The sequence below is a fragment of the Acidimicrobiia bacterium genome (assembly GCA_012959995.1).
GTDB lineage: Bacteria > Actinomycetota > Acidimicrobiia > Acidimicrobiales > MedAcidi-G1 > MedAcidi-G2B.
Genome location: DUCC01000016.1, coordinates 1 through 55758, shown reverse-complemented (window position 1 = coordinate 55758; position 55758 = coordinate 1). Strand labels below are relative to the sequence as shown.

Annotated in this window: 59 protein-coding genes, 1 tRNA gene and 1 pseudogene (1 of these 61 only partly in view); 28 read left to right on the top strand and 33 right to left on the bottom strand. The window is 55.2% G+C overall.

Going from position 1 to position 55758, the window contains the following annotated elements:
* On the top strand, positions 1-980 hold the 3' portion of the coding sequence (locus EYQ49_04985) for an alanine--glyoxylate aminotransferase family protein (GenBank protein ID HIG25231.1). 115 nt of this gene lie to the left of the window's left edge; 980 of the gene's 1095 nt are visible here — the last part of the coding sequence; its start codon lies beyond the left edge, outside the window; its stop codon occupies positions 978-980.
* A gap of 41 nt (positions 981-1021) precedes the next feature.
* The gene (locus tag EYQ49_04980) at positions 1022-1624 is read left to right on the top strand and encodes an N-acetyltransferase (protein ID HIG25230.1); all 603 of its coding nucleotides are present in this window, start codon (positions 1022-1024) and stop codon (positions 1622-1624) included.
* On the opposite strand, the gene EYQ49_04975 is transcribed toward EYQ49_04980, so the two are convergent.
* Positions 1621-2385 carry an enoyl-CoA hydratase gene (locus tag EYQ49_04975; GenBank protein HIG25229.1) on the bottom strand — a complete coding sequence of 255 codons (765 nt, stop codon included), beginning with the start codon at positions 2383-2385 and terminating at the stop codon, positions 1621-1623. The genes EYQ49_04980 and EYQ49_04975 overlap by 4 nt on opposite strands.
* Before the next feature lie 63 nt (positions 2386-2448).
* On the opposite strand from EYQ49_04975, the gene EYQ49_04970 reads away from it, so the two are divergent.
* Positions 2449-3693: an MFS transporter gene (locus EYQ49_04970; protein HIG25228.1), complete on the top strand. Its 1245-nt coding sequence runs from the start codon at positions 2449-2451 to the stop codon at positions 3691-3693.
* Positions 3694-3710: 17 nt separating this feature from the next.
* On the opposite strand, the gene EYQ49_04965 is transcribed toward EYQ49_04970, so the two are convergent.
* Positions 3711-4673, bottom strand: a complete 963-nt coding sequence (locus EYQ49_04965) for a hypothetical protein (GenBank protein HIG25227.1) — start codon at positions 4671-4673, stop codon at positions 3711-3713.
* Between the two features lie 46 nt (positions 4674-4719).
* Here EYQ49_04965 and EYQ49_04960 point away from each other — a divergent pair, with 46 nt between their 5' ends.
* Both EYQ49_04960 and EYQ49_04955 read left to right on the top strand, forming a co-directional pair.
* Positions 4720-5013, top strand: coding sequence for a hypothetical protein (locus tag EYQ49_04960; GenBank protein ID HIG25226.1), 294 nt, complete (start codon positions 4720-4722; stop codon positions 5011-5013).
* 78 nt (positions 5014-5091) lie between these two features.
* Positions 5092-5181, top strand: a tRNA-Leu gene (locus EYQ49_04955).
* A gap of 16 nt (positions 5182-5197) precedes the next feature.
* Here EYQ49_04955 and EYQ49_04950 read toward each other — a convergent pair.
* Both EYQ49_04950 and EYQ49_04945 read right to left on the bottom strand, forming a co-directional pair.
* The gene (locus EYQ49_04950) at positions 5198-6439 is read right to left on the bottom strand and encodes an FAD-dependent oxidoreductase (GenBank protein HIG25225.1); all 1242 of its coding nucleotides are present in this window, start codon (positions 6437-6439) and stop codon (positions 5198-5200) included.
* A 45-nt stretch (positions 6440-6484) separates the two neighbouring features.
* On the bottom strand, positions 6485-7378 hold the full coding sequence (locus EYQ49_04945) for an EamA family transporter (GenBank protein ID HIG25224.1): 894 nt from the start codon (positions 7376-7378) through the stop codon (positions 6485-6487).
* 82 nt (positions 7379-7460) lie between these two features.
* Between EYQ49_04945 and EYQ49_04940 the strand changes: the two genes are divergently transcribed.
* A complete protein-coding gene (locus EYQ49_04940) occupies positions 7461-7871 on the top strand; it encodes a GFA family protein (protein HIG25223.1) in 411 nt (136 codons plus the stop codon).
* Between the two features lie 53 nt (positions 7872-7924).
* The gene (locus EYQ49_04935; protein ID HIG25222.1) at positions 7925-8923 is read left to right on the top strand and encodes an NYN domain-containing protein; all 999 of its coding nucleotides are present in this window, start codon (positions 7925-7927) and stop codon (positions 8921-8923) included.
* Between the two features lie 54 nt (positions 8924-8977).
* Here the strand turns inward: EYQ49_04935 and ltaE are convergent, their stop codons facing one another.
* Together ltaE and EYQ49_04925 are read right to left on the bottom strand one after the other, a co-directional pair.
* Positions 8978-9985, bottom strand: a complete 1008-nt coding sequence (gene ltaE / locus EYQ49_04930) for a low-specificity L-threonine aldolase (GenBank protein ID HIG25221.1) — start codon at positions 9983-9985, stop codon at positions 8978-8980.
* 33 nt (positions 9986-10018) lie between these two features.
* On the bottom strand, positions 10019-10669 hold the full coding sequence (locus tag EYQ49_04925) for a hemolysin III family protein (GenBank protein ID HIG25220.1): 651 nt from the start codon (positions 10667-10669) through the stop codon (positions 10019-10021).
* A gap of 78 nt (positions 10670-10747) precedes the next feature.
* Between EYQ49_04925 and betA the strand changes: the two genes are divergently transcribed.
* The 3 genes from betA (at position 10748) to EYQ49_04910 (ending at position 14649) form a co-directional block, all read left to right on the top strand.
* Complete coding sequence (gene betA / locus EYQ49_04920) at positions 10748-12433, top strand: choline dehydrogenase (protein HIG25219.1); 1686 nt, start codon at positions 10748-10750, stop codon at positions 12431-12433.
* On the top strand, positions 12430-13539 hold the full coding sequence (locus EYQ49_04915; protein HIG25218.1) for a glycine cleavage system protein T: 1110 nt from the start codon (positions 12430-12432) through the stop codon (positions 13537-13539). Before betA ends, EYQ49_04915 begins: the two co-directional genes overlap by 4 nt.
* Positions 13540-13770: 231 nt before the next feature.
* Positions 13771-14649 carry a cation transporter gene (locus EYQ49_04910; GenBank protein ID HIG25217.1) on the top strand — a complete coding sequence of 293 codons (879 nt, stop codon included), beginning with the start codon at positions 13771-13773 and terminating at the stop codon, positions 14647-14649.
* Positions 14650-14665: 16 nt separating this feature from the next.
* Here the strand turns inward: EYQ49_04910 and EYQ49_04905 are convergent, their stop codons facing one another.
* Both EYQ49_04905 and EYQ49_04900 read right to left on the bottom strand, forming a co-directional pair.
* Positions 14666-15904, bottom strand: coding sequence for an acyl-CoA dehydrogenase (locus tag EYQ49_04905; protein ID HIG25216.1), 1239 nt, complete (start codon positions 15902-15904; stop codon positions 14666-14668).
* A 31-nt stretch (positions 15905-15935) separates the two neighbouring features.
* Positions 15936-16868 carry an SDR family NAD(P)-dependent oxidoreductase gene (locus EYQ49_04900; protein HIG25215.1) on the bottom strand — a complete coding sequence of 311 codons (933 nt, stop codon included), beginning with the start codon at positions 16866-16868 and terminating at the stop codon, positions 15936-15938.
* A 110-nt stretch (positions 16869-16978) separates the two neighbouring features.
* Here EYQ49_04900 and EYQ49_04895 point away from each other — a divergent pair, with 110 nt between their 5' ends.
* Positions 16979-17956 (top strand): MBL fold metallo-hydrolase, encoded by a 978-nt coding sequence (locus EYQ49_04895; protein ID HIG25214.1) that lies wholly within the window; start codon positions 16979-16981, stop codon positions 17954-17956.
* Positions 17957-18841, top strand: a complete 885-nt coding sequence (locus tag EYQ49_04890; GenBank protein HIG25213.1) for an NAD(P)-dependent oxidoreductase — start codon at positions 17957-17959, stop codon at positions 18839-18841. It begins immediately after the preceding gene.
* Between the two features lie 101 nt (positions 18842-18942).
* Here the strand turns inward: EYQ49_04890 and EYQ49_04885 are convergent, their stop codons facing one another.
* The 5 genes from EYQ49_04885 to EYQ49_04865 form a co-directional block, all read right to left on the bottom strand.
* Entirely contained in the window at positions 18943-19791 is an 849-nt protein-coding gene (locus EYQ49_04885) for a TauD/TfdA family dioxygenase (GenBank protein HIG25212.1), read from the bottom strand.
* 46 nt (positions 19792-19837) lie between these two features.
* Positions 19838-20560 carry an amino acid ABC transporter ATP-binding protein gene (locus EYQ49_04880; protein HIG25211.1) on the bottom strand — a complete coding sequence of 241 codons (723 nt, stop codon included), beginning with the start codon at positions 20558-20560 and terminating at the stop codon, positions 19838-19840.
* A gap of 77 nt (positions 20561-20637) precedes the next feature.
* Positions 20638-22458, bottom strand: a complete 1821-nt coding sequence (locus EYQ49_04875) for an amino acid ABC transporter permease (protein HIG25210.1) — start codon at positions 22456-22458, stop codon at positions 20638-20640.
* Positions 22458-24032, bottom strand: coding sequence for an ABC transporter permease subunit (locus EYQ49_04870; GenBank protein HIG25209.1), 1575 nt, complete (start codon positions 24030-24032; stop codon positions 22458-22460). The genes EYQ49_04875 and EYQ49_04870 overlap by 1 nt, the downstream gene beginning before the upstream one ends.
* Before the next feature lie 166 nt (positions 24033-24198).
* On the bottom strand, positions 24199-25335 hold the full coding sequence (locus EYQ49_04865) for an amino acid ABC transporter substrate-binding protein (GenBank protein ID HIG25208.1): 1137 nt from the start codon (positions 25333-25335) through the stop codon (positions 24199-24201).
* A gap of 150 nt (positions 25336-25485) precedes the next feature.
* Here EYQ49_04865 and EYQ49_04860 point away from each other — a divergent pair, with 150 nt between their 5' ends.
* Positions 25486-26508, top strand: coding sequence for a hypothetical protein (locus EYQ49_04860; GenBank protein ID HIG25207.1), 1023 nt, complete (start codon positions 25486-25488; stop codon positions 26506-26508).
* Here the strand turns inward: EYQ49_04860 and EYQ49_04855 are convergent.
* Positions 26505-27092 carry a hypothetical protein gene (locus EYQ49_04855; GenBank protein HIG25206.1) on the bottom strand — a complete coding sequence of 196 codons (588 nt, stop codon included), beginning with the start codon at positions 27090-27092 and terminating at the stop codon, positions 26505-26507. The two genes, EYQ49_04860 and EYQ49_04855, sit on opposite strands and share 4 nt — an antisense overlap.
* Positions 27092-28621, bottom strand: a complete 1530-nt coding sequence (locus EYQ49_04850) for an AMP-dependent synthetase (GenBank protein HIG25205.1) — start codon at positions 28619-28621, stop codon at positions 27092-27094. The genes EYQ49_04855 and EYQ49_04850 overlap by 1 nt, the downstream gene beginning before the upstream one ends.
* Positions 28622-28741: 120 nt before the next feature.
* Here EYQ49_04850 and EYQ49_04845 point away from each other — a divergent pair, with 120 nt between their 5' ends.
* Positions 28742-29035 carry a chorismate mutase gene (locus EYQ49_04845; GenBank protein HIG25204.1) on the top strand — a complete coding sequence of 98 codons (294 nt, stop codon included), beginning with the start codon at positions 28742-28744 and terminating at the stop codon, positions 29033-29035.
* 21 nt (positions 29036-29056) lie between these two features.
* Here the strand turns inward: EYQ49_04845 and EYQ49_04840 are convergent, their stop codons facing one another.
* Positions 29057-30208 carry a ferritin-like domain-containing protein gene (locus tag EYQ49_04840; GenBank protein HIG25203.1) on the bottom strand — a complete coding sequence of 384 codons (1152 nt, stop codon included), beginning with the start codon at positions 30206-30208 and terminating at the stop codon, positions 29057-29059.
* Complete coding sequence (locus tag EYQ49_04835; protein ID HIG25202.1) at positions 30205-30873, bottom strand: TetR/AcrR family transcriptional regulator; 669 nt, start codon at positions 30871-30873, stop codon at positions 30205-30207. The genes EYQ49_04840 and EYQ49_04835 overlap by 4 nt, the downstream gene beginning before the upstream one ends.
* Before the next feature lie 139 nt (positions 30874-31012).
* Between EYQ49_04835 and EYQ49_04830 the strand changes: the two genes are divergently transcribed.
* On the top strand, positions 31013-31858 hold the full coding sequence (locus EYQ49_04830; GenBank protein ID HIG25201.1) for an LLM class F420-dependent oxidoreductase: 846 nt from the start codon (positions 31013-31015) through the stop codon (positions 31856-31858).
* Here the strand turns inward: EYQ49_04830 and EYQ49_04825 are convergent.
* From EYQ49_04825 to EYQ49_04805, 5 genes are all read right to left on the bottom strand, one after another.
* Complete coding sequence (locus EYQ49_04825) at positions 31855-32442, bottom strand: DUF3501 family protein (GenBank protein ID HIG25200.1); 588 nt, start codon at positions 32440-32442, stop codon at positions 31855-31857. The two genes, EYQ49_04830 and EYQ49_04825, sit on opposite strands and share 4 nt — an antisense overlap.
* Positions 32439-33788 carry a hypothetical protein gene (locus tag EYQ49_04820; GenBank protein HIG25199.1) on the bottom strand — a complete coding sequence of 450 codons (1350 nt, stop codon included), beginning with the start codon at positions 33786-33788 and terminating at the stop codon, positions 32439-32441. The genes EYQ49_04825 and EYQ49_04820 overlap by 4 nt, the downstream gene beginning before the upstream one ends.
* A 77-nt stretch (positions 33789-33865) precedes the next feature.
* Positions 33866-34285 (bottom strand): rubrerythrin, encoded by a 420-nt coding sequence (locus EYQ49_04815; GenBank protein HIG25198.1) that lies wholly within the window; start codon positions 34283-34285, stop codon positions 33866-33868.
* 96 nt (positions 34286-34381) lie between these two features.
* A complete protein-coding gene (locus EYQ49_04810; protein ID HIG25197.1) occupies positions 34382-34591 on the bottom strand; it encodes a hypothetical protein in 210 nt (69 codons plus the stop codon).
* Between the two features lie 61 nt (positions 34592-34652).
* A complete protein-coding gene (locus EYQ49_04805) occupies positions 34653-35549 on the bottom strand; it encodes a sphingosine kinase (protein HIG25196.1) in 897 nt (298 codons plus the stop codon).
* Between the two features lie 15 nt (positions 35550-35564).
* On the opposite strand from EYQ49_04805, the gene EYQ49_04800 reads away from it, so the two are divergent.
* Positions 35565-35951, top strand: a complete 387-nt coding sequence (locus tag EYQ49_04800; protein ID HIG25195.1) for a hypothetical protein — start codon at positions 35565-35567, stop codon at positions 35949-35951.
* A 78-nt stretch (positions 35952-36029) separates the two neighbouring features.
* Here EYQ49_04800 and EYQ49_04795 read toward each other — a convergent pair whose 3' ends face one another.
* From EYQ49_04795 to EYQ49_04770, 6 genes are all read right to left on the bottom strand, one after another.
* A complete protein-coding gene (locus EYQ49_04795; GenBank protein ID HIG25194.1) occupies positions 36030-36770 on the bottom strand; it encodes an antitermination protein NusG in 741 nt (246 codons plus the stop codon).
* Positions 36771-36900: 130 nt separating this feature from the next.
* Positions 36901-38523, bottom strand: coding sequence for a fatty-acid--CoA ligase (locus EYQ49_04790; GenBank protein HIG25193.1), 1623 nt, complete (start codon positions 38521-38523; stop codon positions 36901-36903).
* Between the two features lie 43 nt (positions 38524-38566).
* A complete protein-coding gene (locus EYQ49_04785; GenBank protein HIG25192.1) occupies positions 38567-39295 on the bottom strand; it encodes a hypothetical protein in 729 nt (242 codons plus the stop codon).
* 62 nt (positions 39296-39357) lie between these two features.
* Positions 39358-39741: a DoxX family membrane protein gene (locus EYQ49_04780; GenBank protein ID HIG25191.1), complete on the bottom strand. Its 384-nt coding sequence runs from the start codon at positions 39739-39741 to the stop codon at positions 39358-39360.
* A complete protein-coding gene (locus EYQ49_04775) occupies positions 39742-40674 on the bottom strand; it encodes a hydroxyacid dehydrogenase (GenBank protein HIG25190.1) in 933 nt (310 codons plus the stop codon). It abuts the gene before it with no gap.
* Between the two features lie 34 nt (positions 40675-40708).
* Positions 40709-41215, bottom strand: coding sequence for a hypothetical protein (locus EYQ49_04770; GenBank protein ID HIG25189.1), 507 nt, complete (start codon positions 41213-41215; stop codon positions 40709-40711).
* Between the two features lie 42 nt (positions 41216-41257).
* Here EYQ49_04770 and EYQ49_04765 point away from each other — a divergent pair, with 42 nt between their 5' ends.
* Positions 41258-42193, top strand: a complete 936-nt coding sequence (locus tag EYQ49_04765) for an A/G-specific adenine glycosylase (GenBank protein ID HIG25188.1) — start codon at positions 41258-41260, stop codon at positions 42191-42193.
* A 7-nt stretch (positions 42194-42200) separates the two neighbouring features.
* Here the strand turns inward: EYQ49_04765 and EYQ49_04760 are convergent, their stop codons facing one another.
* From EYQ49_04760 to EYQ49_04750, 3 genes and pseudogenes are all read right to left on the bottom strand, one after another.
* Entirely contained in the window at positions 42201-42419 is a 219-nt protein-coding gene (locus tag EYQ49_04760) for a hypothetical protein (protein ID HIG25187.1), read from the bottom strand.
* A gap of 21 nt (positions 42420-42440) precedes the next feature.
* A complete protein-coding gene (locus EYQ49_04755) occupies positions 42441-42731 on the bottom strand; it encodes a hypothetical protein (GenBank protein HIG25186.1) in 291 nt (96 codons plus the stop codon).
* A pseudogene (locus tag EYQ49_04750) lies at positions 42728-44173 on the bottom strand (thioredoxin). Before EYQ49_04750 ends, EYQ49_04755 begins: the two are co-directional and overlap by 4 nt.
* Before the next feature lie 56 nt (positions 44174-44229).
* On the opposite strand from EYQ49_04750, the gene EYQ49_04745 reads away from it, so the two are divergent.
* The 6 genes from EYQ49_04745 to EYQ49_04720 all read left to right on the top strand — a co-directional run bounded on the left by EYQ49_04745 (position 44230) and on the right by EYQ49_04720 (position 49029).
* Positions 44230-45192 carry an MBL fold metallo-hydrolase gene (locus EYQ49_04745; GenBank protein HIG25185.1) on the top strand — a complete coding sequence of 321 codons (963 nt, stop codon included), beginning with the start codon at positions 44230-44232 and terminating at the stop codon, positions 45190-45192.
* 44 nt (positions 45193-45236) lie between these two features.
* On the top strand, positions 45237-45713 hold the full coding sequence (locus EYQ49_04740) for a flavin reductase (protein HIG25184.1): 477 nt from the start codon (positions 45237-45239) through the stop codon (positions 45711-45713).
* A 45-nt stretch (positions 45714-45758) separates the two neighbouring features.
* On the top strand, positions 45759-46277 hold the full coding sequence (locus EYQ49_04735; GenBank protein ID HIG25183.1) for a gamma carbonic anhydrase family protein: 519 nt from the start codon (positions 45759-45761) through the stop codon (positions 46275-46277).
* 9 nt (positions 46278-46286) lie between these two features.
* The gene (locus tag EYQ49_04730; GenBank protein ID HIG25182.1) at positions 46287-47072 is read left to right on the top strand and encodes a hypothetical protein; all 786 of its coding nucleotides are present in this window, start codon (positions 46287-46289) and stop codon (positions 47070-47072) included.
* Between the two features lie 108 nt (positions 47073-47180).
* A complete protein-coding gene (gene sufB / locus EYQ49_04725) occupies positions 47181-48584 on the top strand; it encodes a Fe-S cluster assembly protein SufB (protein ID HIG25181.1) in 1404 nt (467 codons plus the stop codon).
* A 55-nt stretch (positions 48585-48639) separates the two neighbouring features.
* Positions 48640-49029, top strand: a complete 390-nt coding sequence (locus EYQ49_04720) for a hypothetical protein (protein ID HIG25180.1) — start codon at positions 48640-48642, stop codon at positions 49027-49029.
* Positions 49030-49066: 37 nt separating this feature from the next.
* Here EYQ49_04720 and EYQ49_04715 read toward each other — a convergent pair whose 3' ends face one another.
* Complete coding sequence (locus EYQ49_04715) at positions 49067-49618, bottom strand: hypothetical protein (GenBank protein ID HIG25179.1); 552 nt, start codon at positions 49616-49618, stop codon at positions 49067-49069.
* An 89-nt stretch (positions 49619-49707) separates the two neighbouring features.
* Here EYQ49_04715 and EYQ49_04710 point away from each other — a divergent pair, with 89 nt between their 5' ends.
* Genes EYQ49_04710 through EYQ49_04695 form a run of 4 tightly spaced genes read left to right on the top strand, consistent with a single transcriptional unit; the run spans position 49708 to position 53431 of the window.
* Positions 49708-50751 (top strand): PhoH family protein, encoded by a 1044-nt coding sequence (locus tag EYQ49_04710; GenBank protein ID HIG25178.1) that lies wholly within the window; start codon positions 49708-49710, stop codon positions 50749-50751.
* Between the two features lie 53 nt (positions 50752-50804).
* The gene (ybeY, locus tag EYQ49_04705) at positions 50805-51251 is read left to right on the top strand and encodes an rRNA maturation RNase YbeY (protein HIG25177.1); all 447 of its coding nucleotides are present in this window, start codon (positions 50805-50807) and stop codon (positions 51249-51251) included.
* Complete coding sequence (locus tag EYQ49_04700; GenBank protein ID HIG25176.1) at positions 51244-52557, top strand: HlyC/CorC family transporter; 1314 nt, start codon at positions 51244-51246, stop codon at positions 52555-52557. The genes ybeY and EYQ49_04700 overlap by 8 nt, the downstream gene beginning before the upstream one ends.
* The gene (locus EYQ49_04695; GenBank protein HIG25175.1) at positions 52550-53431 is read left to right on the top strand and encodes a GTPase Era; all 882 of its coding nucleotides are present in this window, start codon (positions 52550-52552) and stop codon (positions 53429-53431) included. The genes EYQ49_04700 and EYQ49_04695 overlap by 8 nt, the downstream gene beginning before the upstream one ends.
* Before the next feature lie 149 nt (positions 53432-53580).
* On the opposite strand, the gene EYQ49_04690 is transcribed toward EYQ49_04695, so the two are convergent.
* The gene (locus tag EYQ49_04690; protein ID HIG25174.1) at positions 53581-55503 is read right to left on the bottom strand and encodes an ATP-dependent DNA helicase; all 1923 of its coding nucleotides are present in this window, start codon (positions 55501-55503) and stop codon (positions 53581-53583) included.
* A 112-nt stretch (positions 55504-55615) separates the two neighbouring features.
* On the opposite strand from EYQ49_04690, the gene EYQ49_04685 reads away from it, so the two are divergent.
* The coding region (locus EYQ49_04685) for an isoprenyl transferase (protein ID HIG25173.1) at positions 55616-55758 on the top strand (143 nt) is incomplete at its 3' end.

Below are 55758 nucleotides of genomic sequence, written 5' to 3'. Positions count from 1 at the left end.
TGTTGGATGAAACCTGTGATCGTTTGCGGCAAGTGTTTCACACCACCAACCCGCTTACTTTTCCGGTTTCGGGTACCGGGTCGGCGGGTATGGAAGCCACCGTGGTCAACATGGTGGGCCCCGGCGACACCATAGTGATAGGGGTAAACGGGGTGTTTGGCGGTCGTTTGTGCGATGCGGCTGGTCGCACCGGTGCCGAAGTCATACGAGTAGATGCGGAGTGGGGCCATACCCTGAACCCAGAACTGCTACTCCAGGCCCACCCCAGCCCCAAGGTGATAGCGGTGGTGCACGCCGAGACCTCTACTGGGGTGTGTAACGACTTAGAAGAACTCGGCGCCGGTAAAGGTGATGCTCTCTTGCTGGTGGACGCCGTGACCTCATTGGGTGGCATACCCACAGACTTTGATGCTTGGGGGGTAGACGTGGCCTACAGCGGGACACAAAAATGTTTGGGCACCCCACCGGGGTTATCGCCGGTAACTGTTTCGCCTCGGGCCTTGGAACGTGCTGTACCAAAATCACCGTCCTGGTATTTTGATTTTAAAGCTATTGCCGCTTATGTAACTGGGGGCGGTGCCCGGGCTTACCACCACACGGCTCCTATCTCGATGATTTTTGCTTTGCATGCAGGCCTCGGTGTGGTGCTCGAAGAAGGCTTAGATGCGGTGATAGTTCGGCATAAAACCTGTGGCGACTTACTTAAGGAAGGTTTGCTTGAACGAGGGTTCACCCTCTTTGCGCAAGAGGGTTACCGCTTGCCGCAACTAACTTCGGTGGTGGTTCCTCAAGATCGGTTACCGGTCGGACAAGACGAGGCCGCAGTTCGTCGCCTGCTTTTAGATCGCTACGACATAGAAATCGGTGGCGGTTTGGGCCCAGTGGCCGGCCAAGTTTGGCGCATCGGCACCATGGGCCACACCGCCCGAGAAAGCAACGTTTTGATGCTGTTGGGGGCGTTGGACGAGATTCTCGTTTAGCCGAGGTGGTGCTGCCTGTTTCTGTCGGCCACAATAGCGGTATGGAAGAAACACCAACGCTGCGGGGTAAGCGGGTGCTTTTGCGCCCGGTAGAGACGCAAGATTTTGGTGCATGGCAAGAGATTCGGCAGCGGAACCGCCAGTGGCTCACCCAATGGGAGCCACGGCGCGAGGCGGGGAGCGTTGACCCGTCGCAAGATGAAAAAGCTTTTGCGGTACGTTGCCGGTCACGCCAGCGAGAACGCCAACTGGGGGTCGGTTGGGGCTTTGGAGTTTTTGTAGAAGACGCCTTGGTGGGAGAAATAAATATAAACAACGTGGTGCGTGGGGCTTTTCAGAGCGCCCATGTTGGGTATTGGGTAGATCAGAAACAGGCCGGCCAGGGGTACACCCCAGAAGCTTTAGCGGTGTTATTGCGTTTCGCTTTTGACGTAGTGGGCTTGCACCGCATACAGATTTCTATAGTGCCTCGCAACGTGGCTTCGCGGCGGGTGGTGGAAAAACTTGATCTTCGATGCGAGGGCTTAGCGGAACGCTATTTAGAGATTTCCGGTACTTGGGAAGACCATCTGAAGTTTGCTTTTACTGCTGAGGAGTGGGCGGTACGGAGGGAAGAGTTCGCCCGAAGATGGCTTGAGGTTTAGCTTTTTTTAGCGATGCGGTTTTTGAGTTTGGCGACCATTTCGGTAAACGCCGGTTGTTGCATAGACCATTGTTGGGGTTCAAGTTCGAGTTGAACCGAAGCCACCGATTCGGTGACGGCGGCCCCCGCATGCAGGGTTTCTTTAGTGCGAGCTACCAAATCTCGTGGGTGCCCAGCGGCGCGAGCGGCGTGGGCTACCGCTACGTCAATGAGATCTTCGTCGCTTACGCATTCCCAAGCAACTCCGCGTTGGGCGGCTTGTTGGCCGTCTAAAATCTGACCAAATAAGACCATGGCTTTGGTGGTGGCTAAATCGGTGATGTTACGCAGGCGCCAAGTGTGGCCGCCCCCCGGGTGGAGGCCAATGTCTAAAAACCGAGTATCGAAGCGGGCGGACTCCCCGGCGATAACCAAGTCGCAGCCCAAAATCATGTTCATGCCGGCCCCTACGGCGGCGCCATTTACGGCGGCTACGGTGGCTAGTGGGGAGTGGGCTACTTTTAAAAACCCGGAATAGATTTCAGGTAAGGCGCCGCCTTGGGTTTGCCCGGCTTCGAGCAAGTCGTCCAGCACGGCCCCGGCGCAAAAGGCGCCACCGGCACCGGTAAGCACCACGGCGCCGATGTTTTCATCGGCTTCGAGTTCGTCAAAGGTAGTTAACAAAGCTTCGTTTAATTCAGCCGAAACCACGTTGCGCCGTTCGGGGTCGTTAAAAGTAAGCAGAGCAACTCGGCCACGGATTTCTTTTAGCAAAATGTCCATGAGGTAGTTTGCCACAAACGCCGGTGAGTGCGACTAAGCGGGTGGGCTCTAGGGTAAGCAACAATGAACTCTCCTCATCAAAAATCAACGGGACGGTACCCCGCTATGAGGCACCGCAATTACCGTTTGTTCTGGACTGGCGGCCTCATTACCAACAATGGTCGTTGGATTCGTATGGTGGCGGGAAGTTGGGTGATGTATACCCTGACGGATTCCGCATCGTGGGTAGGGTTTGCTGCCTTCGCCAGCATGGTTCCGATGTTTGTGATGAATCCGCTTTCTGGTTGGATTTCTGATCACCGCAACCGCCGCAATACTTTGCTCATCACTAATGGATTGCAAGCGGTGGTGGCGGTAATGATGGCTTTAGTCTGGGCGCAGGGAGTGTCAAGCCCCTGGCCGTGGGTGGTGCTACTTGCGGTTGGTGGGATGATTAATGGTGTTCGTTTGCCGGTTTGGCAAGCTTTTGTTGCTGAGTGTGTTCCTCGCTCCGAGTTGCCGAATGCCATTGCCCTAAACTCCACCCAGTTCAATGCCGCTCGAGCAACCGGGCCGGCCATTGGTGGCTTGATCATCGGTACTTGGGGCCCGGGGTGGGCTTTGCTCGCTGTAGCGATCTTTCATTTGCCGGTGGCTATTGCTTTGGTCCTTATCGACCCGACAAAACTGGTCAGTGGGCAAGTGGGTGATCCTGAAAACCAACCAACGGTTTGGGGTGGTTTTCGTGAGGGGGTGCGCTATGTGTGGGGCGCTCCGGGCATTCGGACGGCCATTTTGTCGGTCATGCTTATTGCTGCCTTTGCCATGCCTTTGGTGCAACAGGTGGTGGTGTTTGCCGAAGAGGTTTTTGAAGTGTCGCCGTTCTGGTTTGGCGTGCTTGGTTCGGCACAAGGTATCGGTGGGGTTTTGGTGGCTCCGTGGGTAGCGGGGATGGCGGGTAATTTGCGGCGCTCACGAGTGCAGGTGGTGTCGCTGGTTGGTTACGGAGTGGCTGTAGTAATTTTCGGGTTGGCTCCCTCGTTTTGGGTGGGCTTTGCTGCCTTAATGGTTATTGGTGGGGTTCATTTATTGTCGGCTACCAACTTGAACTCAACGGTTCAACTGCAAGTAGATGATGCCGTGCGGGGCCGGGTGATGGCTATTTATCTGCTGGGCATGTTGGGGGTTATGCCGTTTTCTAACTTGCTGGTGGGTGCGTTAATTTCGGCTTTTGGCCCGCGCCCGGTGGTGGTTATTGGGGGCGTGTTGCTGGGTCTGGGTGGGCTCGGGCTTTTTTGGTCAGGAAAACTTGACCACCTTGACGATTAGTAAGGGCAACGAGACGGTCACCAAGAAGGTTGCTCTTCGAGAAAAGAGCGACCAGTTTCGCAGGTTTCAGCCAGATCGCACCAACGACACTGTGGCCCAGCAGAAGTGGTGGGGGCAATCTTGTGGTGGATCAAGTCCATGTAGATAGCGGCGGCGTCGGCCACCCGAGCCACGGTGGCCATCAATAAATCTTCGGTTACTGCTTCGGGTATAAAATGTGCAGAATCTAAGTAATAGGAGGCCAAGAGGCGGGGTGGCACTCCGATGCGTAAGGCCTCGATGAGGGCGTAGAAACGGAGGTCTTCGGTGTGGAGGGGCGAGAAGTTTCCGGTTTTTAAGTCGATGATGACTTTGCCTGCTCGGTGTCCTTCGGCTACTCCGAGGGTCAGGTCGGCTCGCCCTGACAAAATGAGTCGCCCGCCGCAGAGTTCAGACCGTAAACGGCTTTCGCTTACCGGTCGCCATGCCGGCCGCAGCGGTGGCCAGCATTCTAAATATTTGGTGAAAGCATCAAGAGATTCGGAACGCAGTTCGGCTCGCTCTACTTCGGTGCAGCCTTGAAGCCAATCTCCGAGGCTGCTGGAATCTTGTTCGTAGCGGGCCAGGACTTCGTCAATGATGACCGGGGGTTCAATTTCTCGTCGCCAGTTGATGGCCAACTCAACGGCTTTGTGGACAATGCTGCCTCGGGCAATGTTGACGGCCCACACAAATTCTTGTTCTTGTTCGTGGAGGTAACGGGTTTGGCATCCGTGGAGTTGGCCAAGTTGGTGTTTGGCCAAGAAGAGATCTTGGCCCGGGGGGAGTGTCTCTATGAGGGGCTCTACGGCGGTTTCCAATGCGGAGCGAAGGTGGTGGCGCAGGTCTTCGGCAAAAAGAGGACGCTCCTCAAGCCGTGCACCGAGTTGTTCTACGACCGCTTGTTGGGCGGGGTTGAGTTGCTGCTCTGGGGGGCTGGAGGTCGTTTCTGGCGTGTTCATTTCCCCATTGTCACACCCCTAGTAGATAATAGAAGTGATGGAAGCCATGTCACTACGATTCGCAGAGGTCGCCCGCTCGTTAGGTCGAGCGGGTCGCTTAATAGCTTTAGACGTTCCGACCTTTCGGAGCCCTCCGGGGCTGTTGGGTGTGCAACGCACTATTCGTCGCCGGAGCGACAAAGCCACCATTTCTGTGGTGGTACGGGAGCGGCCTTGGGGGGCAGTAATCGCCGACATGGTTGAGGGCGTGGTGGTAGCCAATGGCTTGAGCGGGTCCCGAGCCGACATTGCTCGCTCGGCTTTGTGGCTGGCGGTCGACAGTGACGCTTTAGCCGCTTAACGAGAAGCATTTTTGAGAAGAACCTTGCTGGTTTGTGCTTAGTAAGGCAATCGTTGGCTAACGTAGGCAGTGGTTTCTGCCCGGATGGCGGAACAGGTAGACGCAGTGGGCTTAAACCCCGCGGCTGTTAATAACAGCGTGTGAGTTCAAATCTCACTCCGGGCACAAACCTAAAATTGTCGGGTTAACCCGAGGGGTTACTTTTGCGATCGCAAAGTAAGTCTCGGCCTTCCCAAATAGCTGGGTCTTGGGTGTAGTCAACGGAAAAACGCTCGGCGGGCAGGTCGTCTACCCACTTGCCGTTCAACGTTAGTGAGGCCGCCAACTGGCCCAAGGGGTCTGCCCATTTGGCGCTTCGACCGTTGCCGCCAATGGCCGAGTAAAGCAAGTCCGGTACTAAAACGTCGATATACGGCATGGCGTGGGTGGTGTAGGTAATGACGCACCGCTGGGTGTGCCAGGCACTGGCTCGCAGGCCAGGGTAAGTGGCTTCAATGGAACTACGCAGCGCCTCAACCATACGATCGCTGTCGCCCGAACGGTACCAGGCGTTTATGTCGGCTTCGGTGTCGATCCAACGGTCAGCGGTGGTGTTGGTGCCCCATTTCAACATGGTGCGCCCATCGGGGTAAGTGATGGGCGCCACAGTATAAATATCGCCGGCCGCCGGGTGGTCAATGACGTAATGCATGACCGGAAGGTTGGCTAAACGTTGGGCCTCCGGGGCGTCGAGTTCGGCCAATAAAACCATTTCGGTTTTGCGGCGCAAAGCAACCGGCCGGGGGAGTAGCCCGCTGAGGTTGCTCCAGGCCCCGGTGGCCACCAAGGCCTTTCGGGCTGTCACTGTTTGTCCATCGGCCAAGGTAACGGTGGCCTTTTGCTGCTCAAGGTCCAAACCAATGGCGGGAAAGCCAAAGACTTGAGCATCGGAGGCTCGGGCGCCGTTTAGTTGGGCCGCCACCAAAGCCCGGGGGTCGAGCGCCCCGCCGGTGCCGGGTTCTAAAAAGCCCACCATGTCCGCAGGGAAGCTAATTTCTGGCCAACGCTGCGCCATGGCTACTGCGTCTCGCACCTCCACCCCATGGCCCGGCGGCAGAGCGGCTACGGCCCGGGCTAAGCCTTCATCGTCTTGGGGGCGAGAAACAAATAAATGCGCCGGTCCGCTAAAAACTTGAGTATCGCTGAACCTTTCAATAATGGGCTGAGCGGCTTCGGTACGCCTTGACAATTCGGTTTCTACCTCACCAAGGTAAAGCTTGCGCGAGAGCCGCGAAACATCGTGAAAGGCACCAAAAGGACCGGTGTGGGTTTCTGGGGTTGCCGGTTCTGGTGGAGCGATGACTGCTACCGAAGCACCAGACTGTGCCAAATGGCGAGTCGCTGAGGCACCGATAATTCCTCCGCCGACCACTACTACGTCAAACATGGCCCCAGATTAGATCATTGGGTGTCGCTGAACAGACTTGGGCAACTAAATCAACAGAGCGGTACCGACAATGGTTAATAAAGCGCCTACCCAAGCCCCGAGCGACGGGCTGCGTCGGGTGACTATCCAAAGTAACGGCAACATGATTACGGGGGTGGTGCCGGCCAAAATGCTCGCTACACCGGTATCGCCGTGCCCGATGGCGTAAAGCAACAGGGTGGCCCCAGCCACCATGGCTACGGTGGAACTAAAGAACATACGGTTCCAGTCGCCCCGTAAAATTGGTGTTCGTTCGGTCGACTTGGCGAGGCGATCAATGGGTTTGGCGAAAATCCAGAGCAAGGGCAGGGCAAAAAATACTCGTACGGCAGACACCGTAAGGGTGTCGGATCCATGTTCGAAAACCGGTTTGATCGCTAAAGCGCCTACCGCCTGGCCTAAGGCGCCTAAAGAAGCCCACATAGCCCCCACCTTGAGCGGGCCATCTACCCGTTCAAAAACGGCATCGGCAACGCCGCGGCGAGAACCAAAGTTCACCGCCAACATGACCCCGCCTACCGTGCAGATGGCGCCCAACAGGGCCCAAGAATGTAACGCCTCGCTATATAAAATAACCCCGCCGAGCGCCGCTATTGGGGCGTTGGTAGTAAAAAGTACTGAGGTGCGGCGCGGCCCGATGCGTTCCATGGCCACAAAAAGTCCGAGGTCACCAATAACGAGCCCAACCACCGAAGAAAGAAAGATCAGCCATAAATCGCCGAGAGCGATGCTGGACCACTCCCCGCGAAAAAGGGCGATAAAAAGTAAAACTATTCCAGAAAGAATAAGACGGAGGCGGCAAAACCTTGGCCCGCCCAGGCGGCGTACCGGTTCGGCAGCCACCAGGCTGCTTAAGGCCCACATGGTGGCTGCCAGCAAGGCAGCAATTTGGTATGGCATAGAGAGTAAGTCAATCAGAAAAAGCAGGGAAGCGGTGAGTTGGCATGGTGATTTAAAGCCGCAAGTTGTGTAAAAGTGCGTTATGGAAAAAATCCAAGAAATCAGAGCGACCGGAGGATGCGACTGCGGAGGCGTGCGCTACCGAGTAACCGGGCCTTTGCGTAACGTGGTGGACTGCCACTGTGAGCCGTGCCGGCGTATTACTGGCCACCATATGGCCGCTACCTCGGTGGCCGAGAGGGATCTGCACTTTGACACCAAGGAAGCCCTCACCTGGTACCAGCGGACCCCCACGGTGCGTTACGGGTTTTGTGGCCACTGCGGAGCGTCGTTGTTTTGGGCAGCCACCGACAAACCTGAGCGAGTTTCGATTACTGCAGGTTCGCTAGATCAACCCACTGGGCTAATAACTGAAGAAATTATTTATGCGGCAGAAGCAGGCGACTATCACCGTTTGGACCCTGATGTACCCGCTTTACCCGGTGACCATTAAGTAGAAAGCCTTGATTTCTGGGCTTTTCTTCAAAAGGTGGCATACTTAAGGTCATGCGTAACGATATGTCCGAAGAACGAATTGCTATTTTCTTAGATTACGAGAACTTAGCCATCGGGGCCCGAGAGAACCTGGGGCAACGTCGCTTTGATTATGCCCCTATTGCCCGAGCCATGGCCGAGCGAGGACGGGTGGTGTATCGCCGGGCCTATGCCGATTGGAGTCGCTTTGATGAAGACCGCCGTGACCTGACCCGACATCATGTAGAGCTCTTGGAAATCCCGCAACGCATGGGGACCAGTCGCAAAAACTCTGCCGATATAAAAATGGTGGTCGACGCCCTCGAGTTGGCTTTTGAACGGGACTACATCACTACCATCGTGTTGGGCACTGGAGACAGCGACTTCACCCCACTGGTACATAAACTCCGTGAACTTGACAAACGAGTCATTGGTATCGGGGTAAAAGAGTCCACCTCAAAGTTGTTGCCCCCAGCTTGTGATGAGTTTTTGTTTTACGAACGCCTCGAAGGAGTACGGAGTCAAAGCGCTGATGCTGATACAGAAAGCGAAGAAGAGACTCCCTCGTTGGATGAGTTAGTGATCTCTACGCTGGCCGGCATGCAAAGCACCAACGACGAAGTGCGAGCCTCAACGCTGAAACGGGCCATCGTGCGTATCGACCCTACGTTTAACGAATCCGACCATGGTTTCCGCGGGTTCACCGAACTTTTGCGCCATTTGGCCGAGCGTAAAGTGGTGGAGCTTAACGGTCCGCGCCGTGACCCTGAAGTAGATTTAGTGACCGGTGCTGGCCCCGCTCAGGCAGCGTTTGATTTATTGGCGGCCGTAGTTGCCGAGACCGCTGGAAAAAATGGTGCCCCTTTGTCGGGATTAAAAACCGAGCTGGTTCGTCGTGAACCAAAGTTCAACGAACGTGCGGTGGGCTATCGAGGTTTCTTGCAGTTCTGCAAAGCGGCCGCCGCCCGCGACTTGGTAACTATGCGCTGGGACGAAAAACGCGGCGACTACCTGCTCACGGTAAGCAAATAGTCTTGAGCGGGACCACCTACGGTCGCTGGCAAAAACTTAAAAGTTAAAACGTCTTTAGCGGGCAAAAAATTCTTGGAAAGAACTAATAAGTAGATCTTCGGCTTGATCATCAATACCCAAGTGAGTTACTAAACGCATGGTGGGTTTCCAAGGAAAAAAGCCAATGCCTTGGGTGGTTAGATGGGCGTCTAACGCATCGTGAAGTTCGGCTGGTGGGGTGATCCACAACATATTGGTGGCTTGCACCACGCCGAGGCCCTCGAGGCTCGATAAAGCAGCCGCTATACGTTCGGCCCGACGATGATCTTCAACAAGGCGCTCTACATGGTGATCGAGGGCATAGAGGCCGGCGGCCGCTAAGTGCCCGGCTTGGCGGGTGCCGCCACCCAACATTTTTCGCATGCGAAAAGCTTGAGCAATAGTTTTTTTGTCGCCCACCAGAACCGAGCCGGTGGGAGCACCAAGACCCTTTGAGAGGCAAAGCGAAGCGGTCTCTACCTGGCTAGTAAAAGCCGAAATAGGCACCTCAAGTGCGGCGGCCGCATTAAAAAGGCGAGCCCCATCAAGGTGCACCACCATGTCGTTCTGGTGAGCCACCGCCGCTAATTCGGTGACCAGTTCCACTGACTGCACATGGCCATTTGTGGTGTTTTCTAAACACAGCATGCGGGTTACCGGGTGGTGCTGGTCGGGTTCTTTAACGGCAGATGCCACTTCGGCCGGGTCGATGCTGCCTCGATCGTCAACCGCCAAGGGCCATGGCGCTAACCCGCCAAAAGCCGACGCTCCGGAAGCTTCGTTGATCAAAATATGGTAGTTGCGGCCAATGAGGTATTCGTCGCCCCGTTGCCCGTGAGCGAGTACGGCGGCCAAGTTGGATTGGGTGCCCGAAGAAAGAAAAAGAGCAGCTTCTTTACCGGTCAGGTCGGCCATTCGTTCTTGGAGTTCATTGACCGTGGGGTCTTCGCTAAAGACGTCGTCGCCCACTTCGGCGGCTGCCATAGCGGCTCGCATGGGGGCGGTGGCTTGGGTAATGGTGTCGCTACGAAAGTCTGTCTGCATGGCTTTAAGTTATCGGCGAAAACTCTGTTGGGGTTAACCGGCCTTGGGAAGCACGAAAAAAGCGATGGCGATGTAATGCAAGGTGGCCCCAACAATGGTGCATAGGTGGAACACTTCGTGAAAGCCAAAGGTGCCTGGCCAAGGGTTGGGTTTTTGAAAAGCAAAAATCAAGGCGCCCCCGGTGTAAAGCAGGCCACCAAGTAGCAGAAGCAAGAAGGCGGCTACGCCGAGTTGGTGCCAAGCATCAGTTATCACCGGCAGCAACGACCAACCAATGATGAGGTAGGGAAGAGCTACGGCCCAGTTGGGAGCGTGAGGAAAGCGTAAATAAATAACAATGCCGCTAGTTGCTCCTAGCCACACCACCCAAAGTACCAAGGTGCCCGCCCACGGGGAGAGCACGAAGACCGCTACTGGGGTATAAGTGGCGGCGATGGCCACAAAAATGGTGATGTGGTCAATTTTTTGCATCAGGGTTTTCTTCGACGGGCTCCAATCAATGCGGTGATAAAGAGCCGACACGCCAAAGAGGGCTACCATCGAAAGAGAGTACAAAGCGATGATGAAACGAGGCCCTACACCAGGGGCTTTGGCGATCATCAGGGGGGCCAAAGTCAGCGCAGAGATAAAGGCTGCCCGATGCGAGACTCCACGAAACAAGGGCTTGGGGGCAGGAAAGTTCATGACCCAAAACACGCTAGGTGCTTTTTACAGACTTAACCGTGTTCATGGCGGTTTTTTAAGGCAGAATCTCCTCAAGAAATGAGGGGAACTGTCTTGACCAAAGTAGACAACGCAGAAACTTACGACTACCTGATCGTGGGCGGCGGTTCGGCGGGTTGTGCGCTGGCCAACCGGTTAAGCGCTGACCCAGAAAATCAGGTGTTGTTGCTGGAAGCGGGCCGACGAGATTGGAAAGTCGATGTGGTGATCCACATGCCGGCGGCGTTGTCTATGGGTATCGGCAACCGGTTCTACGACTGGATGTACGAATCCGAGCCAGAGCCCGAAATGGGCGGCCGCCGGGTGTATCACGCTCGAGGCAAAGTGTTGGGTGGGTCGTCGTCAATAAATGGGATGATTTTTCAGCGAGGTAACCCCATGGACTACGACCGGTGGGCGGCCACCGAAGGCTGCCAACAATGGGATTGGGCGCATTGTTTGCCGTATTTTCGCCGTATGGAAACCTGCTTGGCTGGTGAGGATCAATGGCGAGGTGGTGAAGGTCCCCTGAAATTAGAGCGCGGCCCGGCCAGTAGCCCGCTGTTCAAAGCCTTTTTTGAAGCGGTGCAACAAGCCGGCCACCCCATGACCGATGACGTCAACGGTTACCGCCAAGAGGGTTTTAACGCTTTTGACCGCAACGTGCATCGAGGGCGGCGCTTGTCGGCCGCTCGGGCATATTTGCACCCCGTGATGAAGCGCAAAAACTTAAAGGTCGTGACCAAAGCGCAAGCCACCAGGTTCCTTATGGATGGCACCCGAGTAATAGGGGTGGAGTACACCAAGCGAGGCCGCTTGCACCAGGTGCGGGCCGCTGAAGTGATTTCGTGTGCCGGAGCCATTAACACGCCACAGTTGCTGCAACTCTCCGGTATCGGACCGACTGCGGTGCTCAAAGCGGCTGGGGTGACTCCGGTGGTGGACCTCCCCGGGGTGGGTGAGAACCTGCAAGACCACTTGGAGGTGTATGTGCAGTACGCCTGTAAAGAACCGGTGTCGTTAGCGCCTAATTTGGCCTGGTGGCGTAAACCATGGATTGGCTTGCAATGGTTGTTCCGTAGGGGCCCCGGGGTTTCGAATCATTTTGAAGCGGGCGGGTTTTTACGTAGCAACGATGAGGTTCCGTGGCCCAATTTGATGTTCCACTTTTTACCTATCGCTATCCGTTATGACGGTTCGGTGCCTTCGGCGGGCCATGGCTACCAGTTTCATATCGGGCCCATGTTTTCTAACAGCAAGGGGTGGGTGCGCATTGACTCGAACGACCCACTGGCTAAACCTAAATTGCAGTTCAACTATTTATCTACCGTCGAAGACCGCCAAGAGTGGACGGAAGCTATTGAAGTAGCGCGCAATATTATGAGCCAACCGGCTTTTGACCGCTACAACGACGGGGAGATTTCACCGGGACCGGAGGTCACCGGGCCCGAAGCGGTATTGGAATGGGTGCGCAAAGATGCTGAAACGGCGTTGCATCCGTCTTGTACGGCCCGCATGGGTAACGACCCGCTCGGGGTGGTGGACCCCACCAGCATGCGGGTTCATGGCGTGCAAGGCCTGCGGGTGGTGGATGCTTCGGCCATGCCCACGCTAACCAACGGCAATATCTATGCCCCGGTCATGATGATGGCTGAGCGGGCCGCTGACTTGATCTTAGGAAACGAAATGCTGCCGCCCAGCGACGCACCGCAGTATCGACATGGCGAATCGGAGATGAACCTATGACTTTGCAAATTCCTTTAGGCTCACGAGTGAGGAAGTCCCCATTTTTTGATGCGTTGGTCGCTCATGGGTTGACCCATGTCACGGTCTATAACCACATGTTGATGCCTGCTTCCTTTGGTGACCCGGCCGAGGAATACACCGCTTTGATGGAGCGGGTTTCTTTGTGGGATGTGTCTTGTGAACGCCAGGTAGAAATTGTGGGGCCGGATGCTTTTGCTTTGGCGCAGTACGTGTCGGCCCGTGACCTTGAGGGTATGCGGGTAGGCCAGGTGCGTTACGCCCCGCTTTGCGATCACCAAGGGACGCTGATTAACGACCCCATGGTGTTGAAGTTGGCCGATGACCAGTACTGGTTGTCGATTGCCGACTCAGATGTTTTGTGGTGGGTTAAGGCAGTAGCGGCGGAGCGAGGCATGGATTGTCGGGTATTCGAGCCAGATGTTTCGCCACTGGCTGTGCAGGGGCCTCGTGCCGAAGACACGGTGGCCGACCTGTTGGGGGAGTGGGTGCGCAAGGTGCCGTTCTTTGGTTTTGTGGCCACTGAACACCATGGCATCCCTGTGGTGGTGTGTCGTTCGGGGTGGAGCGGCCAAGGCGGGTTTGAATTGTTTTTGCAAGATGGCTCTCGGGGTATGGATTTGTGGAACTTGGTGTGGGCGGCCGGCGAGAAGTTCGGCATCCACCCCGGTGGCCCTACTTTGAACGAGCGCATCGAGTCGGGTTTGTTTTCTTATCGGGCTGACTGCGGTGGGGAAGCCACTCCGTTAGAAGTTGGCTTGGGGCGCTTTTTGTCGCTGGATCGGACTGACGATTTTATTGGCAAAGAGGCCTTGTTGGCTGAGCAAGCAGCGGGGCCGAAACGCCGGTTGGTTACCGTGTTGTTGTCGGGGGAGCGCTTGACGGACACCAGCGAACACCCGTGGCCGGCCCTGGATGCCGATGGCCAGGCCGTGGGTGAGGTGCGGGTCGCTACTTGGTCACCCAAGCACGAATCCAACTTGGCGATAGTTCTGGTGGCTTCCTCGGTGGCCGGCGGCCATTTCACTACCACCACTCCGGCGGGTGAAGTTCTCGCCGCTACCCATCTCAACTTTTTCGGCGAGTAACTAAAGATGTCTGGGCCGGACCCCAGGCATCTCAAATATCTTTAGTCCCCAGACATCTTCTTAGTTGCTTTGCCCAATAGGGAGATACCAGAGGACTGGCCCTAGATGCATCCTCAGCCACAGGTATCTCTTTTAAATATGAAACATGGGGCCAGGCCCCATGTCTCATCTAGGGGAGGGGAGAAGAGGGGTAGGGTTTAGGACAGCAACCACCGATGGAGAGAGAGTTTGATGCATAGTCACCAGCACCATTCGGCCGCTGGATCGTTGCGCATGGCTTTGGGTGCCAACACCGTGTTGCTGGTGGCGCAAGTTGTCGGCGCCGTGGTTTTTGGGTCGTTGGCTTTATGGGCCGACACGGTGCATCAAGGCTCAGATGTTCTTTCGCTGATAATTGCGGTGCTCGCGGTAGCCATGGCGGCCCGAGGGGCCACCAGTCGTTATAGCTTTGGCTTGAAACGGGCCGAAGTTATGGGGGCGCTCATCAATGCTGTTTTGCTCGTGGCGGCCGCTCTTTGGATCGTGGTGGAAGCCACCCGCCGCCTTGGCGACCCACCAGAAGTCAACGGCTTGGGCGTGTTCTTAGTGGCTTTAGTTGGTTTAATCGTTAATGGGGGAAGCGCTTGGCTGTTGAAACGCACCGGCGACCAAAGCGTAAACGTGGCCGGGGCAGCCCTGCACCTGCTCAGCGACGCCGCCGGTTCGCTGGGGGTAGTAATCGCCGGAGTGGCCATCATGGTGTGGGATGCCCGCTGGGTAGACCCGGCAGTCTCCTATTTGATCGCTGCCTTGGTGTTGTGGTCTGGGGTGGGCTTAGTTCGACGCACTATCCATATTCTCTTAGAAGGCACTCCACAAGACATTGACCTTGACCGCATCAACGAGGTCATGATCGGCCATCCACAAGTTTCCGATGTGCACCACTTGCATATTTGGTCGGTGGATTCCACCACCGCGGCGCTCAGCGCCCACGTGGTGGTAGCCGCTGACACCCTGCACGATGCCCAAGAAATCAGTGCAGAACTTGAAGGCGAACTTCAGCAAATAGGTATTTCCCATGCCACCTTGGCCCTGGAATGTCACCCGTGTCAGGGCGCAGACTGCCGATAATTAGATTGGCCAGTAGCTATATCGGCAGGTTGCCGGTAGCGGCCGCCGTAGAACCTGAATCGGTAAAGGCATTAATGGTGCGCTGGGCGATACGCATTTGGTGCACTTCGTCAGCGCCATCGGCAAAACGAGCCCACCGGGCGTGTTGGTACATGTCGGCTAGCGGGGTGTCGGTGGAATACCCCAAGGCCCCGTGCACCTGAATAGAGCGATCGATAATGCGGCCCAAAGCGTTGGCTACAAAATGCTTGGCCATGGAGACCTCAGACTTGAAGTCTTCACCGCGGTCAATTTTATAAGCGGCATGCAAAACCATAAGTTTGGATTGGTACAACTCCATGGTGGAGTCAGCAATCATCCACTGGATACCTTGTTTTTCAGCCAGCAATGATCCGTGGCTAAAGCGCTCCAGAGATCGCTCGACCATCATGTCTAACGCAGTTTCGGCTTGAGCGATCCAGCGCATGCAATGCGCTAAACGAGCCGGACCCAACCGGTACTGACCCAAGAGGTGCCCTTGGCCACGGCCGCCGAGCATCTGTGACTCATGCACCCGGAGATCCTCAATGAGTATCTCGCTGTGCCCCGTGGCCCCATGCATGGTTTCAATCTGACGCACATCGTTCCACCCCTCTTGAGGGAGGTCAATAATGAACGCCGTGTTAGCAGCCTGGGGCAGGTCGGGGTCCTCTTCGGTGCGGGCAATCAAAATAGCAAAATTGGCTCGATGGGCATTCGAAATAAACCATTTGTGTCCGTTAAGTACCCACTCTTCTCCGTCGGGGTAGCCACTGGTGCGAATCAACGTCGGGTCCGAGCCCGCAACTTCCGGCTCGGTCATAGCAAAACAAGACCACGAGCGGCCCGAACACAAAGGCTTAAGGTATTTTTCTTTCTGCTGGTCAGTACCCCAATGCAACAAGGTGTGCATGTTGCCTTCATCGGGGGCCTGACAGTTCAACACCCACGGGCCATAACGAGACCGAGCGGCCTCGGCTTGCACCATGGCCAGCTCCACATGGCTGAGCCCCATACCGCCCCACTCAACAGGCATATGAGGCAACCAGAGCCCTTCGGCGTGGGCCAACTTGCGCATGGCCACCAAAGCCTCGATGCGCTCGCTGCCCTCTAAGGACGGTTCGTCGCCTTTTCCTTCAATGCGCTGCTCCCCGGGCCGCACCACGTCATCAACAAAGGTACGTACCCGAGAGCGAATCGCTTCGAGTTCCGGAGTGAGGGAAAAGTCAATGGCCATGTATTGGTTGCCTGTATCTCGCCGGCGGGGTTTAAATAGTGTGGCCGGGGCGACCGGGGCCTTCGGCGGGGTTGCCGTCCATGCCGGAATTGAGTTGCGCATTGGCCATCAACTCAGCCATCAGATCGCCCAAGTCGGCGGGGTCATCAGGTTGGGTTCCTGATGGACCCAACTGCCATTGCTCAGAAATGCCTAAACGGTTACCCACCACGTCAAAGACGCGGCCGGTTACGTTCTGAGCAGCCTCGCTGCATAACCAAGTAGCGGGTACAGCAATCCAGCGAGGACCCATTGCTTCACGGGTTTCTTCATCCATAGCGCTAAAGCCCGGCAAATCAGCGGTCATCCGGGTGTACGCCCCCGGGGCCAAACAGTTAACGGTGACCCCGTATTTGGTTAACTCAATAGCGGTGATGATGGTAAAAGCAGCGATGCCCGCTTTGGCGGCCCCATAGTTGGCTTGCCCCACGTTGCCGTAAATGCCGGAAGGAGAAGAGGTGTTGATGATGCGACCAAAGGCTTCACCGCCGCTTTTTACTTTTTCTCGCCAGTACACCGCAGCGTGATGGCTGGGGGCAAAGGTGCCTTTGAGGTGCACGTTGATGACCGAATCCCAGTCGCCTTCAGACATCGAGAACATCATGCGGTCACGTAAAATACCGGCGTTGTTGATCAAAATGTCGCAACTGCCAAAAGTGTCAATGGCTTGATGAATCATTTCTCCGGCGGCATCAAAGTCGGCCACGTTGGCGCCGTTGACGATGGCTTCGCCGCCCATGGCTTCGATTTCGTTGACTACCGACTGGGCATGGCTAATGTCGCCCCCGCCACCGTCGGTCTCGGCTCCAATATCGTTAACTACTACTTTGGCGCCGTTTTCGGCCAGCAGCAATGCGTGTTCACGGCCGATGCCGCGTCCCGCTCCGGTCACGATGGCCACACGGCCTGCACAAAGGTTGCCCATTAGGTTTATCTCCTGTTTGTTGAACGAATTACCTTGATCTTGCCACCTTATGCACCCAAATAACGAAGCGGGTTAAGGAAGTATGGGAGTTCATGACCTAAGGTCAGGGCATGACTGATCGTAGAGACCAACTTTCCGCCTCGGTGCCCTATAGCCAGGGGCTTCATGAGGTAGCCGACGGGGTGTTTGCTTATTTACAACCCGACGGGGGGTGGGGGTGGAGCAACGCAGGGTTGTTAGCCACCGAGTGGTCGTCGCTACTGGTTGACACCTTGTTTGACCTCAACTTGACTCGGGACATGTTGGACGCCATGGCTGCGGTCACGGCAGGTAGCCCCATAGACACGGTGGTCAACACACACGCCAACGGCGACCATTGCTACGGCAACAGTTTGCTCAGCGACGCAGGGGCACAGATAGTGACCAGCGAAGCAGCAGCGGCCGAGATGGGTTCGATGCCTCCGGCGGCCATTACCGCTTTGATGGCGGTCGATTTAGGCGAAACCACCAACCGTTATGTCAAAGAAGCCTTTGGACCGTTCGAGTTTGCTGGTATCGACCTGCCAACCCCGGACCGCACTTTTAGCGGCGAATTGCAACTCGACGTGGGCGGGCGCACGGTGGAGTTGATTGAGGTCGGCCCGGCACATACTTCGGGGGACCTCTTGGTGCACCTTCCGGCCGCTGGTACCGTATTTTGCGGCGATATTTTGTTTATCAACGGCACCCCCATTATTTGGGACGGTCCGGTAGCAAACTGGATAGGCGCCTGTGATCGGATTTTGGATCTCGGCGCCGAGGTGATCGTGCCCGGTCATGGCCCGCTAACCGATGCTGCTGGTGTAACCGCGGTACGAGATTACCTCGTTTTTGTAAACGATGAATGCCATGCTCGTCATGCGGCGGGGCAAAGCGCCGCCCAGGCTGTTAAAGAAATTGATTTAGGGCCCTACGCCCAGTGGGGAGAATGGGAGCGCATAGCGGTCAACGTGCACGCCATCTACCGAGAGATCGATGGTCGCAGCGACCTGCAGTCACCGTTAGACCTGTTTGCCGCTATGGCTGAGTTGAAATATGGAGGAAAGTAAATGAGTGATAATCAAAAAAAGACTTGTGCTTTTGTGGGCTTAGGGGTGATGGGTTACCCCATGGCGGGGCATTTGCAGGCCGCAGGCCACGCCACCACGGTGTACAACCGCACGACAGCCAAAGCAGAGGCTTGGGTAGTTGAACACGGGGGAGTAGCGGCGACTACCCCAGGTAAGGCGGCAACTGCAGCAGAGGTAGTCCTGGTGTGTGTAGGTAATGATGATGACTTACGGTCGGTGATTTTTGGGCCAGATGGAATTTTGTCGGGCATGTCGGCGGGCTCCGTATTAGTGGATCACACCACCGCTTCGGCTGAGGTAGCTCGGGAGATAGCGGCCGCCGCGGTTCAACAGGGCGTCGGTTTTGTTGATGCCCCGGTTTCTGGGGGCCAAGCCGGGGCCGAAACCGGTCAACTGAGTGTTATGTGTGGTGGTTCAGAAGAGACGTTCGCCTCGGTAGAAGAAATCCTTGAGGTGTACGCCAAGGCGGTGAACTTGATTGGCCCGGTTGGAGCGGGACAAACCACCAAAATGGTCAACCAAATCTGTATAGCAGGATTAATTCAGGGCCTGTCCGAGGCCTTAGATTTTGGCCGTCGAGCCGACCTAGACATGGACAAGGTGCTGGCCGCTATCAGCCAAGGAGCTTCCGGTTCGTGGCAAATGAGCAACCGGGCAACCACCATGTTGGATGGTCATTTTGATCACGGATTTGCTTTGGATTGGATGCGTAAAGACTTAGGTATCGTTTTTGACGAAGCAGAACGTATAGGCGCTTCGTTGCCGATAACTGCTTTGGTCGATCAATATTACGCTCGTTTGCAACGCCAAGGCCATGGCCGTTGGGACACCTCATCGCTTATGGATCTTCTCCGCGATCAGTAACACGCAACCGAATTCCAAATAACCGAACCTAGGGTCACATCCCAGGTAAACAGATTAAACCTAAATAGTTCGTGCTTTGGGGGCAGTCCCCAGAGCACGAACTATTTAGTGGGTGGGGTGCCGGCGACCGTGGTGCGGTGGAGTTGGCGGCGTTGGCCGGGGTAGTCGTTTAGCGCCACGTGTTGGGTGGTGCGGTTGTCCCAAATAACCACGTCGCCGTTAGCCCAGCGATGGCGAAAGGTGAACCGTATATGGATGGTCCAATGGTGGAGCCACTGCAGTGTTTTTGCTTCTGCATCTGAGGAACCCAAGTCGGGCCCTTGAAGGCCACGCACGTAAGTGCCGTTAAAGAAAAGAGCGGTCTCGCCGGTTTCTGGGTGGACGCAAACCAGCGGGTGTTCTTGAGTATCTTCGGCATCATCAGAGGTGCGTATGTCCATGCTGGAGAGTCCTGAGTGAAGCGCCTGTTGTGCTGGGGAATACGAAGCACTAGCGGAATGCACAGCAGTCATCTCAGTAAAACGCTCTTGCTGGTCGGGAGTTAGCGCCTCCCAAGCAGCGGTCATGGAGGACCAAACGGTGTCGCCGCCCACCTTGGGGACGTCAATGGCGTGAAGAACAGTGAAGGCCGGTGGCGCCTCAAGAAAAGAAAAATCGCTGTGCCACACACCACCAAAATTAAATGCTTCAGGTTCCGAGGCTTCTTTTATTACCCCAATTACTTCGGGAAACCCGGCCAGAGGTTCAACAAAAGGTACGGGAGAAAAAGGCCCTAATTGGTGGCTGAAAGCCGTCTGTTGGGCAGGGGAGAGGGCCTGTCCGGGAATTACGACTACCTGGTGTTGGCAGATGGCCGCCCTCAATGATGCGGTTTGTTGTTCGTTCAGCGTAGTGAGATCAAGCCCAGAGATTCGAGCACCCAGTACTCCAGTTAGATGTTCAACGTTCATTGCCGCACCTTAGATCAAGGCAAGAGGAAATGACACCTTGTCTGGTTTAGAGAATCTGCGACAAGAAGAGCTTGGTGCGGTCCTCGGTGGGGTTGGTGAAGAAGTGTTCAGGCGTGCCCACTTCAACGATTTGTCCCTCTTCCATAAAGATGATCCGGTCGGCTACTTCTTTAGCAAAGCCCATTTCGTGGGTTACCACCATCATGGTCATGCCCGAACGAGCCAAGTCTTTCATTACATCCAGCACTTCTTTAATCATCTCAGGGTCAAGAGCAGAGGTTGGTTCGTCAAACAGCATGATGCGTGGTTCCATGGCCAAGGCTCGAGCAATAGCTACCCGCTGCTGTTGACCGCCCGAGAGCTGCCCAGGGAATTTGTCGGCTTGTTCAGGGATGCCCACTAATTCCAAGAGTTCATTCGCCTGCTCGATAGCTTCTGCTTTAGGCTTTTTACGCACCCAAATAGGGGCCAAAGTAACGTTGTCACGTACCGAAAGGTGAGGGAATAGGTTGAACTGTTGAAACACCATCCCTACTTCGGAGCGGATTTTTTCAATATTGCGCATGTCGTTGGTGAGTTCTACCCCGTCAACGGTGATGTCGCCTTCTTGATGATGTTCCAAGCGGTTGATACAGCGGATCCACGTAGATTTTCCCGACCCAGAAGGGCCGAGCACTACCACAACTTCTTGTTCTTTAATGGTGGCCGAAACGTTTTCTAAGGCTTGAAAGTCGCCGTACCACTTAGAAACGCCGCTACAGACAATCATGTCTGGGGCGTCACTTAGGTCGCGACCTGAGCGAGTGGTGGTGATGGTGTTGTCTGTTTCATTCATAGTTAGTTACCTCATCGTTCGCCGAGGCCGACACGCTTTTCAATGCGTTGACTGGCTTTCGACATGGAATAGGAAATGACCCAGTAAAGCACTGAGACAAAGAATAAGTTTTCACGGGCGGAACCGATGAAAGCTGTTTGGTTTGGGATGACCGATCGACCGACATAGAGCAGGTCGAAGAGGCCAATGATGTAGAGCAGCGACGTTTCTTTGAAGGTACCGATGGTTTGGCCCACCATGGGAGGAATAGACATGCGTAGGGCCTGAGGTAAAACGATGAACACGGTTTTTTGCGAGGTAGACATGCCGACTGCTTCGGCTGCTTCGTGTTGGCCGCGAGTGACCGATTGCAACCCACCGCGAATGTTTTCCGCTACGTAGGCGGCTGAGAAGAGGGCATAACCGATGGTTACCGAGGTAATCTCAGGCAGGTCCATTCCCTCGGGCAGAAAGAGGGGGAGCATCACCGAAAAGAAGATCAAGATGGTGATCAGCGGAACACCTCGGATGAACTCAATGAACGTGGTGGCCAGCAAACGAAAGATCGGCATATTGGAGGTGCGAGCGAGGGCCAGCAATACGCCAAAGGGGTAAGACAAAACAATGGTGAAAAACGCTACTACCAAAGTAAGGGTCGCTCCGCCAAAGAACAAATCACCGGGTACCTCTACCGTTGAGGGCGTGTTGACTGCGGTAATTAACCAACCGGTAATGAGTATGAACCCAGACCAGATGCTGGAATACCGCCGACGGGTAGATTTATCTCCGCTGAAAGTGGGAGCAGCCAAGGAGAAAAGGCCCAAGGCGATTAAGAAAATGCGAACGATCATGCGCATCGGGGTCAGGAAAGAGCCAAAACCGACCAAAAGTATCAGCATGGCGACGATTCGACCGATTTCACCCAAACTAGGTTTGGTGAGCGTATAAAGGAGCAAGCCGCCGACTACTAAAAACCCTAAGACCAGGGGAATGTCGGTGTATAACACGTGATTCATGGTGAAGGATGGATCGCGAAGCACGAGATAGATCAAGAAAAACGGAGAGAGCAACCAGAGGCCCAGTAAGACGCCCCGGGTACGCCCTTCGGGGAGGCGATCACGAAGAACAACGCCGAGGTAGTAGGCCCCAACTAGAACAAACAACATGATAGTCCACGGCAGTTGGGTGCTAAAAGCTACCGTGCCAGGCTCTGACATGACCTGCGGAGTGCGATCCCCGACAAAAGAATGGCGGCCGTAGGGGATAAACCAAAGGGTGGCGATAATTGAAGCAAAGGTACCAACCAATAGGGTGAGCGAGCTGAGAGATCGTCCATCACCTTCATCTTCGTTTTCATTGGCGCTTCGCTTGAATATAAAGCCAGCGAGCAATACTACACCAGCTGCTATTTCCCATTTGATGGTTCCGGAGGTGCTTAATGGGGCCAGCAAGACCATGATGGCCAGGCCAACGCCAAAAGAAAAAGATGATTTAGCAAGGCGAGCGAAAGGCACACGGGTGCCGCCTCGCCAAATGGCCATAGAGAGCCCGGCCAGGACCAAAAGGGTTGCAAAAGAGAACCAAATGCGGTTGTATTGCGCTTCGGGGTAGGCAAAGGACATGTAGAGCCGTGAGTTGACGGCCACGGCATCCCACTGTCGGTCAGGGTTGAAGGCAAAACCCAGCAAGCCTTTGGCCAAAGATAAGACCACCAGTGAGGTAATTATGGTGATGAGGGTGTTGCCCACGTTGGAGAAGAGGTTTTTCTTTAACCATTCTTTGGGTGGTAGATGTGGCTCCTGTGGAGGAGCTGTAATAACCGGTACTCCGGCGGATGATTGGATTTCAGTCATTATCGCTCCACCAACTTGAGACGCATATTAAAGAAGTTCACGACCACCGAAATGGTAAGCGAACAAGCGAGATAGAAGAGCATCCACACCGACATAACGGGGAGGGCCTTTCCGGTTTGGTTATAGATGGTTTGCCCAACCTGCACAATGTCGCTGTAGCCCACGGCGATAGCCAGCGAAGTATTTTTGGTCAAACTTAGATACTGGTTACCGAGTGGCGGTAAAGAAATACGAAATGCTTGAGGCAGAATGACTCGGCGTAGGGACTGAGCACGGTTTAAACCGACGGCACTGGCTGCCTCGACCTGGCCCTTAGGCACAGAAAGAATGCCACCTCGAAGGATTTCACCGATATGCGCTGAGTGGTAGAACGTCACCCCAAAGAACAAGGCGGCAAAGCCTCGAGTCATGGTTAAACCGTTCAGACCGTAGTTGGCGAAATTGCCAGGTTTGAGAACATCGGGGCGCATGGCATCAAACGGGCGAGCGGCCCCATCAACGTTGAACTTCGTTTCGGCCAGCCTAAAGAGGTCTTGTCCTGAGTTGAGCAACCAAGAGGACAGCCCCGTCCATTTGTAGATCACTACAATGACCACCACCGAGGCGAGGCCGGCAAAGATCATGCGGAACCAGTCATCGTCGCTTAAGTTGAGATGGCCAGACCCGCTACGGCGGTCAGCGCGAAATTTTCGAATCCAACGCAGAGCGAGCAGTACCGCGATGACGGAAATCGCCGCTTGGGTTATGGGGATGGTCAATGAGTCAATCAGGCCAGCTATCCCACCCATGATGGGCCCCACGAAGGAAAAAACTGGGTGAATAAAAAGGCCGATGAAGCCGAAGAGCGCTAATGTGCCGGTAGCCCACAAGATGGGGGAGGTCTCCCGCCCGGTTTCGTCGTGCAATTTGAGGCGTTGTTTGCGCACAAAATAGGCAGCAATGGCCCCCAGCAAAATGACGATAGCCCATTGGTAAAACCCATCGGCGATGAATACTCGAGGGAGAGAGAGTCCTTTGTTGGAGATATGCAACCAGTTGTGAATTGGGCCTTGGTCTTGGTTTAACGGGCCAGCTGCCGCCGTGGGGTCCAAAAAGGTGGTCCTGGGCAGGGTGGCCATGACGGAAGAATAAAAGATGATCTGCACGAGCAACGGAACGTTGCGAAGGCTTTCAACCCACATAGCACCGATTTTGCGGAGCATCCAGTTGTTGGAGAGGCGAGACAAAGCAACGAAAACGCCCAAAATGGTGGAGAAAACAATGCCTACGGCGGCGACGCGTAAGGTGTTGACCATGCCGACCCAGAGCGCTCGTCCCCCGCTGTTGGGCAAGGTATCGATGCCCTCGCTTAACTGAATGTCTACGGGGCGGTCAATGAATTCAAAGCCGATGCTGATGTCTTTAGCGCGTAGGTTGTTGCCGGCTTGACCCACAAAGACCCAGAGGGCGGCCAGTACCACGGCGAGCAAACTAACTTGAGTAAACCATTTGAGGACAACCACGTCGCGCCACAGAGGCACCCTTTGGGCTACCGCTAGTTTAGTGTTCGACGGTTGTTCGACTGGTGCAGTCATTGGTCCAGTTTACGAAGAGGGTGGTGGCCAATGCGAAGCCACCTTGGTTGGTCAGGAGGATAGAACAAAAATGCTGCTCAAGCGCGGAAGGGCCCGTTGCTGGGAGATGCAGGGCATCTCGCCAGCAACGGGGCCATCACGTTAATCAGTAACTCTTTTTATCTACTTAGCGCATTGGTGGAGCGTAGATGAGCCCACCGTCTGCTGCAGGAGCGTTAGCTGAACCTTCACGGAACAAGCCCACTGGGTTCAAGTTGGAGTTATAGATGTCGCTGTAGTTACCAACCTGCTTGATGACTTGGTAGAAGGCATCGGCGGGAAGGCCCATAACGGTCTGCAATTCACCTTCGTCGGTGCCCAAAAGGCGGCCGACTTCACCAGGCTCAGTGAGGAAGTCGTCAACGTTGCTGTTGTTGATGCCGTACTCGTCAGCAATGACGGTGGCGTAAACAGACCAGTTGATGACGTCGCCCCATACAGAGTCGTTCTGTGGGTACACGGGGCCGAGAGGCTCCTTGGAGATAGGTGTAGCGGGGAAAATGATCCATTCACCAATCATTTCGTGCTTGGCCATACGGCCTACCAAAGCAGAACCATCGGTGGTGGTTACGTCGCAAGCGCCGCTGATGAAGCTGTCGTAAACTTCATCGCTACCTTCGAAGGTTTGCAAGGTGATGTTTACGCCTTGCAAACGGGCAGCTTCACTGATGTTCTTTTCCGTGGTGGTACCAGCGTTTACACAAACGATGGTGCCTTCAAGGTCAGCGATGTCGGATGAACCGGAGAAACCGTCGGAAATACGAGCCATCAGCTGTTGGCCATCAAAGTAGGTGGTTGGGCCAAAGTCCATACCTAAGTCGGTGTCCCGGCTTTGAGTCCAAGTGGTGGTACGCATGAGCAAGTCAACCTGACCGGTCTGAACAGCGGTGAAGCGTTCAGAAGAAGTCAAAGGAATGAAAGTCACGGCAGTTGCGTCGCCCAAAACGGCGGCGGCAATTACTCGGCAGTAGTCAGCATCGAAGCCGGCGGAAGTTCCGTCAGGCTGGATTACTGAGAAAGCAACGGCGGTCGAGCCGACGCCACAGTTTACGGTGCCTCGATCTTGCACTACCTGAAGAAGGCTGGTGCCTTCAACCAGCTCAACGGCTGTAGTAGGTGCGGCAGTGGTTTCAGTATCTGCGGTAGCTGCGGTAGTCGGAGCTGCAGTGGTGCTTGTGCCTTCGTCGCCGGAGTCGCTACCGCATGCTGCGGCAACAAGACCAATTGAAAGGAACAAAGCGAGAAGCTTGAAAAGCTTGCTCATATGGGGAACCCCCTCGGTTCATTAGGTATATCCCAATTTGGGAATGTCATCCGTCGGTGGACGACTTTTAAAGGTTAGGTGACGGTGGTCACCAGCGCAACTTGAGCAGCGATTTTTGCCGTGGATCCCACAAGGTGTAATGTTTTTGTAATGAACGCTAAACCGGCCACCTCGACTTCTCTTGCCACAATTTCTACAGTTACGGGTGCTATTTCGCCTGATCAGTTGGGACGCACGTTGATGCATGAGCATCTAACTGTGGGGTATTCCGGTTGGGAATCGCACACCAGCCGCCCGGGTCTTTCGCGTGCTGATATGAGGGCCGTCTGTATAGATCGCATCGCAGAATTGCAAGATTTGGGCTACTCCTCGCTGCTGGACCCTTGTCCATCTGACTTGGGTCGTGATGTGGAGTTGATGGTTGAGGTTGCCGAGGCCACGGGTTTCAACATTATTTGTGCTACTGGTTTGTACCGGCAGGAAGGTGGCGGGGTGGCCTATTGGCTGCATAAAGGCCAGTACGAAGATATTCAGCCGGTGATGACCGAACAGTTTGTGGCCGAACTCACCGAGGGCATCGGCACCACCGGGGTGCGGGCGGGAATAATTAAATGCGGCACCGGTCATGGAGGAATGTCTGATTACGAACGCACGGTGTTTAACGCCGTAGCGGCAGCATCTTGCGTTACCGGGGCTCCTATCACGACGCACACCGACGACGGAGCGGTAGGAGACATTCAACAACAAGTATTGGTGGACGCTGAGGTGCCTGCGCATCGAATAGTTATCGGCCACTCATGCGGCAGCACCGACACCGACTATCACCTAGGTATTGCCACCGGCGGAAGTTATTTAGGTTTCGACCGTTTTGGCATTGAGGCGTTTATGTCTGATGAAGATCGTGTGGATGCGTTGGTGCGCCTTTTGCGTCAGGGGGCTGGCGACCGGGTGGTGGTGAGCCACGACTCGGTGTGGTGTTGGCGCGGCGAACCGTTTCCGTCGCACGCCATGAGCCAGTTGGCTGAAGTAATGGAACCCACCCGGTTTGATCGCGAGATCGTGCCCATGTTGATTGACCGAGGGGTTACGCAAGCAGAGATCGACAAGTTGGTGGTAGATAACCCGCGAAGGTTCTTTGCTGGGGAGCCTTTGCCTGCGCTGGCTAAAAGCTAAGCGGTGACTTGATTAGTTAAAAAGCGGGCGGCCAAAATGGCACCGAAAATACCCCCGGAAGTAGACAGCACCAAATCGCTTACCGTGTCGTCGTAGGTGAGTTGTAGCCCGGCGGTGCCCATGGATTGCACAATCCATTCCATGCCTTCCCAAGCCACTATGGCTAAAGCGCCAAATCCTGCGCCCAGAAGGGTCAGGTTCCAGCGGGCTAAACCAGCGGGAGCCAGAAATATCACTAAGGCCGCTACTAAAAACACCCAGTTAATGAAATGTAAGAAGTCGTCAAAGTTGTGCACGGTGTTATAGAGGTTCACCAAGTTGCCGGCGAGGTCTAAAACAAAAGGTAGCACCAGTAAAGCGTCAGCGAGGTAGGGGTAGTTTCGTTGATTAACTGGTTTTCGCCGGGTGGCGAGAAACCAGATGAGGGGGACAATCAACGCCGAAATAGGGTAACCGACGGCTCGTTCAGGCCAGCCTTTACCGATGACGCCGGGGATGTCGGGGAATACAAGCCCCAGCAGCAGGCAAGCGGCCAGCGAAGCCTTTATCGCCCACATGAACTTGCGCGGTGAAATAAAAGCCATTAATTTATTTGACGATCTAGGTGCTCCCAGTAAGGAGCACGCAATTTAAACTTTTGCAACTTTCCGGTGGCTGTGCGGTCGAGTTCGTGGCGAAACTCCACTGAGGTGGGGCACTTGTAGTGGGCGAGCAGTTCGCGGCAATGGTCAATAAGGTCATTTTCGGTTATTGAAGTATCGGTGCAAACTACGAGGGCTTTTACTGTTTCTCCCCATTTTTCGTGAGGTACCCCGATGACCGCTGCTTCGGCTACCGCAGGGTGTGAGAAAAGAGCGTCTTCCACTTCGATGGATGACACGTTTTCTCCGCCAGAAATAATGACATCTTTTTTTCGGTCGGTAATGGTGGCGTAGTTGTCGTCACCAATGGTGGCGCCGTCACCGGTATGAAACCACCCGTCGGCTAAAGCTTTTTCGGTTCCCTCTGGTTGGTCCCAGTAGCTTTTTAGTACATGGTTGCTGCGAGCCAGGAGTTCCCCATCGGGGGCTGTGCTGAGTTCTACCCCGAGGGCGGGGGCTCCGGCGCGGGAGAGTTCAACGGCGCGTTGTCCGGCGTCAAGGTGGTCCCATTCGGCTCGGGAGCGGTTCATGGTGAGCAGCGGTGCTGTTTCGGTGAGCCCGTAAATCTGGATGAATTCCCAATCCAGTTCGGTTTCTACTCGTTCAATGATGCTGGTGGGCGGTGGGGCACCGGCCACCACGATGCGCATAGTTGCGGCACCAGGGATCGGCCCGTCCCAGTCGGCGGCGGCTTCTAGGACGGCGGTGATTACCGCGGGAGCGCCACAAAGCAAGGTGACTCCGTGTCGTTCAATGCGGCGCAAGATTTCTGGCCCGTCTACTTTGCGTAAAATAATGTGTTGACCGCCCATTCCGGTGATGGCGTAAGGCATGCCCCAGCCGTTGCAGTGAAACATGGGCAGAGTGTGGAGGTAGACCTCGCGGTCGTTGACCCCGCTTTGCCATCCGAACACTGCGGCGTTGAGCCAGAGGTTGCGGTGGGTCATCTCGACCCCTTTGGGGCGAGCGGTGGTTCCACTGGTGTAGTTGATGGTGGCGGTGGCGTGTTCGCTGGGTTCCCACGGTTGAGGAGCGACGTCGTAGTTAAAGAGTGCATCGGATTCTGGGCCAGCAGTGAATTGGTGTTTTACGTCGAAGTCGCCGTGTTGTTCAGCCAACTCGGGGTCAATGATCAGCACCTCGGCTTCTGAGTGGTTAAGGATGAATTGTATTTCTGGTTTGCTGAGGCGAAAGTTGATGGGCACGCCAACCCGCCCGTAGGCGCTGGTACCGAAAAGAAACACCAAAAGTCGGGCTGAATTGTGCGAGACCATGGCGACGCGGGTGCCGATGGCTAAGCCCAAACCATCAAGGCCAGCGGCCAGGGCCCGTGCTGATTGCGCTAGTTGTCGGTAGGTCAGGTCGGACAGAGCGGGGGCTGGTTGATTGGGCTCGTCAATAATGGCTATGCGGTCGCCGTAAACTCGTTCGGCCCGGTCAAGGTAGTCGGTAATGGTAAGAGGGATTTCCATGAAGGGCTCGCTTGTTTGGTTAAAGGGGTGAGTGGTTAGATACGGAGAATAGCCCAGTTTGCAAATGGTAAGTCAAGCAGGGCGGCGAGGGCCTACCCTGTGAGAAGCGAAAGGAAAATAATGAGCGACCAAAACGACGAGGTGCTGATCGGTTACCGGTCCAGTATTGACAATATTGATTCGGCGCTCATCGTGTTGTTGGCCGAACGGTTTAAGGTCACCGGCAAGGTAGGGGAATATAAAGCGCAATCAGGTATGGCGCCGGCCGACCCGGGGAGAGAAGCCGAACAGGTGGAGCGGCTTCGTGAGCTTTCTGCGCAGGCTGGGTTGGATCCCGTTTTTTCTGAGAAGTTTTTGCGCTTTATTATTGATGAGGTGATTCGTCATCACCTGCAGGCCAACGAGAAGGAGTAAAGCCTTTTTTGCGAAGAAGGGTTAGCTCGCTGCTTCTTCAGCGGCCCGGTCTTTGGTTACTTCATCAAGCTCTAGATACTCTTCGCCGGTATCTACCCAGTTTTCAAATTCGATGACCCCGATGTCGGTGAAGCGGTCGCGTAGCCATCCGTCGCCGGCATCCAACAAACCAAGTTTGCGGCAGTTGGGGACGATCTTTGAAAAGAGCATGCGTTGAAATATTCGCAGTTCGTCGGGCATTGATAACTGGAACTTCACCATGTCTTTTACATCGACTCCCACGCGTTCCCATACTTCTTGGCGCATGAAGCGGTCGCGCATGCGCAGGGCTGCTTCGAAGACAAATACTTGGCGGTCGCGGAGTTCGGCGGCTGTCATGTCTTGGTAAATTTCCTTGAGGGTAATTACCCCAAAAGCTACGTGGCGGGCTTCGTCGGCCATGACGTAGCGCAAAAGCTTTTTCAGCAGGGGTTCTTCGGTGGTTTGATGCATGAAGCCAAAGGCCGCTAAGGCCAAGCCTTCCACCATGATCTGCATGCCCAAGTAGGTCATGTCCCATCGACTGTCGTTGACGATGTCGTCAAGGAGTAAACCCAGATGGGTGTTGCAGGGGTAGTCAATACCGCCCATTTTGGTGTCCAGATATTGGGCAAAGACTTCTACGTGGCGAGCTTCGTCCATTACTTGGGTGGCGGCGTAGTATTTGGCGTCTATCCAGGGCACGGTTTCTACAATTTTTGCTGTACAGATCAAGGCACCTTGTTCACCGTGCATAAATTGGGCCAGGCTCCATTTGAAGGATTCCACTCCCAACTCGGTCCATTCTTTTTCGTTGAATTTGTAAAGCGGCGACTCGGGGTTTTCGGCGAAATACTGAACTTCAAGTGGGTCAGCGGCGGTGAGTACTGCGTAGGGGTCAACATCTATTGACCAATCTAAGTCGGTCTGACCGTTCCACTGAGAGGTCTTGGCTTTTTCGTAGAGTTTGTCTAACGCCGGCCGTGACCCTTTGTCGTAGTCCCAGGTGAAGATGGCATCGGCGTTGTCTTCTACGGTGTGAATAGCCGAGGTGACGTCGCTGTTCCAAACCGAGTATTCAGATATGCGCTCTGGGTCGTTGGCGTAGTTGGCCAATGAGTATTCGTCGCTTACGGGGTTTTCGGTGGCTGTCATTGGATGGTCCTTTGTTGAGTTGTGGCTAGTCTTGGTGGTCGGATTGGGGGGGACAAACTTGAGATGAAACGGTTGATTAGTTTGGTCCAAGCCTCAGGGGAGGGCAGGTTGAGACCCATGGTGCGGGTCAAGATCATGCCGAAACCGATGGCGTGAGCGAGACGCACTACGGCAAGGTCATCAAGTTCTGGGTCGAGCAATCCAGCCGTCTTGGCGGCGGTAATGAGGCCGGCCAGTTGCTGCTCTTCTTCGTCAATTTGTTTTTGGATGCGCTCAGAAAGTTCAGGGTCTCGGCGAGAGGCCACGATGGCTTCTAAAAAAAGTCCGGTTCCTTCATGCAGGTCATCGAGAAGGTGCTCGCCGAGTTCAGCCAGGACCACGGTGGGGGACCGTTGATCAGTGGCGGAGCGCAGGAGGCGAGTGATTTCGTCGGGCATGTGGTGCTCAACGGCATCCAGAATCAATTGCGCTTTGCCGGTGTACCGACTGTAAATAGCACCGGTGGTGACGCCGGCTCGGCGGGCTATTTCGGCCACGCCAGCTTGTTCGTAGCCTTTTTCGGCAAAGAGTTCAGCGGCGGCGTGGAGAAGGCGATGGCTAATGTCGCCACCAGAGGTAACTGCTTGTTCTTGGAGGGGAACATCCAATGTAACGTCAAGAGCCATGGGGCGATAATAACGGTCATTATCAGGAAAAGCAAACAGAGGCTGGTTTTCTTTTTGTACGTTGAGGTCTATGGTGTCCTAAGCAGGCTATAAGTAGAATTTCTGAGCCTAAAGAGGTCTGCCACAAAGAGGAGCGTCAATGGAGTTCGGGGTAAGTATTTTTCCATGCGCGTACACCATTGCTCCCACCGTGTTGGGGCCAGCGTTAGAAAGCCGCGGCTTTGAGTCGCTTTGGGTGGCTGAGCACAGCCATATTCCCGTGGATCGCACGGCGCCCTGGCCAGGTGGGTCAGTGCTGCCACAAATGTATTACGACACCATGGATCCCTTTGTCGTGCTTTCCGCAGTGGCGGCAGTTACCACCAAACTAAAAGTAGCAACCGGTATTGCCTTGGTGATCCAACGCGACACTATTCAGTTGGCCAAAGAAGTGGCCACCCTTGACGTCCTCTCCGGAGGGCGTTTTTTGTTGGGCATCGGAGCAGGCTGGGGACTCGAAGAAATGCAGAACCACGGCACCGACCCCGCCCGCCGCTTTGGTTTGATGCGTGAAAAAATGGAAGCTATGAAAACCATTTGGCAGAATGACCCGGCGGAGTACCACGGCCAACAAGTGGAGTTTGCGCCGCTAGTGGCGAACCCCAAGCCAATACAAAAACCACATCCACCGATCCATGTGGGGGGTGCTTTTCCTGGTGGGCTAAACCGGGCGGTGCGTTACGGCAACGGGTGGATTCCCATTGCCGGTCGCGGCGACTTTGACCCGGCCACATGGTTGTCTGCTCGAGATCAAGCATGTGAAGAAGCCGGCCGCCACCCTGATGAGGTAGAGGTCACTATTTATGGGGCACCCCACGATCGAGCGCAGATAGAAGAGTTCGCCGCTTTAGGCGTTAACCGCGTGGTGTTTGGTTTGCCTCCTGAAGGAGCCGACAAGGTGTTGCCGATGCTTGACCAGTTAGCAGAAATTAAAGCGGGTCTTTAGACCTGAGTAGCGGCCAAGTCGGCGGCCAGCGCAGATTGCTGTTCGGCGGTTAACGCTATCTCGTCGGTGAGGTCAGGGAAGTCGCAGCCCACCGCTACTGGCCCACCACCGGGTTCAACTTGATCCAAAGAAAAGGTCAGGTACTGCACGGCAGAAAGCCGGTCATCGCCCACTTGTGCCGGGTCGAACTCGGCGTACACCCGGGACCCATCGCTGAGGACTAAATAAAGGTGTGCTTGAAGGCCCAGCCATTTGATCAACAAAGGTTTACGGTCGACTTCGGCGGCGATCTCTATAAGTAAAGCGCAGCCCAATTGCCCTACTCCGCCCAGAAGTTCGTTGTAGGTGGAGAGCTCTTCTTCAATAGATGATTCGCGCACAATTTTTTCGGCCCGCATCATTTCTTGCACCTGATAGCGAATGGTGGCGTGGTTCTCAAAAAGAAAAGTTAAGTAGTCGCCGAGATGCACTCGTCTCGGCGCTTTGATGGCCATAGCGGCTTGTCGTTCGCTGTCTCGCTGGTCGGCGTAAGTTTCAAAGTCGACAATCTGGCTACGACGTACATGGTGGGGGGGAAGGTTCATGAAGGTTCCTCTGGAATAACGGGGGTCGGGAAGCCATCGGGCCGGTAGGCCCGGGCCAAAATGGTCATGGGATGAAGGGGTCGACGGTCGGCATGTTGACCGAATTGCAGAGCAGCCAGCGGGCAGTCGGTAGCCCAGACTTCAGCATCGGCGGCGGCCATACCCTCGAAAGCTTTTTTGCCGATGCGTACCGAAACCTCGTAACTTTCGGTCTTCATGGCGTAGGTGCCGTCGTGGCCACAGCACTCCATGGTGGTCTTGGGTTTTACTCCAGGAATATTGCGCAACAGGTCGCGGCCCTTAAAGCCCACCGCTTGAGCACGAAGGTGACAAGGGGTGTGGTAACTAATATCACCGGGGGTGGAGGCGAAGTCGGTGTTGAAGCGTTCTTCGTTGCGCAGCGACCAAAGGTATTCGCCAGCATCGACCACTGCTTCGGCCAATGCTTGGGCTTCCAGACGGTCGGCGGGTGCTACTAACTCGGGGTATTCTTGACGCAGCATCATGGAACAAGTGGGGTTGATGACCGCTACTTTTTTGCCGGCCGCCACGTGGGGGGCTAAGCGTTTAAGGTTGGTGGCGGCCCGTTGGCGAAGGGTTTCTAGATCACCGGTTTCCCAGGCCGGCATGCCACAGCAAGCTAAGCCTTTTTCGCAGGTCACCGCTATCTGGTTTTTTTCAAAGACTTCTATGGTGTCGCGGCCCACTTGAGGTTCGTTGTGTTCGACGTAGCAGGTGGGAAAAAGCACTACCTCGCCTTGGTCGGGGGCTTTGATGAGGCCATGTCCTTGGGCCCATTGGGTAAAGGTCCGGCGAGTAAAAGTGGGAAGATCTTTATCAGGGTGTATCCCCAAAACCTTGTCTAAAAACTTTCTATGCAAACCGCTGCGTTGGTTCAAGGTGTTGACGAGACCGCCGCTGGCTCGGGCCAACTTGGCGGTTCGGTCGGGGTCGCTTAACAAACGGTCACGAAGGCTAGACCCTTCTTCGCTATGCCGTTGGGCTTTGTAACGGTGCACCAGTTTGGGAAAATCCAACTGAAATTCGTGGCTGTCGCGCACCGTGTAGGGGCACTGCACCTCACAGAGTTTGCACTGAAAGCATTGGTCCATGACCAGGGCGGTTTGCGGTTCGGTAATCTTGCGTACGTCCCCATCGTGCTGGTCGTCAATAAAGGAAAACAACGAGGGGAAACTGTCGCAATATTTGAAACACATGCGGCATCCGTGGCAGATTTCAAAGGTGCGGTCAATCTCTTGTTGTAGAGCATCAGCATCCCAATAATGATCATCATTCGGGTCGTAAGTCAGCCCCGACGTGGGTTGGTAAGAGAGGTGATCAGCCATGGGTTAATTCTAGAACGCAAACACCGACCTCACCCGAAGGCAAGGCCGGCATTTGAAAAGAATGGTTGTGGACAGGTTTAGCTGTTTTCGTCCAACAAAGCCTGAAAACGACCGGCGTGAGCTTTTTCGGCCTTAGCCAAGGTCTCGAACCAGTCGGCAATTTCATCGAAGCCTTCTTCACGAGCGGTGCGGGTCATCCCGGGGTACATCTCGGTGTACTCGTGGGTTTCGCCGGCTACGGCTGCGGCCAAGTTTTCTAGCGTGTCGCCTATAGGCAAGCCGGTAGCGGGGTCGCCGACTGCTTTTATGTAATCTAGGTGGCCGTGAGCATGGCCAGTTTCCCCTTCGGCGGTGTCGCGGAAGTTGCCGGCAATGTCTGGGTAGCCCTCAACATCAGCCACCTTGGCAAAGTAGAGGTAACGACGGTTGGCCTGAGATTCGCCAGCAAAGGCGGCTTTCAGGTTTTCTAGGGTTTCGCTGCCATCAAGGCCCATGATTGCTCCTGTTGTTGTTCTGGTCAAATGACCAAGAGATGAGAGGGCGATCTTACCGGTTGGGGAGTAAAAGTAAAGAACTCGAAAAAGATTCTTGGGTCAAGACCCGAAAACATTTACCTCAGGGCCGACCAGTTCTTTAAACAAGCCCAACACTTCGCCCGGTTCGTCGTGGCGGCCTGTTTGGGTTTTGGAGTAGACCATCTTGCCGTTGACCGTGACGTCGAAGATCCCTTTGCTGCCGGTAATCAACTTGAGGTCGGTGATGATGTGTTGATAGTTGGAGAGCAGGTCATTTACTACGCTCACGGCGTAGGGCGAATAATCTCAAGGCACGCAGTAGGTGATTTCAATTTGGTAAGTGGTTTGGTCAGTCATGCATTGACCTTAGCCCAACTCCGGCCACCAAGAGTGCGCCCGGGTCGCTGCGCAAGGTTAGTGGTAGCTCGCTGAGTGTTTCGCCGTCGCCGCGCGCCGGCCCAACCCCTTGGACGCTTACTTCAGTGGCCCGAAACATGGTCACCTTGGGGTGGCCAACGTGGCTTCCGGAGCGAATTTTTGTAAAAGAACGCAAGAGTCCAAGGCGACCTACATCGCCTACCACACAAATATCTAGTACCCCGTCGGTGGGGTCGGCGTTGGGGCAAATGGCCATGCCGGCACCAAAAAAAGCGGTGTTTGCTACAGCAACTACTGCGGCTTTTATCTGGTGTGCTTGACCATCTAAAGTTAAGCAGTAATCTTGCGGCTGCATTTTCGGCAACTCGGCCAGCGTGGCCATTGTGTACCGGGCGCTTCCTTTGGGAAAACGCATGGTGTTGGCTCGTTCATTTACCGCCGTAGGGAAGCCGGCAATAACGCTGGTGGCCACCGGTTGAGGCCCACCGGTAATCAAATCTATCGCAGTGGGGTCAGCGAGGGCTCGGTCAACTTGGCTGGCTAAGTCGCCGGCCAGGAGGCCCCAAGCTCGTGCGGCGTCATTGCCGGTGCCCGAGGGAATCAACCCCAAAATGCGCCCACAGTGCGTCAGCGCAGGAAGGGCATGGTGTAATACTCCGTCGCCGCCGGCCAGTAAAATACGTTCTGCGGAGGAAGTCACAATGGCTTGCGAAACAGCTTCAGGGGTTTGGGTTTCCAGTACCTCAGGTTTGAGGCCATGGTGAGCGAGGCGGTCAAGGATTTTGGGAAGGTCGCTCGCCGCACGACCTGCCCGGGCGGCCGGGTTTACTAAAAGTGCTATTTCGCTCATGGTTTCATCATGGTGCATGGTTAGCCTGAAAGCATGAATAGCGAAAAGATTTCTTTAAAGTTTCCTGCTCTCTTTTTGGGTACGGCCTTAGGGTTGGTCGCTTGCGGGGGAGGAAACATTAAAGGCCCTGTTGCCCCAGTTGAGCCGGGCACTGTGCGAGTGGTGGCCGACGACTCGCAAGACTTTGCTCAAGACCGCTACGAAGCAGTGGCCGGCCAAGTACGCATCGAATATGTACTCGATGGCTTTCAAGCCCATACTTTGGTCGTCGAAGGCTACGAAGAACAGATGCGCCTAGAAGTAGCGAACGGTGAAACTGAGGTCGGCACGCTGTCTTTAACGGCGGGCGGTTACATCCTTTATTGTGATATTTCTGGCCACAGAGAAGCAGGCATGGAAGCTCAATTGCTGGTTGAATAAGTTGTGGTAAGCGGCAAAGGCCAGAACGCACAATGGCCCGCCCCAAAGAGGCGAGCCATTGTGAAAAAGATTTACTGCTTAGAGAATTTCAAACAACAAGTAGAGCACGGCGGTAATAGCCAACCCGTACTTGATGGTGTCTTGGTGTTTGTCTAAAACAATCCTGTTTAGCGCACCGTCGTAACCGCCGATCTTGCCCACGGCCGAGAGTTCCATGCCGATCCACATGATGGCGAAGATGGCCCAAATAATGGCTCGGGTGCCGCCTTCAGGGTTGGCGAAGTTTCCGCCGAAGTGGTTGGGCCACATCATGAAAAAGACCAAAGGAATGGAGAACAAGGTGTTTACCCGGCTGGCCCGTGCTGCACGTTTGCCGGCTGCTGGTGCTTCTGCGTCGGCTTCGCCGCCGTTAGCCACGCTGACCGAAGAACCGATAGCGATTTGCTGAGCTGGCCAAATAATCATCCATACGTTGGCGGCCATGGTGGTACCCAAGAGAACGCCAAAAGCGATGCCCATGCCGGGGGCGGTCTTCCAATAATCCATATTGTCGAAAAGACGGTCTTGGTGGAAGAGAATCCAGATACCAGACACCCAAGTTAAGGCAGCAGCCCAACGGAACCACCACAAGGTGCGCCAAGTAATCTTGCGTAAGGCCTCGCCGCGAGCAGCGTCCCCCATTTCACCAAAGGCAGCCCCCTGAATGAAGTTAAAGAAGTACAAGAGGCCAATCCAGGTAATGCCGGCCAAATAGTGGGCGTAACGCCCAAGGGCTTCACCGCCCCCGCCTGTTCCAAACCATGGGTCAAATAATTCCACGAAAGTCTCCCCAACTCTTAAGGCCAACCCGGATGGTGGGCCACTTGTTGTAAGTAGTTATTGCTCGTGCTAGATCATGTCACAACGGATGGCCTATACCAAACATTGTGTTGTAATATCCGAACGTAAGTTAATCAACCACCACGTCGGCGAAACGCTCCCTCAAGGTTTTCTTTGAGAATTTACCTACCGAAGTTTTCGGTACTTCATCAATGAACTCCACGCGGTCGGGCGTCCACCACTTCGGTACCCGGCCGTCCAGCCAAGTCAAAATGTCGTCGGAGGACAGTTCGGCGCCTTCGGCGGCCACCACACAGGCCATGGCACGCTCGCCCCACTTAGTGGACGCCACGCCAATGACCGCTGCTTCTGCAACTTGAGGGTGTGCCATGATTTCGTTTTCCAACTCAACCGAACTAATCCACTCGCCGCCCGACTTGATTAAATCTTTGGTGCGGTCAACCAAGCGGATGTACCCCTCGGCATCGCAAGTAGCGACGTCTCCTGTTTTGAGCCAACCGTCGTCGGTGAATGATTGGTTGGCTCGTTCGTCGTTGTAGTAAGACCGAGCAATCCACGGGCCCCGCACCTGCAATTCGCCCCGTGACGCTCCATCCCAAGGCTGTTCGGTGTCGGTTTCGGTGTCAATAATGCGAAAGTCCACCCCAGGAGTAATGAGCCCTACCCCGGTGCGAATATCGGCTTTTGCATCATCATCAAGGTGAGCCATGGTGGACTTGATGCCACACACCGCAGCCAAGGGGCTGGTTTCGGTCATGCCCCAAGCTTGCAATAAGGGCAGCCCAGTGGCTTCACGGAAGCCCTCCGACAACGTTTTAGGCACCGCTGAACCTCCACACGGAATAGCCCGCAATGAAGAAACGTCTCGGCCTTCTAACTCGGCCAGCACGCCCATCCAAATGGTTGGTACGCCGGCGGCCAAGGTTACTTTTTCGCTTTCTAGTAAGTCGGCCAAAGCCGGGGCACTTAAGTTAGCGCCGGGCATGATCATGGTGGCTCCAGTGGCTACTGCGGCGTGGGCTAAACCCCAAGCGTTGGCATGAAACATCGGTACCACTGGCAAAATTACATCGCTTTCGCAAACCCCTAAAGTGTCGGCCATCATGGCGCCAAAAGTATGGAGCACCATGGAACGATGCGAGTAAACCACCCCTTTGGGGTTGCCGGTAGTGCCCGAGGTGTACATCATGGAACCGGCTCGGTTTTCTTCTACTCGCGTCCATTCCACGGGGTCTGCGGCAGCCAACAATTCTTCGTAGTCGTGCACGTCGGCTCGGATGGCGTCGACATCGGGAGCTGGGGCACCATCGTCCATCAATACCACGTGGCGCACGGTGGAGAACTTGTCCATGAGGGGCCAAATAAGGCCGGCTACCGAATGGTCTAAAAAGATGACCTCGTCTTCGGCATGGTCAACGATGTAAGCCAACTGATCGGGAAAAAGCCGCAGGTTAAGGGTGTGTGCTACTCGCCCAGAACAAGGAGGAGCGAAATAGAGTTCAAGGTGCCGTGCCGTGTTCCAAGCAAAGGTAGCTACCCGGCCGTCGTCCGAGATGCCCAAGTTGTCAAGCACCCCGCCCAGGCGTCGGGTGCGTTCGGCCCACGCCCCGTAAGTTAAGCGTTCGCGTCCTGTGGGGGTAGCGGTGACGATTGTTTTGTCGGAAAAAAGACGCTCGGCTCGGTCGAAGAGGTGAATCAGCGACAACGGCGTGTCCATCATTAAGCCATCCATGAAAATTCCTGCTTTCTTATTGAGAGTTTTTAGTAACGGAGGTTTAGTTTTGCGCCTCAGCGTGGGCCAAGGCGGCGCTTACCAAGCCAACGTACTCTGCCTGCTCGTCGTCGTTGAGCACGGCATGATCAAGAGCCGAGGCGGCTTCGGTGGCCGTTTCGATGTCGGCCACCGTTTGTGGGTCAGCCGGTTGGTCGGCGCTGTCTGCCCAACCAAAGATGCCTACGTTGGAGCCACCATTTTTTGCTTGGACCAGAGAAACGGGGGATGCGCCGGCGGCTCGAGCTGCCGCGGCGTGGCGGCAAAAACGTAACTCCCGCACTACCTGCACTAACAAATAGGCCAATCCTTCAGCGTCGTCGGGCCGGTCTGCGTCACGCCACCCGGCAAAAAGTGCAGCATCGGTATCATCTGCGGCGTCGGCAATGCGCCCGGCCAGTTCAGCCAAGCGGGCTGCCCCGGCAAAACCTTCAAGATATGTGCGGCCCTGCTCTACACAAATTTGTGTATACAAAGCGCCAGCGGCCGAAGGGCTGAGGTCATCTACCCAGTTTTCGTTGATCATGTCAAAGTTGATACACCAAGCAGCATCGGTGGCTTCTTGAGCAGAGATATCGCCAATGACGCCCATGCGCCCCATCACGTAACTGGCCATGCTCTTGGGTAGGCCGATTTCAACGCCGCGGCCAAAGGTGGTGCGGTCCAGCATGAAACGAGCGCCCAGCACCTGAACGGCTTGGGCAGAGTCTTGGGCACAGGAAAGGTCGGTCATGGCGTTAATCCTTTAGTAGTAATGGGTGACAAAGGAAACTAGCAAACCTTTGGGGCAGGGTCTTAACCCAGCGTGGCAGTCACCCCAAAAGCAATCAGAATGAGGTTGCGGGCCACGTCTCGCCAAGACAGTGGTCGGGTCGACCAGGCGCCGAAACAACCGCACCCTTGGGTCAACCCAGCCCGTAGGCGACCGATCAGCAACACGGTAAAAGCGCTAAGCAAAGCCACCGCACAAGGCCCCCCGGTGGCTGGGTTAATGATCAACAAAAAAGCGGTAAGTAACTCAACTAGCGGGAGAGCGATACTGAGTTGGCGAGGCGCGGGGAGCCCGAAATCTCGCAGCGAACGCCGGGTATCAAGGGGGCGGCGAAGTTTGTTTACCCCGGCCACCAGAAAAACTATTGCTAAAAGTAAAGCAGAAATATTGGGCATAGCCAAAGACACTTAATAACCCAGCGAAACGTCAACTGGGGCCAGCAACTCTTGTCCTTGGCTAAACCGACGGACGTTTTCTTCTATGAAGGGCACCAACACCTCAAGGCCCATGTCGGGGGTGTTGCCAATATGAGGGGTGATCAAACAATTCGGGAGCGACCAGAGAGGATGTTGGTCGGGGAGAGGTTCGGGGTCGGTGACGTCGAGCGCAGCCCCGCCGATGCTGTTGGTTTTTAAAGCCTGCACCAGGGCCTCAGTATCAATGTGGCCACCGCGCGCCACGTTGACAATCCATGTGTGCTCCGGCAACGCCGCAAGTTCTGCAGCACCAATAATGCCGCGAGTTTCTGCGGTCAAGGAAAGAGCCAAAATCAGTAAGTCGGTGCGGGGCAGAACTTCCATTAAACGAGCAGAGGTCAGGGTTCGGTTGGCGCCTTCCATGGGTTCGCCAGAGCGGCGAACCACAGAAATGTCACAATTAAATGGTGCCAACAAAGGCAATAAACTTCGGGTGATGCCTCCGCCCCCCAAAATGGTGATGTGGCTGCCCGAAAGCACTCGTCCTACCGGGCCGCTCCAAGACTGTTGCCGGGCATAGTCGTGAAGGTTTTTAAAACCGGCCAAACTCATGGCCAAAGCAGTTTCGGCCACCTCGTTGGAGTAAACGCCTTTGCCGCAAGTCCACGTCCACTGGGGGTCGAGGTGCTGAGCAAAAGGCTCAATGCCGGCATAGGGCAGTTGAATCCATTCGAGGTGCGGCGCACGGGTGGCCATCTCGGGGAAAAGGTCCGGGCGTGCCGGGTCGGCCCAAACTAAACCAGTGGCTTCTTCAAGGGGAGAAACTTGCCCGCCACCGGCTTCTACCGCCGCACAAAGTTGACGGTGCATGGTCGGCCGAGTATCGGGAGCGACAGCAATTTTTGGACGAGGAGACTGAGTCATTGCGTGTTAAAGGCCATTACGTCAGCGTCAGAGGCTACCCCTGGGCTGCGGTACCGGCGTAGGGGGAAGGGTCGCCGGCTACCGGAAACTCTGGTCGAGACCAAGAGGTTAAGGCAGCCAAGCTTTCGGCCACCGGTCGCCATGTTTCTGGGTCCCACCCTTGGGCCGAAGCCAACAACGAACCGTCTTGTCTTATAACGGCAAAGGCAGGAAGAATCTCAAGACCCAGCGCACTAACTAGCGAGCGGTCGGGGTCGGCCAAGGTGAGGACTTCGTCAGCGAGTGGGCCAAGAAACTGAGCAGCCCTCTCGGCGTTGGTGCCGGCCACCAAGTAAGCCACCCGCACGTCGGCTCCTTGGAAGTTTGTTAAGACCCGCCGTGCGGTATCGAGCAGCCAAGAACTTTCATGAGTAAAAGGGTCAAGGGCAACTATGGCCAGCGGAAAAGTGGTTAAAAACTCGCTCACCGGGCGGGCCTGACTGCCTACCGGGTGAAGCTCCGTTTGAAGAATTTTTGTTAGGTCAAGGTTTGATTCAGGCACAGCAGGGACGTTAGCAAGCGTCAGACCCAACTGCCGACATGGATGAAGAGTTCTCCATTGGGAACTAGCGTGAGTTTTGTGCCTGCTCCAAAAGAATCTGACCACAGTATTTCGCAGCCGCTCCTGCCCGTAGCGGTCTTGGCCTGGGGCGCTGAATGGCTTCGCGACTTGCCGTGGCGCAACACGCGAGACCCCTGGGCGGTTCTGGTGGCTGAAGTGATGTTGCAACAAACACAAATTGACCGGGTGTTGCCTCGATGGCCAACCTTTTTAGAGCGGTTCCCCGATGCCGCCACCTGCGCGGCCGGGTCAGCAGGGGAGGTGGTGCAGGAATGGTCTGGCCTGGGCTTCAACCGGAGGGCCGTGATGTTGCATCGTTGCGCCACGGTGCTGGTTAACGAACACCACGGCGTAGTGCCTGACGAGCTGCCGGCGCTGCTGGCTTTACCGGGGGTAGGGCCTTACACAGCTCGAGCAGTTCTGGCCTTTGCTTTTGAACAAGACGCTGCGGTGGTGGACACCAACGTGGGGCGGGTTTTGGCACGTTTCGCCGGGTGCTCGTTGAAGCCTCGGCAAGCACAAGACATGGCTGATGCTTCGGTGCCGGTAGGGGCCGGGTGGGCGTGGAATCAAGCAGTTTTGGATTTGGGCTCCATGGTGTGTCGGGCCCGTGCGCCTCGTTGTAAACAATGTCCGATTGCTGAGGCTTGTGTATGGCAAGGGAACCGAGAAAAAAATGGGCCAGATCCGGCGCCTGGCTCAGCGGGGGTGGCCGGTAAACAATCTCGATTTGAAGGCTCAGACCGGCAAGGTCGGGGGCGACTGGTGGCCGCTTTGGGGCTGGGCCCGGTTAACGGAGACCATTTAGCGCCGGTCATGGGGTGGCCTGATGATCCTCAGCGGGCACAACGAGTAGCAGCCACCGTGGTGGCCGATGGGTTAGCGCAAGAAACCAATAACGGTTTCGTTCTCCCCTAGAGGTGGGCTACGGGGCGGTGATTTTTTCTACCAGTTGCGCAAAAGCGGTTTCGGCCAGTGATCGCATCTCATGGTCAGTGCGGTCCTGAATAGGGTGAGTGGTGAATACGCGTGCTACCTCAAGACCCAGCGCTTTGGCTTGGATTTCCGCAGCGTCCACAAAAGGGGCGGAGGCCACAAAAACCCCGGGGATGCCTCGCCGTTCAAAATCGTTGATGTCGTGCACACTGCACGTGGTACAAGAACCTCAATCGGCGAGTGCTTCAATAACCGCATGGCAACTGGTGGCGATTTCGTGGCGCAGGTCAACCGGAGCTGGTTTGGCAAAGGTGGGTTTGACGTACCGGCGCACTTCGGCCCCCTGGCCACTCAACAGTGTTTCGAGATGATCTAAAAACACGTTGCCCCGAGGTTTAGAAATATCTAACAAGCCCACGGTCAAACCTTGGAGCGTGGCGGGACGGTCACAGAGAGGCCGTTGCTCGGGCTGGTTTTCTGCGGTGGGGTCCAGCATTACGGCATTTAAGTTTTGGGTCATAGTGGTATCTCCTTGGTAACCGGGTCGCTGCCGGTGTTTCCGTTTAGCCAACCGCCGATGATGGCCGAGAACAAACCAGCGGACCCCCCGGCGTGAACGATCAGCAAACCGCCGGGGCGAAACTTGGGGAGTTGCAGGCCAGCAAAACCGGTTGGGATGCCCTCGTCAATGCCGTGAGCGCCCACAATAATGTCATCGGCGTCAATGACCAAAAGTTCACTCAGTTCAGTCAGAAAACGTGAGCGGTCCCATCCGGCATCAACAAACCGGGACAGGTGCTCGGGCGAGAGCACCAACATGGCATCAATGCCCATGACCATGCGAGAAGACACGGTAGAGCGTAAACCGTCAGCCAACATACGTACTAACGATTCTGGGCTGCGGCTTTGTTGATCAAAAAGTAAGCGCGGGCCTTCCCCGGCGAAAGCGGTCACCGTATTTTGCTGGGCGGTGAACCCTTCTTCTTGGGCCAGCGAGGTCCAGGCAGAAGGTGCTTCAGCGAAGCAAAAACCTTGTTTGCCCATATGTCCTAAGGTGGCTCGGTCAATGCCGCCGGGAGCACCACCGCCGAGATTACGAACAATGAGTTGCACCGCACGACCGATGGTGCTGTTGGCACGGTTGCCGTGACCCAACACGTTGACGCCAGAGTTCATGCCAATGCGTTCGGTTATAGGCCCGTTAACCACAAAGATGGGCCCCACCGACATGGTGGTGGCCAGCACCCCGTGCATGTTGAATTGGTCGGTGCAGATAGCTTCGAGCGCGGTTAAAACCACCGGAAAATATTCGGGCAAGCAACCGGCCATCACCGCGTTAATGGCCGCTTTTTCTACTGTGCATTCTGCTAAATCGGGGGGCACGACAGCCACCACATCTTGGGGGCTTCGGGTGGTGCCTTCCAACATGCGTAAAACCCGAGCTTCGGTAGGAGGAACCACCGGAAGGCCGTCGGTCCATCCTCGGTCAAAAAGCGCTTCCATAGGGTCTTCGAGGGTGGCGACCTCAATGCGGCGGGCCTGGATGGTGTTTCCGCTGTAGCGGACCCTTAGTTCGTCGACCCGCCCGGGGTCAACCGAAAGAGAACCTCAACCAGGTTTAAAATCCACCAGATCAGGGCCCAAACCGGTAACGCCGGTAATTGATTCCCATGCGGCACGGTTCCAACCTGCGGTGCGTTCGGTTTCTACACCGTCTACGGTTTTTATGAGGGTGGGTACGGCCTCGATGTCGTGGTGCCAACTGACGGCGAGATCTGTGTCGTCGACTACCCAATCTCCGGTGGTGGGGAAAGCCGGGTCGTCTTGGCTGTACAAGGTGATGTGGCCGGCCTGGCCAAGTTCGATAAGCACATCGGCAGCAAGCAAGCAGGCCGGGCAGTCGGATTTAACAATTACCGAAACCCCATCGGGGAGGGGAGCGAAGTCAACTTTTGTGGGCACCGGGGCAGTCTGACAGATATTTGCCTTGATGAGAAATCAGTCACAGTTTGTGAGATATGCCAAGATGCTCCCTACCCTCGCGAACAATGAATGCTGAGGCTGCGTCGCTAGACGTCACGTTTTACGGAGTGCGCGGGTCCACCCCGTGCTCGTGTGAAAGTAACCAACGGTATGGCGGAAACACTTCTTGCGTGGTAGTTGACCTGCCCGATAGCGACCCAATCATTTTTGATCTGGGTACCGGTTTACGTTATTACGGCAAACAGTTGGCTGATGCTCGCCGACCCTTTCATGGCACCGCATTGGTTAGTCACTTGCATTGGGACCATGTGCAAGGGTTGCCGTTTTTTGCGCCAATAAATCAAGTAGGGGCTCGCCTTGAGGTGTATGGTCCGCCCGAAGATGGCTGTTCGCTGGAGGCAGCCTTTGACCAGTTTATGGCGCCCCCGTTTTTTCCTATTGGGTTTCGTGACTTAGCCGGAGATATCATTTTTTACGACATCAACGAAGCTTCTTTTGCCGTGGGGGCAGCCATGGTTACAGCGTTGCCGGTTCCTCACATTGGGGCCACTAACGGTTACCGCTTAGAAGTTGCGTCTGCCTCGGCGCCTACTGGTTCGCTCAGCGTGGTCTACATCAGCGATCATCAGCAGCCGCGCAACGATGGCCAAAGCGTGGACCCCGCGGTGTTGGCGTTAGCCGCCGGAGCGGATCTTTTGATTCACGATGCCCAGTTCACCCCAGAAGAGTTCGCTGACCGAACCCATTGGGGGCACTGCACCGTTGATTACGCCCTTGAGGTGGCCCACCAAGCGGGGGTCAAAGAGTTGGTGCTTTTTCACCACGACCCGGCACACGATGATGAAAAAATTGACGCCATGCTCATTGACGCACAGAAAAAAGCCGAGAGCCTCAACATAGAGAAGGTTTCCGCTGCTTGGGAAAGCCGGGTAATTTCTTTCCCGTTGGAGGCGCCAGACTCAATAATTAAAGAGGCGACGGCGCTGAGTGCCAATTAAGCCTTCTGGGGCGACTAACCTCCGAAAAAAATGAGGAGAGTTCTGTGTCTATAGATGAAGATGTTTACCGGCAAGTGATGGGGCGTTACCCCACCGGGGTGACCTTGGTGACCGGCATGGACGGTGAGGCTCCTCAGGCAGTAGTTATCGGTTCGTTTACTTCGGTTTCGGTGGACCCACCATTGGTGGGGTTTTTCACCGGCCACCAAGCTCGGTCGTGGAACCGCATGCGACCCTCGGGAGCATTTTGCGTCAACGTGTTTGCTGATGATCAAGCTGACTTGTGCGGCCGTTTCTTTATGAAAGACACCGACCCTTGGGAAGGGGTTGAATGGGAGTTGACCGCAACTGGCTCACCACGACTGTTGGCTTGCGTGGCCAGCATCGACTGCAAAATTCACGAAGTAATCGAAGCGGGCGACCATCTTTTAGTATTGGGCCATGTCGAAGAAGTGGCTTTGGGTCGTGAAGCCTCGCCCATGGTGTTCCTGGGCGGTAGTTACGGGAAGTTCGATCAGTGATGGTCGAAGCCTTCAACCCATCTACGGTTTCGGGTCGGTGAAGTAATGCCTATCTACGCCATAGGTGACGTGGAGCCTCGCATCGACCCGTCGGCTTATATTCATCCCGAAGCGGTGATCATTGGAAACGTAATCATTGGGCCAGAAGCCAGCGTGTGGCCCCATGCGGTTATCCGAGCCGACGACAGTTTTATTTCGGTGGGGGCGCGTTCGTCGGTGCAAGACAACGTGGTTCTGCATTGCACGCCAGACCTCCCTACCGTGGTTGGCGAAGACGTCACTCTGGGCCACCTTTGTCACTTGGAGGGTTGCACCATTGAGGACCGGTCGCTCATTGGCGTAGGTTCGGTGGTTATTCATGAAGTAGTGATTGGGCGAGGGTCCATAGTGGGAGCGAACGCCATGGTGCGTAACGGGACCATTGTGCCGCCCCGTTCGCTGGTGCTCGGTGTGCCAGCCACCGTACGAGAAGGCGTGGTTCCCGAAGACGCAAACATGCTGAGCGCCGAGGCTTACGTTGCTCGAGGCCGCCAGTTCAAAGAACAACTGCGAAGAATCGGTTAAGGATATTTCTTGACTGCCTCTGGACCACTTTGTTCGTCAGAAATCATTTTTGAATCTGAGGGCTTGGCTCTGATGGCTCACTTGGCTCTCCCGCCCGGTGGAGGCGAGAACTGCCCGGCGGTGGTTATTGCGCACGGGTTCCCTAGCGGCCCGGGCGGCGGAGCAAACTCGCCGGCTACTTTTCCGGAACTGGCCGAACGCATGGCCGCCGAAATGGGGTGGGTGGTGATGGTGCCTTACCTGCGGGGCATGCCTGGTTCTGAAGGTTCGTTTAGTTTGCAAGGGTGGCGTGACGACCTTTTGGCAGCCATTGAGCATCTGGTTGGGCTTCCTGAGGTAGGGGCAGTGTGGACCGCAGGTTTTGGTACCGGGGGAGCGTTGGCGGTTTGTGCAGGAGCAGTTGATCTACGCGTAAAGGGAGTAGCGGCTTTGGCCACCCCAGCAGATTTTAATGATTGGGCAGATAACCCTCGACGGTTGTTGTTGCATGCACGAAAAGCGGGGCTGGTTGACGAGTCGGCGCCGCCCAAAGATTTTGATGAGTGGAAAGCGTCTTTGTCAGATATTTCTGCAGAGTTGGCGGTTATTCAGTTGACACCTCGACCATTGTTGGTAGTGCATGGCAGCGACGATGAGGTGGTGCCGCCTTTAGATGCCCGCCTTTTGTCTGGTACCCATGGGGCGGGCGAGTTGCGTATGATTTCTGGGGCGGGACATCATTTGCGTCATGACCCGCGGGCCATTGCGGTATTGTTGGGTTGGTTAGACCGTCAACAACGCGAGTTGATTTACTAGCGAGTCTTTGCGGTGGAGGTCTCTTGATAAATTGTCCTTACTTTTCCTCGAATAATTGTTACTATCAGCGTAGGAGAAATACCCACCTCGGCTTGGAGTACCCACATCATGACTACCGTAGACATCGGAGTAGACCTCAGTAAATACAAACTGGGGTGGAGCGACCAAGAAGACTACGTTTTCAAGCCCTCCAAAGGCCTCGACGAACGCCTCATCCAAGAAATCTCCTGGATGAAAGGCGAGCCCAACTGGATGCGTGACTTTCGTTTGCGCTCCCACGAAAAATTCCTCAAACGCCCTATGCCGTGGTGGGGTGGCGATATGGACGGCATTGACTTTGATGATATCTACTACTACATCAAGCCTTCCGGCGGCCTCAACGATTCGTGGGATGACGTGCCCGACGCCATCAAAGACACTTACGAAAAATTGGGTATCCCCGAAGCGGAACGCAAATATCTGGCCGGGGTAACGGCCCAGTATGAGTCTGAAGTGGTGTACCACCGCAACCGCGAAGACCTTGAAGAACAAGGGGTTATTTTCTGCGATATGGACACCGCTTTGCGTGAACATCCAGAGATCGTGCGGGCCTGGTTTGGGCGGATAATTCCCCCTAACGACAACAAGTTCTCTGCTTTGAACTCTGCCGTATGGAGTGGCGGGTCGTTTATTTATGTGCCGCCCGGAGTCAAAGTAGAAATGCCGTTACAGGCCTACTTTCGCATCAACGCCGAAAACATGGGCCAGTTTGAGCGCACGCTGATCATCGCCGATGAGGGTTCAGAGGTGCACTACATCGAAGGGTGCTCGGCCCCTACTTACAGCACCGATTCGTTGCATTCCGCGGTGGTAGAAATTGTGGTTAAAAAATCGGCTCGGGTTACCTACACCACTATCCAAAACTGGTCTACCAACGTGTACAACTTGGTGACCAAACGGGCTCGGGTAGAAGCCGAAGGCCACATGGAGTGGATCGACGGCAATATTGGTTCACGGTTAACTATGAAATACCCGGCCGTAGTAATGGTGGGCCCTAAGGCTTCTGGCGAAGTGCTTTCGGTGGCTTACGCCGGCCCCGGACAGCACCAAGATGCCGGAGCCAAAATGACTCACGCCGCACCAGAAACCACCTCAAAGATTGTGTCGAAATCTATTTCACAAGGTGGCGGCCGCTCTAGCTACCGTGGGTTGATCCGGGTAGAAGAAGGCGCTCAGGGTTGCAAAAGCCACGTTCAATGCGATGCACTTATTTTGGACGACGAAAGTATTTCCGATACTTACCCCTACATGGAGGTGGGTTCCGACGATGCGATTATCGGCCACGAAGCAACGGTGTCCAAGGTGGCCGATGATCAACTCTTTTACCTGATGAGCCGCGGGCTAACCGAAGAGCAATCTATGTCAATGGTGGTGAACGGCTTCATCGAACCGATTACCCGCACTTTGCCCATGGAGTACGCCGTGGAGTGGAGCCGTCTGATTGAACTACAGATGGAAGGTTCGGTCGGTTAAGGGCCAGAGTTGGGTATCCCCCCGACTTGTTTTGATTCTTGATTAGGGTGCTTCTATGCCGATGCGTCAAGAATGTAAACACTTCGAAAGCCGAAGTTACCCCAACGGGGACACGGTACGAAAGTGCAATTTAGATCTTGCTCCTGAGGCGCCCTGGCGATGCCCAGAAGATTGCCCGTCGTTTGCCCGACGCATGGTTGATGTCAACTGGAGCCACGGCACTTTGATTACTCCTGCCACTCCGGAAGAACCCAAAGGTTTGGGGGAAGATGGCAGCATCGCTGCTTTGTTGGATTCGGTAGAAGACATTGTCAACGCAGCGGGCCCACAGATGCGTGCTGAGGTGGATGCCGAAAATAAAAAAGCTACGAAAAAAGCGGCCCGGCGCGGGCGTTTAGGTCGAGCTGTCGGAAAAAAGAAAAAGAAACGCAAACGTAAGAAGTAAACGTGGGTCCTGCTATGTGTGCCTGTTCGTGTGCCGGTTAAAGGGCGAACTCTTCGAGCGCCGCAACGGGGATGTGTGCCGAGGAACCATCGGCTTGACGGATTACCAACACGTTGAGGCCGAGTCGGATAAACGACCCAACCACTGGCTCTTGGCGGCCCGCCATGGTTGCGGCAACCAGGGGCGGGTCTTCGAGGAGTTCTTCCAGCACGGTATGAAAATGCGGCAAGCGATCTGTTTGTTCGGCGGTCAACTCGCGGTCGCCAATAATCTCTGGTGCGGCAGGGTCGGGGATAACCGCCGACAGATGCTTCAACGCAAAAAGCGAGCGCTTGCCTTGGCTGGTGCGCAGCCCCACCACGTCGCGGCCCACTAACTCAACATGGCCTTGACGTTGGGTGCCCGAAGCAAGCAGCAGGGTGACTGGTTCGTTGCGTTCCGCGAGGTCAAGCAGTACCCCAAGAAGATGTGAGGATTCAGCGGAGCGTTGATACAGCCATGCTTCGTGACCTATTTGGCGCACCGCTTCAGCGGCGATGGCATCGTCTGCCAAACGCTTAAGCGATTCATCCATGGGGTCTAAGGTCATGGGCTGAGATTATGGCTTGTCGGTCTCTACAGCAACATTTGTAAATTCTCGGCAAGGTTTACCTCAACCAAGATAGTCTTGGGCCACTGATGCACGAGACCTCCACCGACCCCCGAACCTCGCCGAACCAGGGCGCTGACCAAGAAGGCTCAACTGGGCAGGCTTCGGTGCAGATTCATGTTGCGAGCAACGACCTTATGGCCAACTTGGTGGGCGATCACGACAGTTTGCTACGTCGTATCGAAGCAACGTTTCCAGAGGTACAGATACATATTCGCGGTAACCAAGTCAACTTAACGGGCAGGCAAGCTTCGTTGGTGGGGCGCTTGTTCGGCGAATTGGTGCACATTTTAGAAAAAGGCCACCCGTTGGATCAACACACTTTAGAGCGCACCATCGACATGGTGCGTCAAGGTGAAGAGCCTGCGGCGGTCTTAACTACAGAAATTTTGCGTTCTGCTCGGGGTAAACCGGTGCGGCCTCGTTCGGCGGGGCAAATGAAGTATGTGGAAGCGATTCGTGACGGGGTCATTACTTTTGGCATCGGCCCGGCCGGTACGGGAAAGAGTTGGCTGGCCGTAGCCATGGCAGTGCGGGCCCTAAAAAACGGGGACGTGGACCGGATCGTCCTTACCCGTCCGCTGGTAGAGGCTGGCGAAAGGGTCGGTTTTTTGCCCGGCGACTTGCTGGCCAAAGTTGACCCTTATTTGCGGCCCCTTTATGACGCACTGTTTGACATGGTGGATGACGAAAATGCCGAACGCATGTTGGAACGAAACGAAGTAGAAGTGGCCCCGCTGGCGTTTATGCGGGGGAGGACCTTAAGCAATGCTTTTATTATTTTGGATGAAGCGCAAAACACTTCGCCGGAGCAGATGAAAATGTTTTTAACCCGTATCGGGTTTGGGTCAAAGGTGGTGGTCACCGGCGACGCCAGTCAAATTGATGTGCCAGGTGGACGTAGTGGCCTTGATGGGTTAGAAGATTTATTGAGTGACATCGAAGATCTTTCATTTGTACATCTCTCTAGCCGAGACGTGGTGCGCCACCGCATTGTGCAAGACATCGTGAATGCTTACGATGAGGATTTCAAAAATACTCGCCCGCAAGGTTCTCGTGCGGAGCCTTCGTGAACGAAAACTCTGGCCTTTTTTCCCGGCAAAAAAATACTGATCTAATGGTCGTGATGGTCAATGAGTGCGATGAAATCGATGTTGATCTTGATACTTGGCAAACGTTGGCGGAACAGGTTTTAAGCAGCGAGGGCTTAGCGACCTGCGGGGTGGAGTTAACGATCCACTTTGTAGACGAAGTGGCGATGACCGAACTAAACCAAACGCATATGGACAGTTCGGGGCCTACCGATGTTTTGGCTTTTCCGCTTTTGGAACCGGCGGAGATAGCGCAACTTTCTGGGCCAGGCCCGCAGCTTTTAGGCGACGTGGTTATTTGCCCGGCGGTGGCTTTTCGGCAAGCGGAAGAGATTTTGGGACGCAACGCGATGGACGAATTGGCCTTGTTGCTGGTGCATGGCATTTTGCATCTTTTGGGTCACGACCATTACCACCCTGAGGAACGGGCCGTTATGGAAGCACGGCAAGACGAGCATTTAGTGAAGTTTCTCCATGGATAACGCGGACCTTTTTTCTGGGCTGTTGCTGGTTGTGTTGTTGCTTGTTTCGGGATGGTTCACTGCTGTCGAAACGGCGTTTATTCGTATGCGCCGCTCGCGTTTAGAGGTGATTCTTAGAACCCGTAGCGAGCAGGGTGAAGTCGCAGAAATCTTGGTGGGAGTTTTGGAGGATCGGCTGAGGTTCCTTGGCCCTTTGTTTTTGCTCCACACCGGGGTGCGGGTAACTAGTGTTATTTTGGCGCTTTTTTTGATTCCGGATCATTTTGGAAACAGTGCCACCGGTGCGGTGATGGCGGCTTTTGTGGTTTTATTTTTTGTGATTGCTGAGGCGTGGCCTAAAGGTTGGGTTTTGCGCCGGCCCGAAGAAGCCGCTTTGCGGTTGGCTAAAAAAGCTCGTTTAGTGGAGCGCATAGTTCCTTTGCGTTGGCTGGCTTACCTGTTGATGCTGATCGTTGAACGTCTCACACCGCGAACTGCGGTGCGGGTCTCTGAGGAAGATGAGTCGACGGTTTCAGAAGAAGAATTGTTGGCGGTGGCTGACCATGCTTTGGCTTCGCACGCTATTGACGAAGATGAACACGACATGATTGAGTCGGTTATTGCCTTTGGTGACACTTTGGTGCGTGAGGTGATGGTTCCTCGCCCGGACATGGTTGTTTTGGGTTCGGAGGCAACGGTGGAAGATGCGGTTGCGGTGGCGGTGGCTACTGGCCATAGCCGATTGCCGGTGATGTTGAGTGATATTGACGACTTGGCGGGGGCCATCCACGCTAAAGATCTTCTCCGTTGTTTTGAAACAGGGGGTCCGCAGCGATCTTCTTTGACGGATTTTGTTCGCCCGTTGCGGTATGTGCCGGAGACTAAAGCGGCCGACGAGTTGTTGCGTGAAATGCAAGTCGGTCGTTTTCAATTGGTGGTGGTAGTAGACGAACATGGGGCCACGGCTGGTTTGGTGACCATGGAGGATTTGTTGGAAGAAATGGTGGGGGAAATCATTGATGAATTTGATCATGAGGATCCACTGGTTCAACATTTGGCGGGCGGCGGTTTGCGGGTACAGGGCCAAATGCCGGTTGATGAGTTGAACGATTTGTTGACAGGAGCGTTGCCGGAGGGCGGTTGGGAAACGGTTGGGGGGCTGGTTTTCGATGCCTTGGGTCATGTTCCTGAGGTGAACGAGCAAGGAGAAATCGGCCAGTGGGTTTTTACGGTGGAGGAAGTTGTGGGTCGTAGGATTATGAGTTTGCGTGTGAACGAAATTGCGTCAGTGAATATTTCTCGCCCTGAGGTGGCTAACCATGAATGAGCAAGTGTTGTCGAGTGAAAGCCAAGAGCCGGATTTCCGGTCGGGTTTTGTGACTTTGGTGGGGCGCCCCAATGTGGGGAAGTCCACTTTGCTTAATGCCGTGTTGGGAACCAAGGTGACCATTGTGTCGGATAAGCCGCAGACCACCCGTAATGAGATTCGTGGGGTATTGAATCGTCCGGGCGCCCAGGTGGTTTTTTGCGATACACCGGGTATTCATAAGCCCAAGTCGCTGTTGGGGGAGCGTTTAAACGCTACGGCTCGCGGTGCTTTGGCAGACATGGATGTGGTGCTGTTTCTGGTTGAAGCCGATGGGGATATTGGTAAAGGCGACCGCATGATTGCTTCCAGTTTGCCGACTGATCGAACTATTTTGGTGTTGAACAAGATTGACAAGGTGGGAGCGGACCGCATTTTGACGCAATTGTCGGAGGCGGCGGGTTTTTCCTTTTTGGATTATTTTCCGGTGTCGGCTACTACGGGTCAAGGAGTGGATGCGTTGGTTGACCATGTGCTGACCCTTTTGCCGGAGGGCCCGCAGTATTACCCGGATGACATGATTACTGATGTGCCGGAATCTTTTTGGGTGGCTGAGTTGGTGCGTGAACAACTGTTGGCGGTACTTAAAGAAGAGTTGCCGCATTCAGTGGCGACGCGGGTAACTGAATGGGAGTGGCCGCGCATTCGGGTAGAGATTTTGGTGGAAAGAGAATCGCAAAAAGGCATTGTCATCGGCAAAAAAGGTGCAGTGCTTAAACAGGTCGGGATCAAGGCCCGGGCCCAATTGCCGGAAGAAGTCTTTCTCGACTTGTTTGTCCGAGTGGATAAACGCTGGTCACGCGAGCCCCGCTCCCTCGATCAACTGGGCTACTAAACACGCTTCCAGCCAGGCTCCCAACCTGTCTTCCTAGAAGGCCCCAACGCTCACCTCCGCCTTCCCCAGTCGTGACCTGGGGTCAGATCCCACGTCACGAGGTTTTGGCTATTTGGTTTCTGAAGGGTTTGGGCGTGCGTAAGGGACAGCTAGTTTTCGGTGATGCGTTGCAGGTAGTTTCGGGCTATTTCTGGGTCGGCGGAGCGTTCCATGGGAGGCAGCGCATCGAGGAGGTCGTAGCGGTAGCCCTTGTTTTTTGCCAAGCGGGAGTCCAGCACGGCAGCCACCCCAAGGTCGGTGCCAGACCGGATAAGCCGGCCCACGCCTTGGGCAAGTTCGGTGGCGGCTAACGGAAGATCAATTTGGCGAAAAGAGTTGTCGCCCACCCGTTCTCGGCGCGCACTCAGCAACGGGTCGCGAGGGCTAGGGAAAGGTATTTTGTCAATGATGACCAGCGAACAGGTGCGGCCCGGAACGTCAATACCGTGCCAAAGGCCTTTGGTGCCAAAGAGGCAAGATTGTTCGTCTTCGGCAAAGGCCGCCATGAGCGCTGGTTTGGGTAGGTCGTCTTGATGGTAAATGTGCCAGGGCAAACGGGGCCTGAGATATTCGGTGGCTTCGTTGAGCGCCTTGCGACTGGTGAACAAGGCGAGGGTGCGCCCGCCCGCGGCCACAATGAGGTGCTCGATTTCGTCGTGGAGTGCTTGTCGGTAGTCGGGGTGGCGGGGGTCGGGCAGGTGCGCAGCGCAGTAAAGCAGCGATTGGTTTTCAAAATTAAAGGGGCTGCCCACATCGGCGTATTCAAAGTCATCGGTTTCTAGCCCCAAGCGTTGAGCAAGGTTGGCGGGCACGGTGGCGCTGGTCAAAATAACCGTGCGTTCTGGCCAGAGGCTTTCTTTTAAAATGTGGTCCACAGTGATCAAAGCGACTTCCAGCACCATGCGCCCGTTAAGTCGATCTACCCAGGCGACTTTGTTGTTGTCCAGGGATCGGGCGGCCTGAACGGATTCTAGAAGTGATCCGAGAGCTTGGCGGGTACGGGTTATTTTGCTGGCCGTTTCGATGCCTTTGAGTGAATTTTTTTCTGTCTTGTCTTGGATTTTCCGCAAAACAGCATCAAGCGCACCGAGTCTGGTGTCGGCCAGTTCGAGGGCTCGGGCCAAGGGTGGGAGTTCAGCGGGTACCACGCGGTTTCCGTTGCTGGGAGCAAGGGCATCTTCCATGAGGCCGGCCAGTTCTTCGGTCTGGTCGAGTTCCGGGCAAGCGGTGAGTACGCCGCTGGCCGTCCGGTGAAGGGAACGGAATCGTCCGGCGTGAATTTCGAAACCCAGCGAGGTAGAAAACACTTCTTCGGTTTTGTGGGCTTCGTCTAAAATGGCTACTTGGTGTTCGGGCAGAAATGAGTTTTCTATGGCAATGTCGATGGCGTAGAGGTACAGGTTGGTGATGACAATGTCGGCTAGGGCAGCATCGTCTCGGGCTTTTTCGGCGAAGCATTCTTCTCCGGCGGGGCAGCGTATGCGTCCGGGGCATTCGTTTGAGCCGACGCTAACTGCTCCCCAAGTGGCGGCTCGGGGTTCGAATGAGAGTTCTGCCCGGTCGCCGGTGTCTGTTTCGTCGGCCCATTCGGCAATAGCGGTTAAATGTTTCGGGTCGGCGTGGTCAGGTAATCCTTCGGCCAAACTGCCGAGGGTTTGTTGTTGGTTGGCTCGTTCTAGTTCGTTTAGTTTTTGCCGGCATACGTAGTTAGCGCGCCCTTTGAGTACGGCGAAGCTAAAAGAGTGGCCGAGGTTTTCTTGGAGGAAGGGAAGGTCTTTGTTGGCTAACTGGTCTTGGAGGGCTTTGGTGGCGGTGGCCACGATGACCGGTTGATCAGCCAAAATGGCTGGGATCAGGTAGGCCAAAGACTTGCCGGTTCCGGTGCCGGCGCGTACCACTGCGTGCTTTTGGTAGGTGATGGCGTCGGCCACTAAGCGGGTCATGGAATCCTGCCCAGGCCGGCGTTCGCCGCCTCCGGGGAGGGCACCGCAAATGGTTTCTAAAGCGATGCTTGCATCTTCCGCCAAGGTCATGCCCCGAGGTTAGAGGTTGGGGCGGTAGATTTCGCTTGTGAATGATTTTCTAACGCCGTGTTCGCCTGACGATCTTGACTCGACGCGTATCCCTCAACACATTGCGGCGGTCATGGACGGCAACGGGAGGTGGGCAGAACTCAAGGGTTTGCCCCGTACCGAAGGTCATACCGCTGGTGAGCAATCGTTGATGGACGTTCTGGAGGGTGCCGATGAGTTGGGGGTGAAGTGGTTTACGGTGTTTGCTTTTTCGAC

Coding starts and splice junctions, on each gene's coding strand:
- EYQ49_04960 (HIG25226.1), top strand. CDS start 4,720: ATGTCACTACGATTCGCAGAGGTCGCCCGCTCGTTAGGTCGAGCGGGT.
- EYQ49_04855 (HIG25206.1), bottom strand. CDS start 27,092: ATGGCTTTTATTTCACCGCGCAAGTTCATGTGGGCGATAAAGGCTTCG.
- EYQ49_04690 (HIG25174.1), bottom strand. CDS start 55,503: ATGACCTTGGCGGAAGATGCAAGCATCGCTTTAGAAACCATTTGCGGT.
- EYQ49_04825 (HIG25200.1), bottom strand. CDS start 32,442: ATGAACCTTCCCCCCCACCATGTACGTCGTAGCCAGATTGTCGACTTT.
- sufB (HIG25181.1), top strand. CDS start 47,181: ATGACTACCGTAGACATCGGAGTAGACCTCAGTAAATACAAACTGGGG.
- EYQ49_04850 (HIG25205.1), bottom strand. CDS start 28,621: ATGGAAATCCCTCTTACCATTACCGACTACCTTGACCGGGCCGAACGA.
- EYQ49_04975 (HIG25229.1), bottom strand. CDS start 2,385: ATGGACATTTTGCTAAAAGAAATCCGTGGCCGAGTTGCTCTGCTTACT.
- EYQ49_04870 (HIG25209.1), bottom strand. CDS start 24,032: ATGACTGCACCAGTCGAACAACCGTCGAACACTAAACTAGCGGTAGCC.
- EYQ49_04830 (HIG25201.1), top strand. CDS start 31,013: ATGGAGTTCGGGGTAAGTATTTTTCCATGCGCGTACACCATTGCTCCC.
- EYQ49_04745 (HIG25185.1), top strand. CDS start 44,230: ATGCCAAGATGCTCCCTACCCTCGCGAACAATGAATGCTGAGGCTGCG.
- ltaE (HIG25221.1), bottom strand. CDS start 9,985: ATGCAGACAGACTTTCGTAGCGACACCATTACCCAAGCCACCGCCCCC.
- EYQ49_04895 (HIG25214.1), top strand. CDS start 16,979: ATGACTGATCGTAGAGACCAACTTTCCGCCTCGGTGCCCTATAGCCAG.
- EYQ49_04700 (HIG25176.1), top strand. CDS start 51,244: ATGGATAACGCGGACCTTTTTTCTGGGCTGTTGCTGGTTGTGTTGTTG.
- betA (HIG25219.1), top strand. CDS start 10,748: ATGAGGGGAACTGTCTTGACCAAAGTAGACAACGCAGAAACTTACGAC.
- EYQ49_04915 (HIG25218.1), top strand. CDS start 12,430: ATGACTTTGCAAATTCCTTTAGGCTCACGAGTGAGGAAGTCCCCATTT.
- EYQ49_04755 (HIG25186.1), bottom strand. CDS start 42,731: ATGACCCAAAACTTAAATGCCGTAATGCTGGACCCCACCGCAGAAAAC.
- EYQ49_04800 (HIG25195.1), top strand. CDS start 35,565: ATGAATAGCGAAAAGATTTCTTTAAAGTTTCCTGCTCTCTTTTTGGGT.
- EYQ49_04860 (HIG25207.1), top strand. CDS start 25,486: ATGAACGCTAAACCGGCCACCTCGACTTCTCTTGCCACAATTTCTACA.
- EYQ49_04790 (HIG25193.1), bottom strand. CDS start 38,523: ATGGATGGCTTAATGATGGACACGCCGTTGTCGCTGATTCACCTCTTC.
- EYQ49_04840 (HIG25203.1), bottom strand. CDS start 30,208: ATGACAGCCACCGAAAACCCCGTAAGCGACGAATACTCATTGGCCAAC.
- EYQ49_04875 (HIG25210.1), bottom strand. CDS start 22,458: ATGACTGAAATCCAATCATCCGCCGGAGTACCGGTTATTACAGCTCCT.
- EYQ49_04940 (HIG25223.1), top strand. CDS start 7,461: ATGGAAAAAATCCAAGAAATCAGAGCGACCGGAGGATGCGACTGCGGA.
- EYQ49_04890 (HIG25213.1), top strand. CDS start 17,957: ATGAGTGATAATCAAAAAAAGACTTGTGCTTTTGTGGGCTTAGGGGTG.
- EYQ49_04715 (HIG25179.1), bottom strand. CDS start 49,618: ATGACCTTAGACCCCATGGATGAATCGCTTAAGCGTTTGGCAGACGAT.
- EYQ49_04885 (HIG25212.1), bottom strand. CDS start 19,791: ATGAACGTTGAACATCTAACTGGAGTACTGGGTGCTCGAATCTCTGGG.
- EYQ49_04970 (HIG25228.1), top strand. CDS start 2,449: ATGAACTCTCCTCATCAAAAATCAACGGGACGGTACCCCGCTATGAGG.
- EYQ49_04950 (HIG25225.1), bottom strand. CDS start 6,439: ATGTTTGACGTAGTAGTGGTCGGCGGAGGAATTATCGGTGCCTCAGCG.
- EYQ49_04785 (HIG25192.1), bottom strand. CDS start 39,295: ATGACCGACCTTTCCTGTGCCCAAGACTCTGCCCAAGCCGTTCAGGTG.
- EYQ49_04710 (HIG25178.1), top strand. CDS start 49,708: ATGCACGAGACCTCCACCGACCCCCGAACCTCGCCGAACCAGGGCGCT.
- EYQ49_04905 (HIG25216.1), bottom strand. CDS start 15,904: ATGGCCATTGACTTTTCCCTCACTCCGGAACTCGAAGCGATTCGCTCT.
- EYQ49_04820 (HIG25199.1), bottom strand. CDS start 33,788: ATGGCTGATCACCTCTCTTACCAACCCACGTCGGGGCTGACTTACGAC.
- EYQ49_04980 (HIG25230.1), top strand. CDS start 1,022: ATGGAAGAAACACCAACGCTGCGGGGTAAGCGGGTGCTTTTGCGCCCG.
- EYQ49_04835 (HIG25202.1), bottom strand. CDS start 30,873: ATGGCTCTTGACGTTACATTGGATGTTCCCCTCCAAGAACAAGCAGTT.
- EYQ49_04965 (HIG25227.1), bottom strand. CDS start 4,673: ATGAACACGCCAGAAACGACCTCCAGCCCCCCAGAGCAGCAACTCAAC.
- EYQ49_04900 (HIG25215.1), bottom strand. CDS start 16,868: ATGGGCAACCTTTGTGCAGGCCGTGTGGCCATCGTGACCGGAGCGGGA.
- EYQ49_04775 (HIG25190.1), bottom strand. CDS start 40,674: ATGACTCAGTCTCCTCGTCCAAAAATTGCTGTCGCTCCCGATACTCGG.
- EYQ49_04735 (HIG25183.1), top strand. CDS start 45,759: ATGCCTATCTACGCCATAGGTGACGTGGAGCCTCGCATCGACCCGTCG.
- EYQ49_04925 (HIG25220.1), bottom strand. CDS start 10,669: ATGAACTTTCCTGCCCCCAAGCCCTTGTTTCGTGGAGTCTCGCATCGG.
- EYQ49_04695 (HIG25175.1), top strand. CDS start 52,550: ATGAATGAGCAAGTGTTGTCGAGTGAAAGCCAAGAGCCGGATTTCCGG.
- EYQ49_04720 (HIG25180.1), top strand. CDS start 48,640: ATGCCGATGCGTCAAGAATGTAAACACTTCGAAAGCCGAAGTTACCCC.
- EYQ49_04805 (HIG25196.1), bottom strand. CDS start 35,549: ATGCACCATGATGAAACCATGAGCGAAATAGCACTTTTAGTAAACCCG.
- EYQ49_04910 (HIG25217.1), top strand. CDS start 13,771: ATGCATAGTCACCAGCACCATTCGGCCGCTGGATCGTTGCGCATGGCT.
- EYQ49_04880 (HIG25211.1), bottom strand. CDS start 20,560: ATGATTGTCTGTAGCGGCGTTTCTAAGTGGTACGGCGACTTTCAAGCC.
- EYQ49_04865 (HIG25208.1), bottom strand. CDS start 25,335: ATGAGCAAGCTTTTCAAGCTTCTCGCTTTGTTCCTTTCAATTGGTCTT.
- EYQ49_04765 (HIG25188.1), top strand. CDS start 41,258: ATGAAGAGTTCTCCATTGGGAACTAGCGTGAGTTTTGTGCCTGCTCCA.
- ybeY (HIG25177.1), top strand. CDS start 50,805: ATGGTCAATGAGTGCGATGAAATCGATGTTGATCTTGATACTTGGCAA.
- EYQ49_04845 (HIG25204.1), top strand. CDS start 28,742: ATGAGCGACCAAAACGACGAGGTGCTGATCGGTTACCGGTCCAGTATT.
- EYQ49_04935 (HIG25222.1), top strand. CDS start 7,925: ATGCGTAACGATATGTCCGAAGAACGAATTGCTATTTTCTTAGATTAC.
- EYQ49_04945 (HIG25224.1), bottom strand. CDS start 7,378: ATGCCATACCAAATTGCTGCCTTGCTGGCAGCCACCATGTGGGCCTTA.